Origin of the sequence: Exiguobacterium sp. SH0S7 (assembly GCF_004337195.1) — a bacterium.
Classification (GTDB): Bacteria; Bacillota; Bacilli; order Exiguobacteriales; family Exiguobacteriaceae; genus Exiguobacterium; species Exiguobacterium aurantiacum_A.
In genome coordinates, this window is the sequence record NZ_SJVA01000005.1 from 115,344 (window position 1) to 163,640 (window position 48,297).

At 52.9% G+C, this 48,297-nt stretch carries 51 protein-coding genes and 1 pseudogene (1 of these 52 cut by a window edge); 12 read left to right on the forward strand and 40 right to left on the reverse strand.

Translation table 11 applies throughout. From position 1 onward, the window contains the following. Positions 1 to 917: the 3' portion of an HTH domain-containing protein gene (locus tag EVJ22_RS10040; protein ID WP_131443858.1), read on the forward strand. The gene continues 280 nt to the left of window position 1, outside the view; 917 of the gene's 1,197 nt are visible here — the last part of the coding sequence; its start codon lies off the left edge, out of view; its stop codon occupies positions 915 to 917. Between the two features lie 15 nt (positions 918 to 932). Here EVJ22_RS10040 and nhaC read toward each other — a convergent pair whose 3' ends face one another. The 14 genes from nhaC to EVJ22_RS10110 all read right to left on the reverse strand — a co-directional run bounded on the left by nhaC (position 933) and on the right by EVJ22_RS10110 (position 17,409). Continuing rightward, on the reverse strand, positions 933 to 2,333 hold the full coding sequence (gene nhaC, locus EVJ22_RS10045) for a Na+/H+ antiporter NhaC (protein ID WP_370246370.1): 1,401 nt from the start codon (positions 2,331 to 2,333) through the stop codon (positions 933 to 935). 162 nt (positions 2,334 to 2,495) lie between these two features. Then, complete coding sequence (locus EVJ22_RS10050) at positions 2,496 to 3,593, reverse strand: amidohydrolase (RefSeq protein WP_131443859.1); 1,098 nt, start codon at positions 3,591 to 3,593, stop codon at positions 2,496 to 2,498. 22 nt (positions 3,594 to 3,615) lie between these two features. Then, the gene (locus tag EVJ22_RS10055; RefSeq protein ID WP_173647363.1) at positions 3,616 to 3,960 is read right to left on the reverse strand and encodes a DoxX family protein; all 345 of its coding nucleotides are present in this window, start codon (positions 3,958 to 3,960) and stop codon (positions 3,616 to 3,618) included. Between the two features lie 54 nt (positions 3,961 to 4,014). Continuing rightward, complete coding sequence (locus EVJ22_RS10060; RefSeq protein WP_131443860.1) at positions 4,015 to 5,268, reverse strand: S1C family serine protease; 1,254 nt, start codon at positions 5,266 to 5,268, stop codon at positions 4,015 to 4,017. A gap of 121 nt (positions 5,269 to 5,389) precedes the next feature. Further along, on the reverse strand, positions 5,390 to 6,208 hold the full coding sequence (locus tag EVJ22_RS10065; RefSeq protein ID WP_131443861.1) for a fumarylacetoacetate hydrolase family protein: 819 nt from the start codon (positions 6,206 to 6,208) through the stop codon (positions 5,390 to 5,392). 55 nt (positions 6,209 to 6,263) lie between these two features. Continuing rightward, the gene (gene nrdG, locus EVJ22_RS10070; RefSeq protein ID WP_131443862.1) at positions 6,264 to 6,719 is read right to left on the reverse strand and encodes an anaerobic ribonucleoside-triphosphate reductase activating protein; all 456 of its coding nucleotides are present in this window, start codon (positions 6,717 to 6,719) and stop codon (positions 6,264 to 6,266) included. Further along, the gene (locus EVJ22_RS10075; protein WP_131443863.1) at positions 6,697 to 8,541 is read right to left on the reverse strand and encodes an anaerobic ribonucleoside triphosphate reductase; all 1,845 of its coding nucleotides are present in this window, start codon (positions 8,539 to 8,541) and stop codon (positions 6,697 to 6,699) included. The genes nrdG and EVJ22_RS10075 overlap by 23 nt, the downstream gene beginning before the upstream one ends. A gap of 191 nt (positions 8,542 to 8,732) precedes the next feature. Beyond that, positions 8,733 to 9,572, reverse strand: a complete 840-nt coding sequence (locus EVJ22_RS10080) for a formate/nitrite transporter family protein (protein ID WP_070327936.1) — start codon at positions 9,570 to 9,572, stop codon at positions 8,733 to 8,735. Positions 9,573 to 9,780: 208 nt separating this feature from the next. Then, entirely contained in the window at positions 9,781 to 10,416 is a 636-nt protein-coding gene (locus tag EVJ22_RS10085) for a 50S ribosomal protein L25/general stress protein Ctc (RefSeq protein ID WP_131443864.1), read from the reverse strand. A 164-nt stretch (positions 10,417 to 10,580) separates the two neighbouring features. After that, the gene (gene mutL, locus EVJ22_RS10090) at positions 10,581 to 12,377 is read right to left on the reverse strand and encodes a DNA mismatch repair endonuclease MutL (protein WP_131443865.1); all 1,797 of its coding nucleotides are present in this window, start codon (positions 12,375 to 12,377) and stop codon (positions 10,581 to 10,583) included. Between the two features lie 4 nt (positions 12,378 to 12,381). Then, positions 12,382 to 14,913 carry a DNA mismatch repair protein MutS gene (gene mutS, locus EVJ22_RS10095; RefSeq protein WP_070327372.1) on the reverse strand — a complete coding sequence of 844 codons (2,532 nt, stop codon included), beginning with the start codon at positions 14,911 to 14,913 and terminating at the stop codon, positions 12,382 to 12,384. A 53-nt stretch (positions 14,914 to 14,966) separates the two neighbouring features. Then, complete coding sequence (locus EVJ22_RS10100) at positions 14,967 to 15,398, reverse strand: YlbF/YmcA family competence regulator (RefSeq protein ID WP_070327373.1); 432 nt, start codon at positions 15,396 to 15,398, stop codon at positions 14,967 to 14,969. Positions 15,399 to 15,500: 102 nt separating this feature from the next. Further along, entirely contained in the window at positions 15,501 to 15,929 is a 429-nt protein-coding gene (locus EVJ22_RS10105; protein WP_131443866.1) for a GNAT family N-acetyltransferase, read from the reverse strand. A gap of 16 nt (positions 15,930 to 15,945) precedes the next feature. After that, positions 15,946 to 17,409 carry a phytoene desaturase family protein gene (locus tag EVJ22_RS10110; protein WP_131443867.1) on the reverse strand — a complete coding sequence of 488 codons (1,464 nt, stop codon included), beginning with the start codon at positions 17,407 to 17,409 and terminating at the stop codon, positions 15,946 to 15,948. A 142-nt stretch (positions 17,410 to 17,551) separates the two neighbouring features. Here EVJ22_RS10110 and EVJ22_RS10115 point away from each other — a divergent pair, with 142 nt between their 5' ends. The 7 genes from EVJ22_RS10115 to EVJ22_RS10145 all read left to right on the forward strand — a co-directional run bounded on the left by EVJ22_RS10115 (position 17,552) and on the right by EVJ22_RS10145 (position 23,318). Next, positions 17,552 to 18,046, forward strand: a complete 495-nt coding sequence (locus tag EVJ22_RS10115; RefSeq protein WP_071397376.1) for a hypothetical protein — start codon at positions 17,552 to 17,554, stop codon at positions 18,044 to 18,046. A 54-nt stretch (positions 18,047 to 18,100) separates the two neighbouring features. Further along, positions 18,101 to 18,634, forward strand: coding sequence for a DNA topology modulation protein (locus tag EVJ22_RS10120; RefSeq protein ID WP_131443868.1), 534 nt, complete (start codon positions 18,101 to 18,103; stop codon positions 18,632 to 18,634). Next, positions 18,618 to 19,340, forward strand: coding sequence for a nucleotidyltransferase domain-containing protein (locus tag EVJ22_RS10125; protein ID WP_071397374.1), 723 nt, complete (start codon positions 18,618 to 18,620; stop codon positions 19,338 to 19,340). The genes EVJ22_RS10120 and EVJ22_RS10125 overlap by 17 nt, the downstream gene beginning before the upstream one ends. Positions 19,341 to 19,364: 24 nt before the next feature. Further along, complete coding sequence (locus tag EVJ22_RS10130; protein ID WP_233589676.1) at positions 19,365 to 19,880, forward strand: P-loop nucleotide/nucleoside kinase family protein; 516 nt, start codon at positions 19,365 to 19,367, stop codon at positions 19,878 to 19,880. A 122-nt stretch (positions 19,881 to 20,002) separates the two neighbouring features. Further along, positions 20,003 to 20,761, forward strand: coding sequence for a transporter substrate-binding domain-containing protein (locus tag EVJ22_RS10135; protein WP_131443870.1), 759 nt, complete (start codon positions 20,003 to 20,005; stop codon positions 20,759 to 20,761). After that, complete coding sequence (locus tag EVJ22_RS10140) at positions 20,758 to 21,768, forward strand: pyridoxal phosphate-dependent aminotransferase (protein ID WP_131443871.1); 1,011 nt, start codon at positions 20,758 to 20,760, stop codon at positions 21,766 to 21,768. The genes EVJ22_RS10135 and EVJ22_RS10140 overlap by 4 nt, the downstream gene beginning before the upstream one ends. 191 nt (positions 21,769 to 21,959) lie before the next feature. Beyond that, positions 21,960 to 23,318: a glycosyltransferase family 2 protein gene (locus EVJ22_RS10145; RefSeq protein WP_131443872.1), complete on the forward strand. Its 1,359-nt coding sequence runs from the start codon at positions 21,960 to 21,962 to the stop codon at positions 23,316 to 23,318. Between the two features lie 43 nt (positions 23,319 to 23,361). Here the strand turns inward: EVJ22_RS10145 and EVJ22_RS10150 are convergent, their stop codons facing one another. Continuing rightward, positions 23,362 to 23,916 carry a maltose acetyltransferase domain-containing protein gene (locus EVJ22_RS10150; protein WP_016509483.1) on the reverse strand — a complete coding sequence of 185 codons (555 nt, stop codon included), beginning with the start codon at positions 23,914 to 23,916 and terminating at the stop codon, positions 23,362 to 23,364. An 88-nt stretch (positions 23,917 to 24,004) separates the two neighbouring features. Here EVJ22_RS10150 and EVJ22_RS10155 point away from each other — a divergent pair, with 88 nt between their 5' ends. Further along, positions 24,005 to 24,928: a DUF7916 family protein gene (locus EVJ22_RS10155; RefSeq protein ID WP_070327381.1), complete on the forward strand. Its 924-nt coding sequence runs from the start codon at positions 24,005 to 24,007 to the stop codon at positions 24,926 to 24,928. 41 nt (positions 24,929 to 24,969) lie between these two features. On the opposite strand, the gene hisE is transcribed toward EVJ22_RS10155, so the two are convergent. From hisE to EVJ22_RS10205, 10 genes are read right to left on the reverse strand one after another with little or no spacing between them, the layout of a single operon-like run. Further along, positions 24,970 to 25,278 carry a phosphoribosyl-ATP diphosphatase gene (hisE, locus tag EVJ22_RS10160; RefSeq protein ID WP_070327382.1) on the reverse strand — a complete coding sequence of 103 codons (309 nt, stop codon included), beginning with the start codon at positions 25,276 to 25,278 and terminating at the stop codon, positions 24,970 to 24,972. Then, positions 25,275 to 25,607, reverse strand: a complete 333-nt coding sequence (hisI, locus tag EVJ22_RS10165; protein ID WP_035386293.1) for a phosphoribosyl-AMP cyclohydrolase — start codon at positions 25,605 to 25,607, stop codon at positions 25,275 to 25,277. Before hisI ends, hisE begins: the two co-directional genes overlap by 4 nt. After that, positions 25,556 to 26,323: an imidazole glycerol phosphate synthase subunit HisF gene (gene hisF / locus EVJ22_RS10170; RefSeq protein ID WP_070327383.1), complete on the reverse strand. Its 768-nt coding sequence runs from the start codon at positions 26,321 to 26,323 to the stop codon at positions 25,556 to 25,558. Before hisF ends, hisI begins: the two co-directional genes overlap by 52 nt. Beyond that, the gene (locus tag EVJ22_RS10175; protein ID WP_071397366.1) at positions 26,310 to 27,029 is read right to left on the reverse strand and encodes a 1-(5-phosphoribosyl)-5-[(5-phosphoribosylamino)methylideneamino]imidazole-4-carboxamide isomerase; all 720 of its coding nucleotides are present in this window, start codon (positions 27,027 to 27,029) and stop codon (positions 26,310 to 26,312) included. Before EVJ22_RS10175 ends, hisF begins: the two co-directional genes overlap by 14 nt. Further along, entirely contained in the window at positions 27,007 to 27,594 is a 588-nt protein-coding gene (gene hisH / locus EVJ22_RS10180) for an imidazole glycerol phosphate synthase subunit HisH (protein WP_071397365.1), read from the reverse strand. The genes EVJ22_RS10175 and hisH overlap by 23 nt, the downstream gene beginning before the upstream one ends. Next, the gene (gene hisB / locus EVJ22_RS10185) at positions 27,591 to 28,178 is read right to left on the reverse strand and encodes an imidazoleglycerol-phosphate dehydratase HisB (protein ID WP_070327386.1); all 588 of its coding nucleotides are present in this window, start codon (positions 28,176 to 28,178) and stop codon (positions 27,591 to 27,593) included. The genes hisH and hisB overlap by 4 nt, the downstream gene beginning before the upstream one ends. Beyond that, a complete protein-coding gene (locus EVJ22_RS10190) occupies positions 28,165 to 29,181 on the reverse strand; it encodes a pyridoxal phosphate-dependent aminotransferase (RefSeq protein ID WP_131443873.1) in 1,017 nt (338 codons plus the stop codon). Before EVJ22_RS10190 ends, hisB begins: the two co-directional genes overlap by 14 nt. Next, a complete protein-coding gene (hisD, locus tag EVJ22_RS10195; protein WP_071397363.1) occupies positions 29,178 to 30,395 on the reverse strand; it encodes a histidinol dehydrogenase in 1,218 nt (405 codons plus the stop codon). Before hisD ends, EVJ22_RS10190 begins: the two co-directional genes overlap by 4 nt. Further along, a complete protein-coding gene (gene hisG, locus EVJ22_RS10200) occupies positions 30,392 to 31,000 on the reverse strand; it encodes an ATP phosphoribosyltransferase (protein ID WP_070327389.1) in 609 nt (202 codons plus the stop codon). Before hisG ends, hisD begins: the two co-directional genes overlap by 4 nt. Beyond that, on the reverse strand, positions 30,997 to 31,920 hold the full coding sequence (locus tag EVJ22_RS10205; protein WP_070327390.1) for an ATP phosphoribosyltransferase regulatory subunit: 924 nt from the start codon (positions 31,918 to 31,920) through the stop codon (positions 30,997 to 30,999). Before EVJ22_RS10205 ends, hisG begins: the two co-directional genes overlap by 4 nt. 109 nt (positions 31,921 to 32,029) lie before the next feature. Between EVJ22_RS10205 and hisJ the strand changes: the two genes are divergently transcribed. Next, positions 32,030 to 32,845, forward strand: coding sequence for a histidinol-phosphatase HisJ (hisJ, locus tag EVJ22_RS10210; RefSeq protein WP_131440131.1), 816 nt, complete (start codon positions 32,030 to 32,032; stop codon positions 32,843 to 32,845). A 246-nt stretch (positions 32,846 to 33,091) separates the two neighbouring features. Here the strand turns inward: hisJ and EVJ22_RS10215 are convergent, their stop codons facing one another. The 14 genes and pseudogenes from EVJ22_RS10215 to EVJ22_RS10280 all read right to left on the reverse strand — a co-directional run bounded on the left by EVJ22_RS10215 (position 33,092) and on the right by EVJ22_RS10280 (position 45,839). Next, a complete protein-coding gene (locus EVJ22_RS10215) occupies positions 33,092 to 34,183 on the reverse strand; it encodes an RNA-guided endonuclease TnpB family protein (protein ID WP_131443874.1) in 1,092 nt (363 codons plus the stop codon). A gap of 247 nt (positions 34,184 to 34,430) precedes the next feature. Then, complete coding sequence (locus tag EVJ22_RS10220; RefSeq protein ID WP_016509485.1) at positions 34,431 to 34,787, reverse strand: hypothetical protein; 357 nt, start codon at positions 34,785 to 34,787, stop codon at positions 34,431 to 34,433. A 201-nt stretch (positions 34,788 to 34,988) separates the two neighbouring features. Then, positions 34,989 to 35,564 carry a deoxycytidylate deaminase gene (locus EVJ22_RS10225; protein WP_071397360.1) on the reverse strand — a complete coding sequence of 192 codons (576 nt, stop codon included), beginning with the start codon at positions 35,562 to 35,564 and terminating at the stop codon, positions 34,989 to 34,991. Positions 35,565 to 35,613: 49 nt separating this feature from the next. After that, the gene (locus EVJ22_RS10230; protein ID WP_071397359.1) at positions 35,614 to 36,843 is read right to left on the reverse strand and encodes a toxic anion resistance protein; all 1,230 of its coding nucleotides are present in this window, start codon (positions 36,841 to 36,843) and stop codon (positions 35,614 to 35,616) included. Continuing rightward, the gene (locus EVJ22_RS10235) at positions 36,827 to 37,543 is read right to left on the reverse strand and encodes a 5-bromo-4-chloroindolyl phosphate hydrolysis family protein (RefSeq protein WP_016509957.1); all 717 of its coding nucleotides are present in this window, start codon (positions 37,541 to 37,543) and stop codon (positions 36,827 to 36,829) included. The genes EVJ22_RS10230 and EVJ22_RS10235 overlap by 17 nt, the downstream gene beginning before the upstream one ends. 146 nt (positions 37,544 to 37,689) lie before the next feature. Next, positions 37,690 to 39,042, reverse strand: a complete 1,353-nt coding sequence (locus EVJ22_RS10240) for a sodium-dependent transporter (RefSeq protein WP_131443875.1) — start codon at positions 39,040 to 39,042, stop codon at positions 37,690 to 37,692. Between the two features lie 126 nt (positions 39,043 to 39,168). Further along, complete coding sequence (locus EVJ22_RS10245; RefSeq protein ID WP_071397357.1) at positions 39,169 to 40,041, reverse strand: diacylglycerol/lipid kinase family protein; 873 nt, start codon at positions 40,039 to 40,041, stop codon at positions 39,169 to 39,171. Then, positions 40,038 to 41,543, reverse strand: a complete 1,506-nt coding sequence (locus EVJ22_RS10250) for an ABC transporter permease/substrate-binding protein (RefSeq protein WP_131440140.1) — start codon at positions 41,541 to 41,543, stop codon at positions 40,038 to 40,040. Before EVJ22_RS10250 ends, EVJ22_RS10245 begins: the two co-directional genes overlap by 4 nt. Before the next feature lie 58 nt (positions 41,544 to 41,601). Continuing rightward, positions 41,602 to 42,270 (reverse strand): annotated as a pseudogene (locus EVJ22_RS10255) (ABC transporter ATP-binding protein); the annotation flags it as partial. A gap of 107 nt (positions 42,271 to 42,377) precedes the next feature. Further along, positions 42,378 to 43,082: a 3D domain-containing protein gene (locus tag EVJ22_RS10260; RefSeq protein WP_071397354.1), complete on the reverse strand. Its 705-nt coding sequence runs from the start codon at positions 43,080 to 43,082 to the stop codon at positions 42,378 to 42,380. Positions 43,083 to 43,307: 225 nt separating this feature from the next. Continuing rightward, positions 43,308 to 43,772 (reverse strand): GDYXXLXY domain-containing protein, encoded by a 465-nt coding sequence (locus EVJ22_RS10265; RefSeq protein WP_131443876.1) that lies wholly within the window; start codon positions 43,770 to 43,772, stop codon positions 43,308 to 43,310. Further along, positions 43,769 to 44,953, reverse strand: coding sequence for a DUF2157 domain-containing protein (locus EVJ22_RS10270; protein ID WP_131443877.1), 1,185 nt, complete (start codon positions 44,951 to 44,953; stop codon positions 43,769 to 43,771). The genes EVJ22_RS10265 and EVJ22_RS10270 overlap by 4 nt, the downstream gene beginning before the upstream one ends. A gap of 17 nt (positions 44,954 to 44,970) precedes the next feature. Beyond that, positions 44,971 to 45,147, reverse strand: a complete 177-nt coding sequence (locus tag EVJ22_RS10275; protein WP_016509936.1) for a DUF2187 family protein — start codon at positions 45,145 to 45,147, stop codon at positions 44,971 to 44,973. Between the two features lie 65 nt (positions 45,148 to 45,212). Then, positions 45,213 to 45,839 carry an NUDIX hydrolase gene (locus EVJ22_RS10280; protein WP_083274014.1) on the reverse strand — a complete coding sequence of 209 codons (627 nt, stop codon included), beginning with the start codon at positions 45,837 to 45,839 and terminating at the stop codon, positions 45,213 to 45,215. Positions 45,840 to 45,934: 95 nt separating this feature from the next. On the opposite strand from EVJ22_RS10280, the gene EVJ22_RS10285 reads away from it, so the two are divergent. Beyond that, a complete protein-coding gene (locus EVJ22_RS10285) occupies positions 45,935 to 47,473 on the forward strand; it encodes an FAD-dependent monooxygenase (RefSeq protein ID WP_084812875.1) in 1,539 nt (512 codons plus the stop codon). A gap of 34 nt (positions 47,474 to 47,507) precedes the next feature. Here the strand turns inward: EVJ22_RS10285 and EVJ22_RS10290 are convergent, their stop codons facing one another. Next, entirely contained in the window at positions 47,508 to 47,810 is a 303-nt protein-coding gene (locus EVJ22_RS10290; RefSeq protein WP_233589677.1) for a hypothetical protein, read from the reverse strand. A gap of 55 nt (positions 47,811 to 47,865) precedes the next feature. Between EVJ22_RS10290 and EVJ22_RS10295 the strand changes: the two genes are divergently transcribed. Beyond that, positions 47,866 to 48,141 carry a hypothetical protein gene (locus EVJ22_RS10295; protein ID WP_131443879.1) on the forward strand — a complete coding sequence of 92 codons (276 nt, stop codon included), beginning with the start codon at positions 47,866 to 47,868 and terminating at the stop codon, positions 48,139 to 48,141. Positions 48,142 to 48,297 lie beyond the last annotated feature (156 nt).

The window sequence follows — 48,297 nt, forward strand, 5'->3', positions numbered from 1 at the left end:
GTGCCGTCTCCCTCGAACACGTGTCGATCGATGTGATCGAGCCGAAACGGTTGGCGGCGATTTTATCGTCCCTCCCCGCAGTGACGACCCCACCTCATTTGATGAAGATTCATCCTGACGTCGACTTTCAAGACGTATTCGCGTTTCACGCGGACTTACAACCCGCTCAAACGAACTTGGCCTTGACGAGCATCGAGCGTGTCCACAGCCAATTGCAAGAGCAAGGCTATGAGAGTCAGCTCATGATCGAGCCGCCGAGTACGATCCGGTCCCATCTCGAGCAACTGATTCAACGTGTTCGGCAACTGTTGGCGGACAACGCTCAATTTTCAATCATTTTATATGATACCGATTCTGAGGCGCTCCGCGACCATTTGGCAACGGTTCACTATATCGGCGGACATCTCGAAACGACGGACGGTCCCTCGACCGCTCTGTTGACGACGAAAGGCGAGACGATCAGCGCCCTCGAAGAAAACACGCTCGCCCCCGCGTCTTTTGACTCTTCAATCGGGATCGGCTACGGCACCCAATACCAACAAGCTTACGAACATGCACAAATCGCCTTGTCTGCAGCCACCGACGAACGAGTCCGCATCGTTGACGACTCGAAGCGATTGTCTTTCCCGAAACGCGACGACGTGACTTCTTACCGTGTGACCGAAGAAGTTGCGTTCGATATCGTCAAACAAGTCGGCATCAGCCCGGCCAACGCCGGCAAGATCATCCGATTCTCGAAACGCAAACTCGAGTTCACCGCCAAAGAGCTGACCGACTACTTGAACGTCTCGCGACGGACGACCGAGCGGCTCATCAAAAAACTACACGACGCATACCTTGTCAGCGTCATTGGTGAAGAAATGAGCTACGCCCAAGGCCGCCCCCGCGCCGTCTATAAATTCAATTTCCCGGCCTAGAGGGCCGGGAAATTTTTATAATGCTGCTTGATCTTCGACTTGTGTTTCTGCTTGCAACACCGTGATCCGTTCGATCGTGAACCCTGTGAACGCATAGATGATCGAGATGACCGGGACGACGAAGTTGAGCACGGCGTACGGCGCGTACTCGAACGCCCCGACACCGAGCGTCCCGAGAATGAACACCCCGCACGTGTTCCACGGGATGAACACTGACGTCAGCGTGCCGCCGTCCTCGAGCGCCCGGGACAAGTTCTTCGAGTGGAGCCCCATCTTCTCATAGGCCCCGGCAAACATGCGTGCCGGCACGACGATCGATATGTATTGCTCGGAACACGTCGCGTTCGTCGCAATCCCGGCGAGAATCGTCGACGCGATCATCGAGCCGGCCGTCTTCGCCAGTTTGACGATCTGGTTCATGATTGATTGCAGCATCCCCGAATACTCCAAAATCCCCCCGAACGTCATCGCGACGATCGTCATCGAGACGGTATACATCATTGCGTCGAGCCCACCTCGACTGAATAAATTATCGACGAGCTCATTGCCGGTGTCGATGACATAGCCGCTTTGAAGCGCACCGACGCTATCCGAGAGCGATCCGCCTTGAATGACGACTTGGGCCAGGAAGCCGAGCGCGATCCCGACGACGAGTGCCGGGATGGCCGGTACTTTTTTCGTGACGAGCACGATGACCGCGAGCGGAATCAGTAGCAACCAAGGCGAAATGACGAAACTGTCCTCCAAAATGCCGAGCGTCTGCACGATATCTGAAGGATTCGTCGCCGTATCATTGAAACGCGTCCCGAGCCACCAATAGACGCCAAGCGCGATGATGAGTCCCGGAATCGTCGTATAAAGCATATGACGGATGTGGACGAACAAGTTCGTATGCGTCAAACCGGCCGCAAGGTTCGTCGTATCCGACAGCGGCGACATCTTATCGCCGAAGTAGGCGCCCGAGATGACGGCACCTGCGACCATCGGCGCCGGAATCCCCATGCTGAGCCCAATGCCCATCCCGGCGACACCAATCGTCCCCATCGTCGACCACGAACTGCCGATCGACAAAGCAACGACCGCACAGATGAGACAGATCGTCACGAGGAAGTAGGCCGGCGAGATGATCTTCAACCCAAAATATATCATCGTGGCGACAACGCCTCCCCCGATCCAGGCGCCGATCGTCAAACCGACCAAGATGATGATGACGACCGCCGGCAAGGCGAGCCGTATCCCCTTGTACATCATCTCCTCGATGTCTTTCCATTTGTAGCCGTGACGCCACGCGACAAGCGAAGCGGTCGCCGTCCCGACGATGAGCGGGATGTGTGGTCCTTGCTCGAGTTTGACGATGGCGACGAGCATGACCCCGATCATGACAAGTAGCGGTAAGAGCGCCCAACCGAGCTTCATGTCTTGCCTGTTCCCCTGCAGTTCCATGTAAATTCCTCCCCGTTAGCGAAAATTCAGAATTGTCGTTATATTGTCGCTAATGAGAATATGATAACGCTTACATAAGAAGTTGGCAACAAAAAAATGGACGGCAAGCTCACGCCCCGTCCATTTCGTTTCACTTTATCGTATTGCAACCGCTCGGCGTAGCGTCTCGGCGAGCAAAGCCGCCCCTTCAGGCAAGACGTCGCGGTCGAACGTCATCTGCGGGTGATGCAGTCCCGGCGTCAAATTTGCCCCGATCCCGATCATCGTGGCATCGAGTCCCGGTTTCTCGACCGTGTAAAAATGAAAATCGTCACTTCCTGACGTCACGATGCGATTGACGAGCGCGTCCTCGCCATGGAGTGCGGTGATCGCTTCTGCTGTAATCCGGCTCGAGTGTTTCCCGATCTCGGCACCCGGCGTGAAGTCTTGCCATTCCAACTCGATTTCGACGCCATGCAGCACGCTAATTTGATGCAATATCGTCTCGAGACGGTCACGAAGCTCGAGCAGTTCTTTGTTTTGTTGGGCCCGCACGTCAATCGAGAACGTGGCGTTGCCCGGAATGATGTTCATGTTGTCACTTCCTGCCTGGACACCGGTCAGCTTGATCGAATGCGGCTCAAACGGCGACAGATAGATGCTTTTCAACATCTGTTGAATCGTGAAGACGACGTCGAGCGCATTCTGACCTTGGTGTGGCCTCGCACCGTGGGCATCGTCCCCGATGATCCGTCCTTTCAAGAACAAAGCGGCGCCGTGTTGAATCGCAGCGGCGTATTGGCCGCGCTTCAGCTCTTCGAGCGGGCGCAAATGAATGCCGTACAAGTGGCTGACATCGTCAAGTGCCCCTTTATTGATCATCGCGAGCGAGCCGTTACCTTGTTCTTCCGCCGGTTGGAAGATAAAGCGGATCCGTTTCGAGAGCGCCTCGTCCTTTAACAGCTCGAGCGCGCCGAGCACCATGCTTATGTTGGCGTCGTGGCCGCACGAATGATTAGCCCTGAACTCTCCGTCGACTTGTTGCCATAAGGCATCGATATCGGCTCGGACGGCGATAACGTCGGCACCGGTGCCGATTTCAGCGATGACACCCGTCACGTCGTCAAACGTCTCGTGACGCACGTTCCATGACGCCAAGATGTCCGCAATCGTCTTCGTCGTCTTTTCTTCTTTCCAACTCACTTCCGGATGAGCATGAAAATGCTCGAACCAGTTCAGTACGTTCGTAGTCATGATTGATTCCCCCGTTATGTAGTCACAGTTTCTTGACGCCTTTGATCAACACCCATTGCAGCGGCAGTCGACCCCATGTCACCCATTTTGGTAACGTCTTGCCCCCGATCCGGGATGGTTTGAGTGCCATATTGATGTTTGCCGGGAACACGGCAATCAAAAAAGCTGGCAACGTCTTCTTGACGAAACCGGTCCCTTTGTTCAAGAGCAACAACACGCCATAGACGACTTCAATCACACCGCTAGCCTGTACCATGAAGCGCTTGAACGGCCATGATTTCGGAATAATCGACATGAAGGCGCGCTCTTGAACGAAATGCATGATGCCGGCCCCTAAAAATAACACACCGTATAACTTACGAATCACGTTATCCCCTCCTTTTTCTAAGCATAACAAAAAAGATGGGCATCGTGCCCATCTTTACAACGCGTCTCCGTTCGCATTTTGAATCTCGACATCGACCGTTTCGGTCTTGCCGTCCCGGACGTACTCGATCGTGACGACGCCGTCCGTGTCACGAATCAATTCGCTCCGCAAATCGATGAACGAGGACACGGGTTGATCGTTGATTTTGACGATGACGTCACGAGCCTCAAGGCCCGCTGCCGCCGCCGAACTGTCCGCCTGCACGTCGACGATAATCGTCCCGGCCGTCACCGACTCCGGTAGCTTGATCTGTTCAGTCAAATAACCAGGCGGGAACTCATTAACGTCACGCAATGAGACACCGAGCGACGGATGGTTTACTTCTCCGGTCTGCTCAATTTGATTGATGAGCGGCAACGCGATGTCGACCGGAATCGAGAAGCCGACCCCTTCGACAGAATCGGTCGCGATTTTCATCGAGTTGATCCCGATCAACTGACCGGATTCATTGATCAACGCCCCACCAGAGTTACCGGGGTTGATGGCCGCATCCGTTTGGATGACTTCGGCATTAAAGTCCGCTTGTCCGTTCTCGTCCGTATCGACCGGTACGAGACGCGACGTCGAAGAGACGATCCCGCGTGTGACCGAGTTCTCAAACTGTCCGAGCGGGTTACCGATGGCGATGACCGTCTGCCCCGGTTTCAATTCGCTCGATTTCCCGATCTTAATCACAGACGATACGTTGTCCGCGTCGACTTCGAGCACGGCCAAATCGTACGTCGCATCGCTTCCCATGAGCTTCGCATCAGCAGTTGAACCGTCGTTGAACGTGACGGTCAGACGGTCGGCGCCATTGACGACGTGATGGTTCGTGACGATGTAAGCCGAGCCATTTTCTTTTTTATAGATGACCCCTGATCCGACACCCGCTTCGACCGCTTCGTTCGAGAATCCGCTCGCCGCGAAGTTGTTCACGGTCACGACTGCCGGTTGTGCCACCGCGACCGCATTGGTGACCGATGTGTCTTTGATGTTCGATGAGGTTTGGACAGGTGTCCCGTCTGACGTCACATTCGTATTCGACGTGACGTCAGGTGCTTGATCGATAAACGGTAACCCAATCGCACCGGTCAACAACGCCCCGGCGACGCCGCCGATGAACCCTGGGAACATCCGGCTCATGAAAGAGGGCCGAGCGACTTGTTCTGCTTGCGGAGGCTCAGGCGCCCGCTTTGACGAACCTAGCTCTGTATCTAACCAATCTTCATGTCGATTTTGTTCATTTGGCCGATCATTTCGTTCCATAACATGTCATCTCCTCAATGATGTTTCCTCTAACTTCTACCCTGAGTATAATAGAAGCCGGCACCGTTTCATGGAATTGACGGAACGATTACAAGATTCTTCACAATTTGCGTCAATTTCGTCAGACGATGTCGTTCCGTAACGTGCCGAGCCCGGAAATCGTCACTTCGACCCGGTCTCCGGACTGGAGGTAGACCGGTGGCTTCATCCCATGTCCGACCCCGGCTGGCGTCCCGGTCGCGATGATGTCACCCGCTTCGAGCGTCATCCCTGCTGAGAGCGTCCGAATCAGTTCATCGATCGGTCGGATCATGTCATCTGTCGATCCGAGCTGACGGTTTTCCCCGTTCACGTCTGTGCGGATTGACAGTGGAAATTCGAGTTCTTCCGGCGTGACGATAAATGGTCCGAACGGACAGAACGTGTCGAACGACTTGCCGCGGAAAAACTGGACGTGCTGCTTTTGCACGTCTCGTGCCGTAATATCGTTAATGATGGTATACCCAAAAATGTGGTCCTCGACGTCTTGAATGTCGCGTCCTGACTTTCCGATGATGACGGCGAGCTCGCCCTCATAGTCAAGTTGGTCGGTAAGCGCTGCATGACGCTCGACGATGGCATCAGGACCGACGACCGAGGTCGGTGCTTTCGTGAAGATGACGAGCTTACCGGCTCCCGCCGTATCCATCTCTTTCACGTGCTCCTCGTAGTTTTTCCCGATACAGATGACATTTTTCAGCGGCCGGTATGGCGCTTGAAGTTTGACGTCTTCGAGCGCTCGTACGCTTGCGACGTCTAGATCGATATCCGGTTTAAATTCGCGCGCGATTACTTCTAACAATGAGTTCGTATGTAGTTGATCACTGACATCATATACTTGGTCCGCTTCGACCACCCCGACTCTTGTCTCCCCTTCGATTTCATAGCTACACCATTTCATAATGATTTCCCCCTTTTTTGTTAGTATACAAAAAATCGGGGCGTTGTCGCCCCGATCACGCTTTGTTCAGAAAAATGATCCGCTGGTTGCTCGACCCCCGGAAACGGAGCGAGCGGTCCATGAGCGGCTGCTCGAAACGCCCGTCGACGAGCACGTCGGCGTGGTCAAGGACGATGTCGATGTCCTCATTTTCTAGCTGTTGTAGCGCTTCTAACGTGTAGCCAGTATAGATCCAGACGTTCTTCCCGAGTGTCTTGCAACCGCGCACGACCTCCGACAGCTCAGCCGGTTGCAGGAACGGTTCACCGCCCGATATGGTCACGCCTTCCCATGCGGCCGTCTCGACACGGTCCAACAACTCTTCGACCGAGATGTCACGACCGCCTCGCGGATTCCACGATTCAGGGTTGTGACAGCCCGGGCAACGATGTGGACAGCCTGCTGTAAAAATCACGGTTCGAATGCCCGGACCATCGACGACCGATTCTTCAAGTACGGATAGGACGCGCATGATGTTTCACCCTCGCTCGTTCTTCTTCTCGTTTCGCCGAATTCCATCGATCCATCGTCCCGACCAAATAACCGGTGATACGACGGATCCGCTCGATCTGATTTCGTTCCCCGCACGTCGGGCACGACTCGTCGATGATTCCTTCTAGACCGCAACTCCCGCAACGATCGACCGGATGATTGATCGAGCCATAGCCGACGTCATGAGCCCGCATGAGCCGCACGATCGATTCAACCGCTTCCGGGTTATGGGCGAGCGAACCGTCGACCTCGACGTACGTAATATGTCCGGCGTCACATAAGGCGTGATATGGTGCCTCGATTCGAACCTTGTCCCGGATTGAGACGTGTTGATAAACTGGGACGTGGAACGAATTCGTATAAAATGCGCGATCTGTCACACCGGCGATCATCCCGAATTCGTGTTGATCGTTTAACACGAACTTCCCGGACAATCCTTCGGCCGGCGTCGCCAGTAGCGAAAAGTTTAAATCATGATCGTCCCCCGCCTGCCTCATCCGGTTCGCGAGATGGGTCACGATATCAAGACCGATACGTTCTGCTTCCCTCGATTCAACGTGCGTCCCGCCAACGAGGACGCGTAGCGCTTCGGCGAGACCGATGAAGCCGAGCGACAACGTCCCTTGTTTTAACACGTCTCGTAATTCCGATTCAGGCAAAAGTGTCTCACTCCCCCGCCAGACGTGCTGCGCATAAAGAAAGCGGAATTCATCCGCATGTCGCTTGCATTGATAGTCGAAGCGCTCGAGCAATTGCTCGATGGCGATGTCAACGAATCCATCCAACGTCTTATAAAACGACTCGATATCGGATGACACGAGTGCCATCTTCACTAAATTCAACGTCGAGAACGATAAATTACCTCTTCCGATCGACGTCTCTGCCCCATGACGGTTTCCCATCACTCGTGTCCGGCAGCCCATGTAGGCAACTTCTGAAGCATGTGTCCCGTCATAGTACTGAAGGTTGAACGGCGCATCGACGAACGAGAAGTTCGGGAACAACCGCTTGCCCGTCACGCGGCATGCGTGGCGGAACAAATCGACGTTCGGGTCCCCGTCATTGAAATTGACGCCTTCCTTTACTTTGAAGATTTGAATCGGGAAAATCGGCGTCTCCCCGTTACCTAATCCTCGCTCTGTCGCTTTTAACAACTCGCGGATAAACACCCGTCCCCACCGACTCGTGTCGGTGCCGTAGTTGATCGACACGAACGGAACTTGACCGCCGCCGCGCGAGTGCATCGAGTTGGCGTTATGGATAAACGCCTCGCACGCCTGGTACGTCGCCGATACGGTTTCTGCTTCAGCAATCTGTTGTTGTTGTTCCGCCGTCAGCTCAATCGGTAGTCCGTTCAGCCGCTCGAGTTGACGTTCATACGTCTTCTCGACGTAAGGAGCGAGATCGACGTCAAACATCGGGAACGCCTGTCCCCCGTGTTGCATGTTCTGATTCGCTTGAAGAATGATCGAGGCGAGCGCCAGCGCCGAACGAATGTCCTGCGGGGGACGAATCGTCCCGTGTCCGGTGTGGAACCCGTTCGCGAGTAACTCTCCGAGCGGGATTTGACAACACGTCGTCGATCCGGTCACATAGTAATCGGCGTCATGCACATATAAGTAATTATCACGGATCGCTAGACGTGACCGTTCCGACAATAGATACGTGGTCGATAATTGTTTTGACACTTCTGAAGATAAGCGCGCTAGTTTGCCGAGTGGCGACTTCCCGTCGACGTTGGCGTTCTCTTGGATCAAATCTTGATCTGGTAGCACACAGACATCATTATAAAGCTGGAGCATGTTCACTCCGCATCACCTCGCTATATATTGATTATTTAACTTCTGATAACCGATAAAAATTCTATATATAGATTATGTCACGTTTTATCGATTTGAGGCACGTCGATATTGTGACAGTTGCAACCGATCCCGAACGTAAAAAAACAGCCGAATCCCTGATATGGGCTCGACTGTGCGTTTCGTGATGTATGTCATACTTCTTTGGCTGGCTTGACGATTTTCAGTTCGACTTCTTCTTGCTCTGACTCTTGTGCTTCACGCAATCCTTTAGCGTTCAACCATGTATAGATTGCTCCCATGAATAACGCGCCTCCGATAATGTTTCCGAACGTAGCCGGAATCAAGTTGTGGATGGCTCCAGCAAAGCTGATTGCTTCTGGATGCGGAACAACGAGTGTGAGTGCGAACAAGACGAAGTTGGCGATGACGTGATCAAACCCTGAAGCGAAGAAGACGGCCACTAGGAAGATCATCGAGAAGATTTGGGCAAATTCATTTTTCATCTGTTTCGGCAAGAAGATGGCGAGACAGACCATCCAGTTACAGAAGATGGCTCTAAAAAAGATTTCGACTGTCGTATGATGCATCTTGCTCTCGACGACGGCAAATAACCAGTTGTTCATGCCGAGCTCTTGAATGACTCCAGTCGGCGCGAGCAACAAGGCGAAAAGAATGCCGCCGAGCGCGTTCCCGACGAAGCAAAGCAACCAGACGAGCATCGTATCACTCAGCGTCGTATAGCCACGCATCGTTGAAGTCGTAAAATACATCGTATTCCCGGTAAATAGTTCAGCGCCTCCGTAGATGATCATGACGAGCGCGATCCCGAACGAGAATCCCCCGATGAGCGTCGTAAATGGTGAATCTACAAGATACATGCCGTTGACGACTTTTAATGTGAAGATTGATGCGAACCCGATAAAAATCCCCGCGAGCATTGCCCGTAAAAAATATTCCATCGGCCGATAGTGAATCATCGCTGAGGAAGCCTGTGCTTTCTTCCGTAATGATTCGAGTGCATGGATTTCCATTGATGCCATGTCACAAACCCTTCTTTCTGTTTAAATGAACCATATAATAAGAACAAACATGTGAAATCATTAACAATATAAGCCCGGAGCGACATTTTTGCAACTGCCCATTCGAACTGTTGACACACTTTTCACATCGTAATCGGTTACATTTGTCGGATTTGTGACTAAAAAAAGCGACCCTTCGTAAAGGGCCGCATGAAACCAATTATGCTTTCTCAGAAGAATCTGTCGTCTCATCAGTCGATTTTTCTGGAGCTGAAGCTTCTTCACCTTCAGTTTCCTCTTCTTCGACTGCTACCGGCTCGTTCACTGATGCGATTTGAAGATCGCCTTCAGATAAAATTTCATAATCCTTATTCTCCGGAATGTCAGCAACTGTGAGTGAGTCACCGATCTCTAGCTCACTAACGTCGAGCTCGATTCGCTCTGGGATGTTAGCAGGTGTTGCCGAAACAGTGACTTTATAGAGTGCTTGCGACAAGAAGCCGCCTTCTTTGACACCTTTCGCGTCGCCGACGAGTGTGACGTCTGCTTCAACTTCAGTTGCCTCATCCATTTTGACTGCCATGAACTCGACGTGCTTGTATGTGCTCGTGAACGGGTCAACTTCCGTCCCGTGAACGAGTGTGTTTACTTTCTTGCCGTCGATGTTAAGTTCGATCAAGGCGTTGTCACCGTGTTCACGGAGAATCTTGCGCAATGCCATTTCTTCAAACGCGACTGGTGTGCTTTCGACTTTGTAGCCGTAAACGACACCAAGTACTTTTCCTTCTTTACGCAAGTTTGTTCGAACCGAACGTGGTCGTAATTCTCGTGTCGTTACTTTAAGCGTGTCTGTCATAATCATTTCCCCCTACTGGTTTATGAATCATGTCTACATCTTGAGGGTGAGGCAGTGTGAACTCCACCTCTCAACCTCGATGCGTTTGACGACATGTGTATATTGTTCCCATACCTAAGCATCCATAAACGTTACAGTCGGTTAAAATAAGATTACAACGTTTGTCACATGACACGTTTGAACAACTTCTCGAGTTCATACGTACTCCACTTCACTAAAATCGGACGTCCATGCGGACACGTATACGGGGACGTCGTCTCGCCAAGGTCGCGGATCAACTGTCGCATCATCTCGAGGTTTAACGGATGGTTCGCTTTGATCGATCGTTTGCACGCCATCAGAATCGACGCCTCTTCGCGATATTTAGCGATATCGATTGATCGGTCCCGAATTGCCATCTCGATCAAATCACGGACTGTCCCTTCGAGATCGTGCTGCGGATACCATGTCGGGATTTCCCGGACGAGAAACGTATTGCCTCCGAACGCCTCTAAATCGAGTCCCGCTTCTTTAAGAAGTGGGGCGACTTCTTCGATTGCGAGCGTCTCTTGTTGGGTGAACTCGAGCGTGAGTGGCAACAGCAACAACTGGTACTCTTTTTCAGGCTGGCCGAGTTGGTCATAAAACAGCTCGTACTTGATGCGTTCTTGGGCGGCGTGTTGGTCGATGATGTACATGCCATCGTCCGCGCCGCAGACGATGTAACTGGCATGGAGCTGACCGATGACGTCGAGCGCCGGTAGCCGGCTTTCCGCCTTTTCAAGCCGTGGTTCTTCTAGCCGCACTGTTTCAACCGGTGTCTCTTGAACGAGTGGTGTCGGCGACCAGCGACTCGGAGATGTGACCGGCTCGCGTGGGATCGGATAGTTCCATGCGTTCGGCTCAACTGTTGTGTCTGAGCGTTCGACAGTGAAATCAAGCTTCGATTGCTCTGTCGGAACGGACGGCTGTCTTGGTTTGACCGACGGGATCAACCGTTGCTCCCGAAGTGTCAGCTGAACCGTCTCCCGGATCAGTTGACAGAGTTCCTTCTCTTTTGACAGCCGCACTTCCCGCTTCGTCGGATGGACGTTGACATCGATCAGCATCGGGTCCATGTTCACTTCGAGCACAGCGATCGGGTAACGACCGATCGGCAGAAGCGTATGATAGCCTTCGAGCACGCTTTGCGTGAGCGCGAAATTTTTGATGCTCCGCCCGTTCAAGATCAAAGTCACATACTGTTTATTTGAACGCGTCACTTCGGGCCGCACGAGGTGAGCACTCAAGCTGTAGTCATTCGTCTTGCTCGACGCCGTCACGATTTGGGCGGCGACTTGCCGACCGTAGATCGCGAGCATGACTTGCTTGATGTCCCCGTTCCCGTTCGTTCGGAGCAGCTCTTTGTCTTCATGGAAAGCCGTCAATCGAACTTCCGGGTGTGACAAGGCGATCCGGTTCAACGTGTCGGTGATGCTCGCGAGCTCGGTCGCAGACGTTTTCAAGTATTTCAAACGGGCTGGCGTATTATAGAACAATTGACTGACCGTGATTTCTGTCCCGACGTTCGCAGCAGTCGGTGTTTGCTCGATCACGACGCCGCCATGTAGCGTCATCTCAAAGCCGGCCTCATCAGCCCGGCGCGACTTCAACGTGACGTGACTGACCGAGGCGATCGAGGCGAGCGCCTCGCCCCGGAATCCGAGCGTCCGGATCCGGAACAAATCATGTTCGTCTCGTATCTTGCTCGTCGCATGTCTTAAAAAAGCACGGGCCGCGTCATCCTCGTAAAAGCCGTGGCCGTTATCCCGCACTTTGATGAGCCGGATCCCGGCCTCTTCTAGCTCGACTTCCACTTTCGTCGCGCCGGCATCAATCGCGTTTTCGACGAGTTCTTTCACGACCGATGCCGGTCGTTCGACAACTTCCCCAGCCGCAATCCGGTTGGCTAACTGTTCTGGCAACTCTTGAATGATCCCCATCGACTCACCCTTTCTTCGCAGACTGTTGGAGCGCATAGAGCGCCTGCATCGCCTCGATCGGGTTCATCGCTAAAAGATCGAGTTCGAGCAATTGTTGTTTTAACTCATCTTTTGTCTCGAACAAAGAGAGCTGAGCGGTTTCATCACTCGACTTCTTCGTTATCGGGTCAGTCGGGGCAGCGACCCGCTCTTTCTCTTGTTCGAGCTCTGTTAAGATCGTCCGGGCTCGTTCGATGAGCGATTGCGGCAAATCGGCCAGTTCCGCGACGTGGATGCCGTAAGACTTGTCGGCCTTGCCTGGATGAACTTCATGCAAGAAGACGACGCGTCCGTCGCGTTCGATGGCGCGGACGTGGACGTTCTCGAGCGTCGGGATCGTCGTTTCGAGGACGGTCAGCTCATGATAATGCGTCGAGAACAGCGTCTTCGCGCCGATTGAGGAGGCGATATATTCGACGATCGCTTGCGCGAGCGCCATCCCATCATACGTCGACGTCCCGCGCCCGATCTCATCAAGCAAAATCAGGCTGTTCGCCGTCGCCTCGGTCACTGCCTGGCGCGTTTCGGTCATTTCGACCATAAACGTGGACTGACCGCTCACGAGGTCGTCCGCTGCCCCGATGCGAGTGAAGATGCGGTCAAACAGCGGCAGTTCGGCCGCCTCGGCCGGGACGAACGATCCGATTTGGTGCATGATCGCGATCAACGCGAACTGGCGCATGTACGTCGATTTACCGGACATGTTCGGTCCGGTGATCAACAGCATCTGACGCGAGTCGTCAAGCGTCAAGTCGTTGGCGACATAGTCACCGCGTGGCAGAACCGTCTCGATGACCGGGTGCCGGCCGCGATCGATTTGAACGTTTGCGGACGCTGTCGGACGCACGTAGTCCCGCTTTTCGGCGACGATCGCCAAAGCGAGCAGGACGTCAAGTTCACTGAGCGACCGTGCGAGCTGTTGCAACCGTTTCGTCTCGAGTTTGACTCGGTCGCGCAGTGTGACGAACAAGTCATACTCGAGCGTGCAGCTCTTCTCTTCCGCACCGAGGATGAGCGCTTCTTTTTCTTTCAGCTCGGGCGTGACGTAGCGTTCGGCGTTCGTCAGCGTCTGTTTCCGCTCGTACCGACCTTCTTCGAGTAAACGGGCGTTCGCTTTCGTCACTTCGAGATAATACCCGAAGACACGGTTGTAGCCGATCTTTAATGACTTGATCCCGGTCGCGATCCGCTCTTGTTGCTCCAGGTTGGCGATCCACGACTTCCCGTTCGCTTTCGCTTCAAGCAACTGATCGAGCTCTTCAGAATAGCCTTTGCGAATCATTCCGCCTTCTTTCGTCGAGATCGGTGGAGATTCGACGAGCGCCGCTTCAAGAAGCGCCGCCAAGTCTTCGAACGTGTCCAAGTCCTCATGGATATGATGCAACCGGCTTGATGCGACCGCTTCGAGCATCACGCTCAAAGCCGGGATGCGTGCTAGTGTGTCGCGCAATTGTACGAGATCGCGCGCGTTCGCCGTCCCGTAGCCGACTTTCGCGACGAGCCGCTCGATATCATAGACGTGTTTCAATTCGTCCCGGAGTTGGTCGCGCAGCATGAAATCGTCAAGTAAGTTCTCGACCGCGTCTTGACGCTCATGGATCGCTTGCTCTGTATAGAGCGGTTGTTCGAGCCAACGCTTTAAAAGACGTCCACCCATGGCGGTCGTCGTCTCGTCGAGCAGTGATAAGAGTGAGCCTTTCCGTTCTCCGGACCGGGCCGAGCGGAACAGTTCTAAATTGCGTGCCGTATTCGGGTCGAGCTGCATGTGGGCCTCGACCTCATAGGCGATCGCCGGCTGCAAGTGGTCGAGCGCCCGCTTTTGCGTCCGTGTCAAATAGGCGTACAGCAAATCAAACGCGCTCACTTGGGCGTCGTCTTTCGCCGATGCGGACAGTTCGCTCGACCGGCGTTCGACTTGAATCGACAGCGGGATCCCGAGCGGTTGCAACATGTCCGCGAGCTGATCGTCATCGACTAATATCTCACTCGGGACCAATCCTTCGACTTCACGGAGGACCGCTTCTTTCGTCGGCAACGTCGTCAGCCAAGATTCACCTGTCGTCACGTCACCACGGGCGACCCCGTAGGTTTCACCAACTTTGGCGACGGCGACCAAATAACGGTTGTCTTTGTCTCCGAGCGCGGCCATGTAAGTACCTGGCGTGATGACTTGGATGACTTCCCGCTTCACAAGGCCTTTTGTCGCTTTCGGATCTTCCATCTGCTCACAGATTGCGACGTTGAATCCTTTTTCGATCAACTGCTCGATGTAGACGGCTGCCGAGTGATGCGGGACTCCACACATCGGGATCGGATGCTCTGCGTTTTTGCCGTTTTTCGCGGTGAGCGTCAATTCGAGTTCTTTCGCCACGATTTGGGCGTCTTCAAAAAAGAGCTCGTAAAAGTCACCGAGCCGGTAAAATACAAAGGCGTCAGGATAATCTGCCTTGATTGAAAAGTATTGCTTCATCATCGGTGTCTGATGTATCGCTTCCATTTCGTCTCACCTCTATAAAGTAGAACAGCTGACCAAAGGCCAGCTGTTGTTTTTTAGTATCCGCAACCGCCGCGTGATTTCTCCGCTGCCATGCCGCTTCCTGTTTTACCTGCGAGTACGTCGCCTTCCGTCGCTTCGATGATTCGGTCCGTCACCGAGTTGGCGAGCGTCACCGTCACGTATTGAAGGAGGTCGTTCACTTCGACTTGTGTCTCTTGGAACGCCTGGACGACCGGAATCGAATCGAGTTCGTCCATTGCCTTGTCGATTTTTAGTTCGACTTTGGCAAGCGCTTCGGTCTTCCCGTAATGCTTGCAGTTGACCGCTTCTTTTTGTAAATATTTGATCCGTTTGATCAACGTTTGGACGCGTTCACTTTCGTTCACTTTCGTTTCCGCTTCTTTGAAGCGGGCCACTTCTGGAGTCTTTGCCAAAAGGTCGGCTAATTCTTTCGCTTTTTCAATCACTTGTTGGTCAGTCACCATCGTAAACCCCTTTGCACGCTATAATGTTATCGCACGTTTTCATGTGCGCATGTATTCCTCAACATTCTACCATGAACTTCTGGCGAACGGTACCGCACTGCTTTAGGAAGATTTTGTTCTTTCCCGCGTCATATCGACATGCGGGATACCGTCTTCTAAGTATTCTTCACTCGTTCGCGAAAAGCCGAAACTCGCATAGAACGGTTCGACGTATGTCTGAGCTTGTAAGTAGAGCTCGACGGACCCGAAGTCAATGACAGCTTCTTCCATTAGCCTGCGCGAGTACCCTTTGCCTCGATGTGACGCTTTCGTGACGACACGACCGATGGCGATCGGCGTTTCTTCGACGAGAACTCGGAGTGCGGAGACCATCACACCGTCTTCTTCGATCCAGTAATGATGCGCCGTGACATCTTTCCCGTCGACTTCCTGATACGGACAATCTTGCTCGACGACGAACACCTCGGTCCGCAGCGCCAACAGATCATACAGTTCTTTCGTCGTCAGCTCATTAAGTGTTTTCTTATGCATGACACCGTCTCCTTCATTATAGCTTTGCACCGAGCGCACGTCCGACGTGCAACCCGCTCGTCATTGCCCCGATCGTCCCCGCTCCCGGGAACACCGTATCCCCGCACACGAAAAAGTTCGGTAGCGTCGTCCGATAGCTCGCGGCATGGAACAGAGCCTGACGCGGTGTTTGTGCATAGCCGCCGACAGCACCGTGCGGTCGTCTCGTATATTTCACCCACGCTCCTGGACCCCCGGGAAGGAGGACCGCTGATTCGCCCGTCCAGTCCGGAAACGCCCGCTTCACGGCCGAAATGAGACGCTCGGTCCATATTGCTTCTAGTTTCTCATAGGTGGCCCTGTCTTTCCAATCGTCCCACTCTGATAAATCGATATGCGTCGAGACCGTCACGGTCCGTTCGGGGAGAGACGTCCGTAACACGTCGTCCTCGGCCGACATCGAGATGAAGGCATGGCCGGACGGCAAGTCGTCCGTATACACTTGTTGGAATAAGGGCCGGTCCAGACAGACGCGCTCGGGCAACGTCACGTATAGACTGAACGTGCCCCATTGCGATTGCTTCAACTGACGTCGATATTGCCCGGCAAATCGACGCTCGTCAGCACCGCTCAGCAAGCGATGTGTCGCCTCGAGTGGGATCGCGGCAACGACGACGTCGACGATCTCAAGCCGGCCCCGGCGATCGGTCAATAACCAGCCGTCGGCGACGCGCTCGATTCTCATGATTTGACGACCAAGCAGCGTCGTGCCTCCGCTATGTCGAATCGAGCGTTCCAAGGCGTGGGCGAGTGTGTACAATCCACCTTCGACGTAAAATGCCCCTTCATGATAAATCGATAGCGCGACGGTCGCGAGCAAGTGACTCGCCTCGCGTGCCCCCGTCTGTAAACTATCGAGTAAAATGCCATCGATGAATTGCTCGAACGGTGTCCCGCCCAACCGATGACGTCGCAACGTTTCATGTAGCGGACGATATAGTTTTACGAGTGCCGCTACTTGATTCGGCCGAAATCCACGAAATGCGGTCAGCGCATCGTCAAGCGTCCGGAGCGGTAAAGCCGGCAACCGCTCGAACAGCGGTCGAATTCTATCAAAATCCGTCCATACTTCTTGAAAGAATGACCGGATATCCGACTGCAGTTCCGGAAACTTCGCGCTCAGTTCATTGAGAAACGCTTGGCGCGCTTGATAGTAGACGACCGTTCGATCACTCAGATGGACATGCATTACTTCGTCGAGCTTCTCGACTGCGACCGCCTCGTCTAAGTAGTCGAGCACGCGTTGATGGAGTCCGCCTCGTTCGAACCCCATCCCGAGCGTCGCCCCCGCCGGGAAACGGTAGTCCCCGCGGTCAAACTTACCGGCACATCCGCCCCATTCGCGCGATGATTCAAACACAATCACGTCATGTCCCGACCGACTAGCGAGAGCCGCCGTTGTCAACCCGGCAATTCCCCCGCCGATAACCCCAATCTTCATCCCAATCCCCTCCTGAATTCATCATACATCCGGTCGTCCTATTTTTGACGATTGAACGTGCTGCTCGTGACATTTTTCAAGTGTCAGGCAGGGTTCTGACAAATTATGGCGAAAAAACTCGATAAAGGACAGGTGAAGCCATATGCAAAGTCGGGTCATCATTTATTTGCTCATCCCTATCTTGATCTTTATCGGGATTCTCATCACACCGCCATCGGAAGAATCGCAAAAACTCGCGACGATGACGGCCGTCAACATTCAAGAGATGATTCCATATGAACGAGAATACACGGCGCAAGAAGTTTTATTCGAAGCGAATCAAAACGATCATGAGGCCGTGATTGAGGAATGGCGGCTCGAACGTGGGGCCCGAACGACGTACAGTTACGTACTACGACTACAAGGTTTCGAGACAGTCATCCAAGTTGACGCCGGTGCGGCTAACACCCGGTCTGACGGCTATTACGCGATGCAGGCCCACAGTCCGATTTATGAGGCGGACGAGCCGCTGTCGATCGGCTATCCAATCATTTTATTCGCTTCCGAGCAACGGCTCGTATTGAATCAGATGGAAGTGCGTGTCATGTATGAAGAAGACGGCGTGATTGAGAAATGGCGTATCCTTCAATCGGAATAATCACCATGACACAGACAAAATTTATTGAATGAATAGTGAACACCGGAGGGACATATGCAAAAAATATTAATTATCGGCTCTGGTGGATCGGGAAAGTCGACGCTTGCACGGAATATTAGCTCGCGACTCGGCATCGAAGCCCACCATTTGGACGCATTATTATGGAAACCGAATTGGGTTCCTGCCACGAGACAAGAACAGATTGTAATCCAAACCGAGCTAATCGAACGAACGTCCTGGATTATCGACGGCAACTACGGCGGCACGCTCGACTTGAGAATGGAAGCGGCCGATACAATCCTCTATCTCGACTTGCCACTGATTGTTTGTACATATCGCGTCCTGAAACGAATGATCAAATATAAAGGCAAGGCAAGACCGGACATGGAAACTGGTTGTGAGGAGCGGTTTGATCCGAAATTCTTGAAGTGGGTATGGAATTACCCAAAATCGCAGCGCCCGGATGTGTTGCATCGCTTGCAATCGAGCCGTGCCAATCAGAACATCATCATCTTGCGTTCACGGGCGGAAGTTCGTGATTTTTTGACGTCGATTAACCAAGGAGAAAACGATGACATCGAGACTTGAGCCAATCAATGCGGCAAAAACATTTATCACTGTGCATTTCCCCCACTGTCAGGCGGCGGTGTTAGCAGGAAGCATCGTCCGGGGCGAAGCAACGGAAACGTCTGACTTAGACATAGTCGTCTTCGATCAGACGCTCGTCTCGTCTTACCGTGAATCGCTGATCGAATACGGATGGCGCATCGAGCTATTCGCCCACAACTTGACGTCCTACCGCGCCTTTTTCGATCAAGATCGCCAACGCGCCATGCCGTCCTTACCGACAATGGTAGCGGAAAGCGTCGTATTGAAAGATACAGGCGTGATCGAAGCCATCAAACGTGAAGCTAAAGACTTACTCGAGCGCGGCCCAGATGTGTGGTCTGATGAGACGATTGAGATGAAACGATATTTTTTGACAGATGCGCTCGATGACTTGATTGGCTGTCAAAATCGGCAAGAAGGTCTGTTCATCAGCAGTACGATCGGGGATTTAATCTGCGAATTCATCTTGCGCACGAACGGAAAATGGACGGGTACATCAAAATGGGCGTACCGCGCCCTCGCCCGCCACGACAACGAGTTGGCTCATCAACTTGTAGCTGCTCTCGAGTCGTATTATCGAAACAACGAAATTGACGACCTCGTCTGCTTCGTTGACGAGGCGATGTTGCCGTTCGGTGGCAGGTTATTCGCCGGTTTCAGCCGTGGTAAATCAAACGAAAAGTAAGGTGAGACCATGTTCTTTTTACAAATGTCCGGATTTCCGGGCTCAGGCAAATCGACGCTGGCCCGTGCCATCGCGCCTCAGCTCAATGCGGTCATCGTCGACCATGACGTGACGAAGACAGCCTTGCTCGAATCAATGGTGGATCATAAGCTTGACCCGGCACTGGCCGGAAAAGTCGCCTATGACATCGATTGGGCGCTTGTTGCGTTCAATTTGTCACTAGGCCGGAACGTCATTCTGGACAGCCCTTGCCTGTATGATGTGATGCTTGAACGCGGATTGGCACTCGCCGAAAACCATGGCGCCACTTATCGCTACGTCGAGTGTGTCGTCGACGACGTCGATGAAATCAATCGCCGCCTTTCCGAGCGCGAACGCAAGATTAGTCAAATCGAATCCGTTTCCCCGGACGATTTTTATCGAACTGTCGCAAACCGTAAAAAACCAGACTTTATGCATACGCTTACAATCGATGCAAATCGCCCAATCGAGACCTATTTGACCGACGTCATCAGCTACGTGCAGCAGATTGACGGATGATCCTTGTCATCCAGTTTAAAGCGGACTGGATGATTTTTTTTAGCTTTTCTGTATTTTTATACTTTACAATTAATAATTATACAATTACACTTAGTCTCATATCTTGAAGGAGGAATTCATACATGAAAAAGTGGATCGTTACAGGGGGACTAGTCGCAAGCGCATTATTAGCGGGGTGCAGCCAAGAGACAACGGGAGAAGAAAAAAAGACACTCGTCATGGGAACGAGTGCCGATTACTTCCCATATGAGTTCGTTGATACGACGAACGGGGATGAGATCGTCGGTTTCGACATCGAGATCGCTGAAACGGTCACAGAGCGTCTCGGCTATGAGTTAAAGATTGAGGACATGGACTTCGGTAGTTTGCTCGGAGCCTTGAACGCCGGACGGATCGACTTTGTCATGGCCGGCATGACTCCGACCGAAGAGCGGAAAGAAAATGCGTCGTTCTCGGACATCTATTTATCGGCAACGAACTTGATCATGACAAAAGATGAATCGCTAAAAGAGATCGAAGCGCTAGCCGGCAAGAAGATCGGCGTCCAGACCGCTTCAATTCAAGAGACTATCGCTCAAGACCAAGCACCGGACGCTGAACTCGTCTCATTGAATAAGATTCCAGAAATCGTTCAAGAGTTGAACACGGGCCGCATCGACGCGATGGTCATCGAAGACACGGTCGCTCAAAAATACTTAGACCAAGACGCAGGTCTTTATACGTTCGCGCTTAAAGAAGACGGCGAAAAAGGATCGGCGGCCGCTTTCAAATTGGAAGACGACTTGCGTGATCAGTTCAACGATGAGCTGAACAAGATGATCGACTCAGGCGAGATCGATAAACTCGCTAAAAAATGGTTCTCGATGGAGCCGACGGAATGAGGCAAGTCGATCTCCCAATCTATCCCGTCACTTATCCGGAAGGACATCGGTTGAATCAAAACGAAAGCCAGTTCCCGGTGCCGAAGCGATTGCATGAACAGCTGGCAACAATCTCGTTCCATGACCTGCATGAGTATCCGGTCCAACCAATCGATGAACTGTTCACCCGCTACGCGGCCTATGCTGGCGTCGAACCGAACCAGTTGCTCGTAGGCTGTGGCAGTGATGAGATGATTCACGTCGTCACTCAGGCGCTCTTGTCACCAGAAGACGTCGTCTTGTCACCGAGTCCTGACTTCGCGCTCTACCCGATCTTCACGACGATCGCACACGGTCGGCATGTTCAGGCGGACGATTTATCGTATGAGGCGCTCGCCCTGGCGATTCAGCAACATGCACCGAAGCTGTTGCTGTTGTCGAACCCGAACAATCCGACCGGTAAGTTGTGGACGGTCGGTGAGTTGACCGAACTGGCAGGCCTCGTCCCTTATTTAATCGTCGACGAGGCGTATATCGATTTCACGCCTGCATCAAGTATCGTCACGCACTTGAATGAACTGACGAATGTGATCGTCTTACGGACGCTATCAAAGGCGTTCGGCTTAGCCAACGTCCGTCTCGGGTTTATGATCACGACGACCGAACTCGCTCAGTATTTCCGGCAGTTCGTCCCCCCGTTCAATATAAGCGGTGTGAGCGCGAAAATTGCCAACGTCATTTTGGCTGATGCGACCTACTTGGACGAGTCAATCGCTTGGCATCACGATATGCGCGTCAAGTGGTCGGAGTTACTCGGGACGATCGGTCAAGTGCAGCCAGCTGAGGCGAATTTTTTATACGTCACACTCGACGAACCCGAAGCGGTTTGGTCTCACTTAGCCGAGCACGGCATCCATACGTCGCGGCAACCGGACGGGATCCGCGTCACGCTCGGGAACGAGCAAGCACTTGCCCTTGCTCGACAAACATTGATGGCTTGGGCGCACGCATCCGAAACAATTTCATAACTAAAACTAAAAACAGGACCCGGGTCCTGTTTTTAATTTGGGTCAATATTTTTTATGCACGACGCATCATTTGTTGACTTTATAATCATTCCCCATCAAAATTCAATTTGCTGTCTGTATATCTAACTTGAACGATATATTTTCAATATTAGACAAGCTCGTTTCCATTGAAACAGAATTGAGGACATCATATGATTTCACGAAATGAACCGGTCGAATCGAGATGGGGACGCAATCGCATCGGAAATCGTTGGTATTGGACGATTTTGACTCGCTTTTGGTTGGCACACGGTTTTTCATGGCTCTGGTTATTGTTTTCTATCTACATCTCTTTACCTTGGTTGACCGATTTGGCTGCACTGACGAATTGGGTGCTCGCCTTGTTCATCATCGGCGGTATCGCTTACGTTCCGGGCTATTTGATGGCGTTCTTGCTCGCTAGTCTCGTCCTCGATCGGCAGCCGCCGTTCACAAACGAACATCCGGACGAAGCCGTGACGGTCATGATTGCCGCCTACAACGAACAATCATCCATCTACGAGACGATTCGTTACGTGGCACTGCAAGACTACACGGGCCCGCTCCAAGTATTCGTCATTGATAACAACTCAAGCGATGCGACATCAGCCGAAGTGATGCGGGCGCAAGAAGATTTCGACTTACAAATCGAGCTATTGCATGAACCGAGAGCCGGCAAGTTCCAAGCGCTCAATTACGGTTTAACGAAAGTGACTACCTCATTCATCATCACGCTCGATGCCGATACGTTGATTCATCCGTCCGCGATTCGCTATTTGGTCGCACGGCTCGTGTCGAGTCCAAAAGACGTCTGTGCCGTCGCCGGCAGCATGCTCGTTCGCAATAGCCGCAGTTCGTTTTGGACACGGCTTCAAGAGTGGGATTATTTTCTCGGCATCGCATCAATCAAGCGGCTTCAAGGGCTTTACCAAGGGACACTCGTCGCTCAAGGTGCGTTCAGTTTGTACGAGACCGATGCCGTCAAGCTAGTCGGCGGTTGGCCCGACGCGATCGGAGAAGACATCGTTCTCACGTGGCGCCTCCTTGAAATGAAACGTCGCGTCTATTTCGAACCGCTCGCCGTCGCATTCACGGACGCACCTGAATCGTTCCGCCACTTCGCGCGTCAACGGTCGCGTTGGGCCCGTGGGATGATCGAGGGATTGCAAGAAGTGAAACCGTGGCGTCAGCCCCAGCTTTATACGAAGTACTTGACCGGGGTCAATTTGATCATGCCGTATCTCGATATCGCCTTCACGTTCTTCTGGATCCCGGGTCTCGTTCTCGCTCTGTTCGGTCATTATTGGATCGTTGGACCGATGACGCTCCTCGTCCTGCCATTGACCGTCCTTAGCTATGGACTGCTCTACTTCTACCAACGCGATTACGTTTTCAAAAACTTGAACTTACGGGTCCGCAAAAACTTCTTCGGATTCATCTTTTTTGTTGTGAGCTATCAATTGTTCATGTCCCCGATTTCCGTTTGGGGTTATGCCCAAGAAACGCTCAACGTAAAACGAGTCTGGAAATGAACAATGACTTTTCCGAACGAGTTCGGAAAGGTCATTTTAAGATTCATGGAATCAGCTTGATCACTCGGGCCGGATTTCCCCCGACGACGGCACGGGCCGGCACGTCTTTCGTCACGACCGCACCTGAGGCGATGACCGCATCGTCCCCAATCGTCACGCCCGGATTGATGATGGCCCCGCCACCGATCCAGACGCGATGTCCGACCGTGACCGGTTTGCCATACTCGAGGCCTGAGATCCGTTCTGTCGGGTCGAGCGGATGGGTTGCTGTATAGATATGGACACCTGGAGCAAGCATACAATCATCTCCGAATCGAATCGGACAGATATCTAAAAACACGCAGTCAAAGTTCGCAAAAAAACGGTCCCCGAGATGAATGTTGTATCCGTAGTCACACTTGAACGTCGGTTCGAGGTAGAACGATGCCCCGGTCGAACCGAACAGTTCGCCGAGTACTTGCTTGCGGACGTCGAGCTCATCGATCCCAGACTGATTGAACCGCTCCGTCAGACGTCGCGCCTGCCGCCGGTCAGCGACGAGTTCCAAATCACCGGCCAGATAAAGTTCACCTTGAATCATCTTTTCTTTTTCTGTCATGTTTTTGCCTCCATTCTATTTTATTATAGAGGAATATTGGCGAGAATAGGGAATAGGAAAATGGACGAATCAGAGGAGGTAATTGACTATGAAACGCATTCTTGATTGCAAAGCGAGTGATTTCTTGACGTTCAACCGTAACGATTTGATTGAGTCGATCCGAAAAGCCGAAGGCCGGACCGTGCTCGCCGAAGTCATTCCGACCGTGCAGCCGCTCTATCCCGAAGTGACGAACGCCGAGCTCGCCCGAGCGTTCGGTGCCGACATGATCTTGCTCAACATGCTTGACGTGTTCCATCCGTACATAAAGGGGCTTGAAAGCCACGCCCTATTCGGCGACATACCGGGTGAGACGATGTCCGACAATCCGATCACGGAATTAAAACGGCTGATCGGACTGCCGGTCGGTGTCAATCTCGAGCCTGTCGACTTCAGCGAGAAGTCCTCGGACATGTTCGACGTGAAACAAGGCCGACTGGCGACGCAGGAAGCGTTCGCCCGCGCTTCCGAACTTGGGATCGACTTCGTCTGTTTGACCGGTAATCCGAACACCGGTGTCACGAATGAGGCCATCGAAAAGGCGATCATCACGGCCCGATCGGAATTTGCCGGCGTCATCATTGCCGGGAAGATGCATCAAGCGGGTGTCGGTAACGTGATCGACCGTGATGCGTACGTCCGCTTTGCCGAAGCTGGTGCCGACATCATCTTGATTCCCGCGCCAGGAACCGTCCCAGGTGTCCGTGAAGACGAGTTCTATCACGTGACGCAAGAAATCCAAGCACTGAACAAGCTCGTCTTGGCCGCCATCGGAACGTCACAAGAAGGCGCCGACGAAGGGACGATCCGCGACATCGCCTTATCATCAAAACGCGGCGGTACCGACATCTTCCATATCGGCGACGCCGGTCTGTCCGGAATCGCCACACCTGAGAATATTCAAGCGTTGTCGATCGCTATCCGTGGACGCCGTCATACGTACATTCGTATGGCCGCTTCCGTCAATCGTTAACCAGAAAGGGAAGGAAGCCGCGGCTTCCTTCCCTTTGTCTGTCACCATTCCGTGACGTCGCGGCGCGGTTTCGCCGGTGTCGTCGTCCCATGCCGTTCGGCGAGCAACGTCTCGACGTCATGTAAGGAGACGCCTTTGGCTGCGAGCAAGACGAGCAAGTGGTACAACAAATCAGCCGTCTCTTCGACCAAGTCTTCATCGTTCAATGCAGCAATGACGACCTCGAACGACTCTTCCCCAAACTTTTTCGCAATTTTGTCTAACCCTTCATCAAACAAGTACGACGTATAAGAACCTTCTTTCGGCTCTGTCTTTCGTTCTTGAATCAGTTTTTCGAGTTCGTGGATCATGTGTTCACCTCCGTAAAAAAGCAACTGCGATTTCCGGTATGACACGTCGGTCCGTTCGCATGGACGCGGACTAACAGCGCGTCTTGATCGCAATCGACATGGATGCTCTCAAGGTCGAGCGTGTTGCCGCTCGATTCACCTTTCATCCAAAGCCGCCCTTTCGAACGTGACCAGAACGTGACGATATTCGTCTCAAGCGTCTTCTGAATCGCCTCATCGTTCATATAACCTAGCATGAGCACGGCGTTATCTTCCGTCGAAACGATAATCGCCGGGATTAGTCCGTTTGCGTCGTAACGAACCGCATCGGCAAGTTGTTCGCGCTGCATACGTGCTTCACCTCTTCTACTGTCGTTTTTCGGTCGTGCAAGATCGAAGCGAGTAAGGCGGCGTCGACTGTTTCAAGTGCCTCGACGACGTGTTCAGCGTTCCCGGCCCCGCCTGAGGCGATGATCGGGATATCGACCGCTGCCCGTAGCAATTCGAGAATTTTTAAATCATAGCCACTCTGTTTCCCGTCTTGGTTCATCGACGTGACGAGCAGCTCCCCGGCCCCGAGTTCAGCGACGCGCTTGGCCCAATCGACTGCCGTCAGCTCGGTCCGGTGTTTCCCGCCGTACGTGTATACGTAATAGTCACCTTCTTCGAAACGGACGTCGATGGCGACGACGATACACTGGGAACCGAAACGTTCGGCTGCCCGCTTGATCAAGTCAGGTGACTCGACGGCGAGCGTGTTGAGCGACACTTTGTCGGCTCCTGCTTTGAGCAGGGACGAGATGTCTTCAAGTGAACGGATGCCGCCCCCGACCGTGAGCGGGATGAACACTTTTCGGGCGACGGCACTGACGACGTCAAGCATCGTCTGTCTTCGTTCCGTGCTTGCCGTAATGTCTAGAAAGACAAGTTCATCCGCACCTGAGGCGTCATAGTACTTGGCAATCTCGACAGGGTCACCGATGTCACGCAGTTCGACAAACTCGATGCCTTTGACGACACGTCCGTCTTTCACGTCTAAACATGGGATGATTCTACGCTTTAGCATGTCGCGCCTCCCATTCGATCAAGTCGTCAAGACTGACTTTGCCAGACAAAAGCGCTTTCCCGACGACCGCCTCATCAATTCCGGCCTCACTCAGTGCCTTGACGTCGGCTTCGGTCGTGACACCGCCCGAGGCGATGAGCGTGACCGAGACAGCTTCCCGGAGCGCCTTCATGCGCTCTAAGTTCGGTCCGTTCAGTTTCCCGTCCGAACCGATGTCCGTGTAAAGAATCGTCTCGACCCCGCGGCTGGCGAGATCGATGGCCACATCGATGTCTTTTAGTTCGGTCGCGTCTTGCCAGCCGTTGATGGCGACGATGCCGTCATAGGCGTCAAGGGCGACGGCGACACGACTCCCGTACTTGGCGAGTGCCCGGTCCAGGAAATCAGGATCGGTGAACGCCTTCGTACCGAGCAGGACACGGTCCACACCAGTAGCCATGACAGCATCAAGCGCTGCTTCGGAGCGAATCCCTCCACCCGTTTGGACGAAAAAGCCGCACGATTTGGCGAAACGGACGACATCGAGATGTTTCGGCTCACCAGCTTTCGCTCCTTCTAAATCGATCAAGTGGAGCATCGGGACGCGCCCGGTCCATTCTTTTAACTTCTCATACGGGTCGCCGTATTGCTCTTCCGTGTTGAAATCTCCTTCAGTCAGGCGGACAATCTTGCCGCCGATTAAGTCAATTGCCGGTAGCAGTTTCACGTTCGACCGCCTCCTTCCATTCTTTTAATAAGCTGAGTCCGAACGCGCCGCTCTTCTCCGGGTGAAATTGCATCCCGGTCACGAGACCTGATCGGACGATGGCCGGTACGCGCTCTCCCATATAGTCAGCTGAGGCGACGATATTGTCGTCAGCGGTCACGACGTGATATGAGTGGACGAAATAGACGTCCTCGTCGCGTAAAATCGAGTTCCAACCGACGTGAGGCAACCGTTTGGCCCGCATCCGTTCGACCCGTCCTTCAATCAAACCAAGTCCTGGCGTCGGCATGCCTTCCGTGCTCGACTCGAATAACAGTTGCATCCCGAGACAAATCCCAAGCAACGGCTTCTCTGTCGCCACTCGCTTGAGCAACGGAATGAGTCCCGTGTCCTCAAGCGACTGCATCGCTTGCGGGAACGCACCGACGCCAGGCAAGAGGATGGCGTCGGCCGCTTCGATTTCAGCCGGATCGTTCGTGATCGTGACGTAACAACCGATCGCTTGTAGCGCCCGTTCGACGTTGAAGACGTTTCCCATGCCGTAGTCAATCACCGCGACGTTCATCCTTCGATCCGTCCTTTCGTCGAAGGGAGGCGGTCGAGCCCGTCTTTCCCGATCGCTTCGGCGAGGGCGCGGCCGAACGCTTTGAACAGCCCTTCGATCATATGGTGCGAGTTCGAGCCGTATAACACGTCAAGATGGAGCGTCAACCGCGCGTTCATCGCGACGGCGCGGAAGAACTCTTCCGCGAGTTCCGTGTCGAAGTCACCGAGCTTCGGATTGTTGATTTCAGCTCGGTAGACGAGGAACGGGCGTCCCGAGACGTCGATGACGGCCCGGGCGAGTGTCTCGTCCATCGGCAAGTAGCTCGTCCCGTAGCGACGGATCCCGACTTTGTCCCCGAGCGCTTCTAAGATCATCTGCCCGAGGGCGATGCCGACGTCTTCGACCGTGTGGTGCGCATCGACCCATGTGTCCCCTTCGACTTGCACCGTTAAGTCGATGCGGCTATGGAAGGCGAACAGTGTCAACATATGGTCGAAAAAGCCGACGCCTGTCTTAATGTCACTTTGACCTGTACCGTCTAAATCGAGGCGAAGCTCGATGTTCGTTTCTTTCGTCTCACGTTTAATTTCAGCTGTTCTCAAAAGAAGTCACCTCTTCTAACATTTGTTTGATGAATCGATACGCCTCGTCCGTCCCCGCACTGACGCGCAGTCCGGTCGGAAACGCACGGACGTGGACACCGTAAGCGAGGAACCGCTCGGCCCACAGCTCACTATTGGGCGTCTCGACGTATAGGAAGTTGGCCCGGCTCGGCAAGACGTTGCCGATTGGTACGAGCAGTCGTTCGAGCTTTTGACGTTGCCCGTTATGGAAGGCGACGGACTGAGCGATATAATCCGGGTCGTCAAGGACGACGGTCGCAACAGCCGCGCTCAATCCACTGACGTTGAACGGCGAGCGGAACCGGTCGATCTTCTCGATCAAATCGGGATGGGCGATCATGAAGCCGATTCGTAAGTTCGCGAGTCCGAACGCTTTCGATAACGTCCGCAAAATGATGACGTTCGGGTAATCCACGAGTCGCGACTTGAAGGAATCACTCATCGTGAAGTCGATATACGCCTCGTCGACGACGAGGTACGGAACTTGTTTCGCAATCATTTCTAATTGGTCGAGCGTCCACATCTTCCCGGTCGGATTGTTCGGGTTCGACACGAGCACAAGTTTCGGTTCGTTCGCTTCAATCAATCGAAGCAATGAATCGATCGTGAGGCCGTCTGCCTCAGGTTGGAAGAACTGGCCCCGGGCGATGTGCGCGTAAATGCCGTACATCGAAAAGTCGGGTGCCGGTGCCAAGACGACGTCTTCTGTGTCGAGAATGGCTTGACAAAGTATGGCGAGCAGCTCATCGCTGCCGCTCCCGACCATCAATTGGTCAGGTTGTACACCCGCATAAGTCGCATAGCTAGTTTTAAGGGCCGTCAGCTCATCGACCGGATAACGGCTGAGTGAGCGGAGCGTCACGAGCTGAATCGCTCGTTGCAAGCGCTCCGGCAGCTCGAATTGACTCTCGTTTTGATTTAGCGCGTATCCGCTCACCGCATGTGGGACATAGCGCGGGATCGCTGTATAGTTACGTCTCATACGTCCTCCAATCGGACCGCCATCGCTCGGGCGTGTCCTTCAAGCTGTTCTTGTCTCGCGATTCGGATCGCGGCGCGTGTGACCGCTTCGTCGATCGCTGTCATCTCGAGAAACGTCTGTCTGCGGTAAAAATCATCGACCGACAGTCCGCTCGAGAAGCGGGCCGTCCCGCTCGTCGGCAAGACGTGGTTCGGTCCGGCAATATAGTCACCGAACGCCTCGGCCGCCTCATGGCCGAGGAAGAACGAGCCGCCGTGGCGAATCTGTGCCATATAATCGGCTGGATCTGTCACCGCAAGTTGCACGTGTTCGGCCGCCATATCGTTCGCGTAGCGAATTGCTTCTGCTTTCGTTTTGACGAGGACGCCTCCGCGCTTGAGCGCTTCGACTGCAATGTCGCGACGTGGCAGATCGAGCAGTTGCTTGTCCAGCTCAGACCGAATCGCTTCGGCCTGTTCACTTGTCGTCACGAGGGCGAGTGCTGTCGCTTCGACGTCATGCTCGGCTTGCGCGAGCAGGTCAGCTGCGATCCATCTAGGATTGGCCGTTTCGTCGGCGATGATCAACACCTCGGACGGACCGGCGACGGAATCAATCCCGACGAAATGCGAGACGAGTGACTTCGCGGTCGCCACATAAGCGTTGCCCGGCCCGACGATCTTATCGACGGCCGAAATCGTCTCGGTGCCGAACGCGAGTGCGGCGACGGCTTGGGCGCCACCGACGAGATAACATTCGTCGGCACCGGCAATCTTCGCGGCAATCAACAGCGATAAGTCGATCCCGCCTTGTTTCGGTGGCGTCACCATGACGACCCGCTTCACTCCGGCCACTTTCGCTGGGATGATGTTCATCAACACACTCGACGGGTAGACCGCCGTCCCGCCAGGCACATAGACACCGACCGAATCGAGCGGCATGAACCGACGACCGAGCCGGAACATCTCATCTTCGAAGACGTCGTCTTGACGCTGTTGCCGCGCATGAAACGTACGGATCCGTTCGGCCGCGAGCGTTAGCGCCTCGGTCAATTCCCGATACGCCTCCGGCGGTTCAAACGTCTCAAGGTCGACCGTTTCAATCACATCGACCCCGTCAAATTGCGTCGTCCATTCGAGGAGCGCCGCGTCACCTCTCGCCTCAACCGATTCTAAAATCGGTTTGACGGCTTCTGCCCACTGTTCTCGGCGCGTGCGATTCGTTTGTCCGTTCATCTGTCTGCCTCCTTGCTTAACCGGCGAATCCACGCTTTCAATTCGTCCGGGTCGTTCGCGAGCGCTGTCTCGCTCGTGATGAATTTCGCGTTAACCGTGAAAATCGTCTCATATTCTTCTAAATCGTTCGCGCGAAGCGTCGCCCCCGTCTCGACGATATCGACGATGCAGTCGGCGAGACCGGTCAACGGCGCGAGTTCGACCGAACCGTTCAAAGCGATCACTTCGACGTTTTGACGTTTCGAGGCAAAGTGCGAGATGGCGATATTCGGATACTTGCTGGCAACTTTCAGCTTCTTCGTACCGTTTCTCCGTTCTCTCGGACCACATACCGCCATGCGGCAACGGCCGAATGGCAAATCGACGACTTCGAGGACGCCTGGTGTCTTCTCGCGTAAAATGTCGCCGCCGACGACTCCGACGTCCGCTGCGCCATGCATGACGTATTTATAGACGTCATCGCCTTTGACGAAGATGAATTCATGACCGTCTACTTCGACGGTCAACTCACGGCCCCGCTTTTCCGGCCAAACGGTGAGACCGACTTGTTCAAAATACTCACGGGCCGCTGTTTCGATGCGCCCTTTCGCGATTGCGACTTTCATTTGATCACCTCACCTAACTGTTCTAAGTCGAGCGATAGTCCGAAGGCACGTCGCGACTGTCCGAAATGCCCGTATAACGAGTCGTAACGGCCACCTGAGAGGACGCGTCTGCCGTCGATACTGCCGGTCACGGTCAAACCTGAATAATAATCAAAGTCGCCGGTCTGTCCGAAGTCGTACGAGACGTTCAATCCGATCGCACGTAGATGTTCGACCGCATGCTCCACTTCGTCGATCGCCGGTTTTAAGCCCGGTTCCGCGAGGTCGCGTAACTCTGCTAACGCCGAGTCACCGATCAAGAACGGCAGCTTGGCGATCAACGGGTATTGATACGATTCCGCGAGGTCGCGAAGTGACTCCAAATTACGGAGTGCTAAGTATTGACGCAACGTCCGTTCCGGGATACCGGCCTCGTTCGCCACTAACGCGATCAATGCAGCAGATCCGACTTGGATGCGTAAGCTTCCTTTCGGCAGGACCCGTTCCGTCATACTAAGGAACGATTCGATCAACTCCATATCTTTTGAATCCCCATCGATCCATTCAAGACCGAGTTGCTGACGTTCATGCGGTTGTCCCGAATGCTTCGGCGTGCGTCGATAGACGGCACCGGCATAAGCGACGCGCATCGGTTCATGTCCGTCGGCGAGCTTCCTTGCGATCTGGAGCGTGTAGTCCGGTCTCATGACGAGCAACTCCCCATCGTTGCCGAACAAGCGGTAATACGCCGACTCATCGAAGAGTGCGAGATCTTGATAATGGGAATAGTATTCAACGAGCGGCGGCTCGATCACACTATAGCCGTCCCCCTCGGCCCGCTCTAAAAATGATTTTATCCATTGCTTCGGACGCAGCACGTCCTCACCTTGCAACTCGTGCCATCCTTCCGGGATGGATCCTTTTTTATTGAACCAAATCATCAGTATCACCCTTTACCTTATTATCACTTTACCAAACTAAAGTAGTGTGTTAAATTTATCAAATCAAGCCAATGCTGTCAACCGGCGAACTCGAAAGGAACGATGTTTGATGATTGATTATACCCATGATGGCCACGTCCATACCCCATTTTGTCCGCACGGATCGACCGATTCACTCAACGCGTACGTCGAACAAGCATTTGCTCAAGGAGTTCGGACGCTGACGTTCACCGAGCACGCCCCGCTGCCGGAACGTTTCATTGATCCGACACCAGACCAAGACTCGGCGATGGCGCTCGACTTATTGCCCCGTTATATAGAAGAGATCGGACAGTTGAAACGAGATTACGCCGAAAGACTCGAGATTCGGGTCGGTCTCGAGATCGACTATTTGCCGGGATATGTCGACGAGACGCTCGCCTTGCTCGAGCCCTATCGCTCATACCTCGACGAGACGATCTTGTCTCAACACTTTCTACAAGTCGAAGGCGAGCTCCTGCCCGTCGACTTCTCACCGGAGACGTTTGATACGCTTGTCAGCCGGATCGGGTCGTTCGAAGAAGTGCTACGCCGGTATTACGAAGCGCTCGAGACCGGGTTAGAGTTCCCATGGGAGCGACTGAACGTCACGCGCATCGGGCATATCGATTTACCGATTAAATATCAGACGAACTACTCATGGGACCGTGCGAACGTCAAAGACGCCGAGTCGCGACTGTTGCGTACAATCGCCTCACGCGGGTTCGGACTAGATTTCAACACCGCCGGGCTCCGTAAAGCCGCCTGCGGACAGCCATACGCCATGGCCGTCGCCGCTGAAGCGACCCGGCTCGGCATCCCACTCGTGCTCGGTTCGGACGCCCATATCGCGGCAGATGTCGGTGCCGACTTTAAAAATATGCAAAAAAAAGCCACGTTCCTATGAACGTGGCTCCTTAACAGCGATCTAGCTATCTAGATCCCCATGTTTGGTTTGTCGACAACGATATGGCGTTCCATTTCTTCATCTACTATTTATATTACCACACTCGTCACGAGTTACAAGACAAAAGTGAACTACTCACCACTTATTTGCTTCGCAACTTGAAGTGGGAGCTTCTTGGGAAGACCGTGCTTTGACCAGCCACGGTTGTGGACCAAGCTCGTCGGGCAGTCCCTGCCCTGGAGTGTTTCAGTCGGCGAGACCCAACAGGTTGAGGCTCGCGTTGACGTCGCGGTCATGGTGCGTGCCGCATGCGGCGCATGTCCACTCGCGGACGTGCAGGTCCTTCTTGCCGCCGTTCCCGCCACAGGCCGAACAGACCTGGGTCGAGGCGAACCACGGGGCGGCCTGGATCAGTGTGCGGCCGTGGAACCTGCATTTGTAGGCGAGCTGGCGGACGAACTCGCCCCATCCGGCGTCCCCGATCGACTTTGCCAGGCGGCGGTCCTGCATCATCTCCCTCGGTTTCAGCGTCTCGACGACGACGACTTGGTTCTCGTCGACGATGCGTCGTGACAGCTTGTGGAGGAAGTCATGTCGGCGGTTCCGTACCTTTTCATGCTTTTTGGCCAACAGGAGCCGCGCCTTCTCGCGGTTCCGGCTGCCGGGCTTCTTGCGGGAGAGCGCGCGCTGCGCCCGTCTCAGCCGTTCCTCGGCCTCGCGCAGGTTGCGCGGGTTCGGGATCTTCTCCGTCACCATCGCGTCGTTCGTCATGACGGCGAAGTGCCCGAGGCCGAGGTCGATCCCGATCTTGTGCTCGGCCGGGACCCACGGCTCGTCGGGCTGCTCGACGAGGAGCGACACGAAGAACTTGCCCGTCTTCGTCATCGACACGGTCGCCGACCGGATCTCGCCGTCGAAGATTCGGTGCTGTGTGAAGCGGATGAACCCGACCTTCGGGAGCCGGACCCGGCCCCCTTCGATGCGGATCGTGCCGTGCTGGTTGTTCGTCGTGTAGGAGGCGCGCGCTTTCCGTCTCGACTTGAACACCGGGAAGCCGGCCGCCCCGGCGAAGAACTTCGCGAACGCAGTGTCGAGGTGCAGCTTTGCGTTGGCGAGCGCGAGGCTGTCCGCCTCGGCGAGGAACGGGAACAGGGGCTTGTACGAGGCCGGTGTCGGCAGTTTTCGCTTCGGCCCGCCGCTCGCCTTCGCCTCCTCGTGGATGGCGATGCGGTCCTCGAGCAGCTTGTTGTAGACGAACCGGGCGCAGCCGATCGTCCTGACCAGGAAATCGGCCTGTTCCGCCGTCGGGTGGAGCCTGTATTTGTAGCCCTTCAGCATGTCTCCGCCTCCTCCCGGCCGATGATCGTGATGAACGCCTTCCTCATCCGATACCCGCGGCGGGGGCGGAGAAATCTGACGAAATCACGAACTTCTGTTCGTCATATCTGTCACAGGGGTGGTCAAGAGGTTTATGTATGGGCGATTCATCTCCCACCTACGCTGGTCCATGCCCAGAGACGCTTAGAGGTGGGAGAATTCTCGCCTAAATCAGTTAAAAAGGATGACCCGAAAGTCATCCTAACTTTTAAACTGCCATTTCGGCATACATGTCTTTTAACTGTTTCGTCGCGGCTTCATCCATCTGAAGGGCGACGAGCTCGACGAAGCGAAGGGCTGGATCGGTATCACCTGACAAGGCGACGATTTCAGCAGCCGCGCCGTCAAGAGCGAGTAGAATTCCTGAAACACCTAGCGTCGGGTAGTAACGGAGCAACGCCCGGACATGCTTCATCTCGGAGACGTCATTTCCATTAATTTTGAGTGATTTAACGGCAAGCTCTTTGTGCGTGCCAATTGCAAATTTATCTTCCCATACCTCTTCAAGTGTGATCAACGCTTCCACATCATAGGCACCATCTGTGAAACGAACTAGTTTTTCCATGTGACATATCCCCTCTCGTTTATCTACTCTTATTATAAAAAAGATTCAGCGGAATAGTTTGTGAAATATTGAACATTATGTGTAAACTTTGTCTCACCTGATGATTAGACATAAAAAAAGGCCCCTCCGAGGAGGGGCAAGTAATGGAAGAGTAAAACACCATTGGCAGTACATTAATAATATAACATCGAATGTAAACGTTTACAATGTGTTTTTGAAACTTTTTTCAAGCGGCATATGTAAGACGTCAATCCCGCTTTCTCGCATCAAATCAAGGCCATCCCCGTGCTCATAGCCGACAGCGTACACGACTCGGGCCACCCGTGCCGCGATGAGCGCGAGCGAGCAAGAATGGCATGGTGAATGGGTCACATAGGCTGTAGCACCGAACGCGTTCGTCGAATCGGCGGCTAATTTCCCGATTGCATTGATCTCGGCATGGATCTCGTGTTGTTTTGACCAATTGTGATGTTCGAACGGGTCGCTACATTTAACAAATGTCACACCTTGCTCGATGATGCGCACAGAAGGCTCGGTCAAGTCGATCGTATCATCCGTCACGTATTCGGCTCGTTGGTAAAATCCGTCTTCACGTTTTAGAAAGATTTCATTACAGTTCGTATGTCCCGGCGGTGTCCCGTTCAATCCGATCGAGATCGGTTTCTCATCTTTGACGATGACACAGGCGACACTTTTCGAGGCACATTTCGAGTGCCGCTCCGCCATCATATCGGCGAACTGCAACCACGTCTCGTCCCACAATCGTTGTTTCTCCATCCTGATCCTCCTCATGGAAAAAGAAAGTCTGAATGCTCAGACTTTCTTTTTAGTATCCAGTCTCTTTTGGCAACTCTTTATTCTTTGAGGCAATTTCGATGACTTTTTCTTTCAGTTCGTGCTCCATCCGATCGAGCTCACGTTCGGCCTCACGACGCTTCTGCTTGCCTTCCTGTTGGATACGCAGCGTTTCGTCGAGCGTTGACAATAGATTCTCGTGCGCGACTTTGAGCGATTCGACCGAAACGATCCCTTTTTCGTTCTCGGTTGCGATCTCGATCGACGAGTCTTTCAACATTTTCGAGTTTTGTTCGAGCAGTTGGTTCGTCGTCTTCGTGACGTCTTGCTGCATCCGGAGTGCCGTTTTCTGGCGCGTCAAGCTGAGAGCGAGGACGACTTGGTTTTTCCAAAGAGGAATCGTATTGACGACAGCCGACTCGATTTTCTCCGCTAAGATTTGGTTATTTTGTTGGATGACACGGATTTGTGGTGCCATCTGCAGACTGATCGTCCGACTCAACTTCAAATCATGCAACTTCTTCTCGAACCGGTCTGTCAGTTGGATCATATCGTTTAGCTGTTGCAACTTCACTTGATCTCTCGTCGTTTCGACTTCTTGACGGAGCGGCGCGATCTCGTGATCGCGAACGTGGTCGAGCTTCGTCTCACCGGCTGCGATATAGACGTTCAATTCTTCGAAGTAGCGCTTGTTCTTGTCATACATTTGATCGAGCATCGTAATGTCCTTCATCAGACCGAACTTGGCTCGGTCGAGATTGTGAATGACTTCTTCCAAATAGACGTTCATTTTTTCAAATTGAAGCTTATAATTTTCAGCTTTCTTTTTCGCTCGTCCGATGAGCGGCAAGTTGTCCATAAAACTCTTCTTCTCCGGTTGAAGCATATCCGGATCCATCTTCCGAACGTTTTGCATCAAATCGGACAGTAACTTACCTGCGTCTCCGCCGTCTTTCATGCGGACCTCGGTCAAGATCTGATCAGAGAATTGAGATAGTTCACGTTGGACGTTCGATCCGAATAACATGACGGAGTCTGTTTTTTTAATATCGATCGACTCGGCGATCCGGGTGATTCGTTCCCGGTGTTGTTGCGGAACGTCGGCTTTCGGTTGGATGGCCGGCACCTCATGTTTTTCTGTCACCGAGGACCAATCCACAGACGGGTCAGAGATTTCCTCTGTCCCGGTCTTTGTTCTTGTCTGTGAAGTGAGGTCTTCTTCTGGCCATGACTGCCAGTTCGTTTCATTCGATGAAGTCATGTTTTTTTCTCCCTTCCGGTTGATCTGCCAATACCCGTTCCATCATAATCAATTCGCGTTCAAAGTCGACAGCGTCGTCTTCGAGCAGACGGCTCCGTTGTTCTTTGAACTTATCGACGATGAGCCGCATATTGGTGATCAGTTGCTCTCGTGTCTCTTCTTGAATGACGACACGTTTTCCTTCTAGTTCTTTAAATTTCAAGACGACGGACACGAGCGAGTCTAAATAAAACGTGAACAGATCTCTTACGTGCTTCGCGTCTTGGGGGTTCTCGAACAATTCGGCAAACAGTTCGTGTGCCTCTCTCGAGACCGCCTTCATTTCACGACGAACCTCGACATCTTTTATTTCAGGCAGGATACGATCGATCTGCTGGAGTTTCTCGTACCCTTGCTCGATCGTCCGTTGTAAAAATTGCAGTTCCAAGTCGTCTGTCGCTTCGAACTGACGGACCGGTGCCACATCTTCCATCGGTTTAAGGATGCGGGAACCGACGAACGGTTCTTCTTCATCGAGCAGCAGTTTTTTCTTCGCCCGTTTCGCTACCGGTGCGGGTGCCCGCTTACGCCGTTTGTTACTCGACCACACCTCGTTCAATACGAGCGCCCCGACGATGATAAACAGCCAGGAGAAATCAAACACACTTATGGCAAAATACAGGATCGCCCCGGTCAGGGCCCATTTCATCCATGTCTTCATCCTTGTCACCTCGTCTCATGATACTTCTATTGTACCTTACGTGAACCGTCAACAAAAGTTTCGTCATCTTTATAAGCTTAGCATAATGACGCCGTCCCCTCTCTCGGTCGCAAGTACGAAAAAAAGCAAGGGAAAGTTCCCCTTGCTTAGCTATTCAACCATGTCGAGACCATAACGATTGCGACCGTCACCGGGATGACATAACGAATGAGGAAACGCCATACCGGATACAGTTTAGCGCCCGTCCCGGACGTTTGAATCTCGTCTTGCAAAATGCGCTCATCGACGACATATCCGACAAAAATCGATGTCAAAAGCGCACCGACCGGCATCAAGACGTAACTGACGACGTAATCCATCGAGTCGAAAAATGTTCGGCCGTCCAAGAACTCCATCTCACTCATCACCCCGAACGATAGGGCCGAGGGGATCCCGACGGCGAACACGATGGCCGCCGAGAGGAGTGTGACGTTACGCTTCGACATCGTTTGTTTCTTCTCGTTCAATTTATCCGTCACACCGGCGACGACGACTTCGAGCATCGCGATCGAAGACGTGATCGAGGCGAACGTGAACAATAAGAAGAACAATACCATGAAGAAGCCGCCGAGTGGGACTTGGTTAAATACGGCCGGCAACACGACGAACAAGAGCGCCGGACCTTCTGCCGGATCGAGCCCCGAGGCGAAGACGGCCGGGAAGATGGCGAGCCCCGCCAAAATTGAAACAGTGACGTTCAACAAGACGATCATGTTTGCCGAACGGTTGAGCGTCCCTTTCGTTTGAATGTACGAGGCGTATGTGAGCATCGCCGCCACCCCGAGCGACAGCGAGAAGAACGCTTGCCCGAGCGCGAACAAGACCGACTCGCCGGTCAGTGCCGAGAAGTCAGGCTGCAAGAAGAAGCGGACCCCTTCCATGGCACCGTCAAGTGTCAACGAGCGGATGACGAGCACGATGAAACTGACGAACAGGAGTGGCATTAGAATCTTGCTCATCCGCTCGATTCCGCCTTCTACCCCTTTCAAGACGATGAGTAGCGTAATCAATAAAAATAAAAATTGTCCGAAGACGGCAATCCCAGGAGATGAGACGACGTCCGCGAACACGGTCCCGAACTCGTCAGGTGACCGGCCGCTGAGCGTCCCGCTCAAGCCGAGCCCGACATAGATCAACACCCATCCACCGATGACACTGTAGAATGATAGCAGTAAGAAGCAAGCGATTACGCCGAGGTAACCGACCAATGTCCAACGGCGATGGCCGAGTTTTTTAAAGGCAAGGAGCGCCGTCTTTTGCGTCGAACGCCCGACGATGAACTCACCAATGAGAAGTGGCAGACCGAGTAAGAATGTGAACGCTAAAAACATGAGTAAAAAGGCGCCGCCCCCACTTGTTCCCGTGACATATGGAAATTTCCAGATGGCACCAAGACCGATTGCGGACCCTGCGGCCGCTAAAATGAATCCAATTTTTGAGGCGAACGAATTTTGCGCCATGACTATCCCTACTTCCTGTTTTCATTTCATTTTCATAATAATAGTGAAATACTAACACGGTTCAGAAACGAGAACAACAAAAAACAGAGAAAAGTCTGAATTCTTTCCTCTGCCTTCATAAAACGATTATGGAACTAGAAATGTCAGCTCATTCGGCAACACTTCAATCTGTAAATGATCCGTCTCAAAGTGCTCACCGTCCACATCGATGACTTGTGGCTCACGCAAAAACACATCAAGTTGCTCCATTTGGAGATGCACCCACTCTGGAGACGACTGTTCGAGTCCGAGCTGTTGCGTCAATAGCTGACGAATCATCGGGAAGCCGATGGCCGAGCTATGGACGACTTCGACGAGACCGTCCGTGAACGATTGCGTCGCGAGCTTCGTCGGGACCGTGCCGAGATAGGCACCGTTGCCGACGTATAGAAAACTGACGGCCCCATCGTGGATGACCTCGCCCGCCCGCTCGATACGGACCTTGAACGGATCGAGTTCGCGGAACTGACGGATCGTCGCTAAAAAGTATCCGATCGAGCCGAGCGTTTCTTTTTGGAGCGGATCGATCTGTCGGGAAGCGTCCGCGATCAATCCGACCCCGACAAAGTTGAGACCGAACCGGTCGTTGACACGCATCACATCGACCGATTGCTGCTCGCTCATTTTAAACAGGCGAGCCGCCTCAATCGGTTCGACAGGCAAATCAATCGCCCTCGCGAAGTCGTTGCACGTCCCCGCCGGTACGAGACCGACGCTCGGACGTTCGTCACGAGGCAACGCCATCAATCCGTTGACGACTTCATGAAGCGTCCCATCCCCACCGATGACAATCAAATGATCGAACCCACTGCTCGTTCGAGCAAGGCGGGCTGCATCCCCTTCAGCTAGCGTCTTTCGGATGAGAATCTCTTGATACATCGACTCGATTGTCCCGACCACTTCGCCGAGCATCGTCTCGCTCGCACCCGACTTCGGGTTCGAAATGATCATCGCCTTCATAATAGACCCGCTTGTTCCAAGAAGTCTTGGGCCACGTCGTAGGCCCGTTCTTTCCCGTAAGCGACCCGACGGTTCAATTCAGACATCTCTTCGTCAGTGATGAGTCCGCCCAACTGGTTGAGCGCGTCCTCGATTTCCGGATGTTCTTCAAGCGTTTCTGCTTTCAAGAGTGGAGCACCTTGATAAGGCGGGAAGAACTGTTGATCGTCTTCTAACACGAGCAGGTCGTTTTCGGCGATATCCGGGTCGGTCGCATACGCATCAACAAGATTGACGTCGCCCCGTGCGATGGCGCGGTAACGAAGTTTCTGCTCCATCGAAACGACAGAAGGGAAATCAAGTCCGTACGCTTGCTGAAGTCCCGGATATCCATCTTCACGGTCCGTGAACTCGAGCGTGAACCCGGCCTGGATGTCATTTTGCACGCTGCGTAAATCAGAAATCGTCGTGACGCCTTCAGTTTCCGCATAGGCACGTGGGATCGCGATGGCATACGTGTTATTGAACTGCATCGGTTCCAGTAAAGCGAAGCCGTCGTCTGCTAGCGCATCCCGTGCTTGTTCGTACACTTCACGGGCATCGTTTGAATTCGGTGTTTCTTTCACCAGACTCGCGAGTACCGTCCCCGTGAATTCAGGATAAATATCGACATCCCCCGATTGCAACGCTCCCCAGACGAACGTCGTCTCTCCGAAGTTCGGACGGACCGATACGGTCAGATCCGTCTCTTCTTCGATCAACAGTTTGTACATGTTCATCAAGATCTCCGGCTCGGGACCGAGCTTCCCGGCGACGACGAGGTCGGTCTGTTGGGTGCGGCCCAACGCGAGCGGTGCTACGATAATTAACGCCAAGACGGTCGATACGGCGATCAGCTTCGTCTTGTTGCGGGTGGCTGTCGCGCCTTCCATTTGACGGAGCAAGAAGTCGAACAATAATGCGAGAATGGCTGCCGGAATCGCACCGAGCAAAATCAAATAGTTGTCGTTCCGGTTAATTCCAAGCAGGATCAGCGTCCCGAGTCCGCCTGCTCCGACGAGTGCCGCCAGCGTGGCTGTACCGACAATTAACACCATCGCTGTTCGAATCCCGGCCATGATGACCGGTAGCGCGAGCGGTAGTTCGACTCTCATCAAACTTTGATTCGGTTTCATGCCGCAACCTTGCGCGGCTTCGATCAGTGACTTATCGACTTCGTTCAACCCTGTGAACGTATTGCGAAGGATTGGCAACAACGCGTACAGAACGAGCGCAATCGTGGCAGGAAGTGCACCGATCCCAACGAGTGGAATCATAAGACCTAGCAGAGCTAAAGAAGGAATTGTTTGGATGATGGCGGTGAAGCCGATTGCCGTTTCAGCCACTTTTTTACGCCGTGTCAGCCAGATGCCTAGCGGGACCGCAATCAACACCGCAATCAAAAGGGAGACGACAGAAAGTTGTAAATGCTCGATTAGCGCTTCGACCAATTCCCCGCGTCGATTTTGGAACGTTTCAAGCATCTACCTCACCTCTTCCGTGTTGTGTAAAGTCGAGCACGAACGGATCATCACTCGCTCGAATCTCGTCAGGCGTGCCGACGATGACCAGTTTCCCGTCACGCATGAGAGCGATCCGGTCCCCAAGTTTCATCGCCTCCTCAATATCATGAGTGACGAACAGAATCGTCTTCCCTAACTCATCGTTCAACCGTTTGATGTCATCTTGGAGCTGGGCCCGACTGATCGGATCGAGTGCCGAGAACGGTTCATCCATTAAAATGACTTCCGGGTCGGCCGCGAGCGCTCGCAGGACGCCGACTCGTTGTTGTTGACCACCCGACAGTTCAGGCGGTTTTTTTGAACGGAGGACGGGGTCGAGACCAGCGATTTTCATCAGTTCGGTCACACGGTCTTTCGTCTTCGTCTTCGGCCATTTCAATAGGTCCGGAACGACGGCGATGTTCTCTTCGACCGTCAAATGGGGGAACAATGCGATTTGTTGGAGCACATAGCCGATGTTGCGTCGCAGTTCATAAATATCGAACTGATAGATTTCGCGCTCATCAATCAGGATTTTCCCGTCAGTGTGGTCAATCAGACGATTCACCATCTTCATCGTCGTCGTCTTGCCACAACCTGATGGCCCAATCAATACGAAAATTTCTCCTTTTCGTACCGTCAAACTCAAGTTTTCGACGGCCAATGTCCCATCATCATAACGCTTGGAAACATTTTGAAATTCAATCAACACAATCCCTCCTCGGCTTTTCACGTTATATGAAAGTCAAATATTAGTTTGCCCGTTTCCAACGATTGTTAAACAACAAAAGGTTCTCCCGCGGGAGAACCTTTTCGTTATGGAAGTGTGATGGTAACGTGGCGACGACCCCAATTGATTGCCTCGCTCTTCGTATCGACGAGTAGATCGACGATGTTGCCTTTAATGCGTCCCCCTGTATCGAGAGCGATCGCTTGACCGATCCCTTCGATCTGTACGACCTTACCGAGCGGGATGACGGCCGGATCGACGGCGATGATGCGCATGCCGTTATAAAAAATCGAATCCGTCACGTCATGTCCCGTCGCCGTCAACACCCGGCCCCCGTATGAGCCGTTGTCTGCCGCATCATTCGTGTAAGCTGTCGATTCGGCTTGAATGACGCGCCCGCTGCTTGTCGAGACAGGTGTCGCCACAGCGTTTGTCGTGGCTTGCTCTGCTTTCGCTTGCTCTGCTTTCGCCTCTTCTGCAAGCCGCGCTTCCTCAGCCGCGATTCGCTTGGCTTCCGCTAACCGTTTCGCTTCCTGTTCTGCCTGCTGCTTGGCTTGTTCTTCTGCCACTCGTTTCTCTTCAGCGCGGCGCTTCTCTTCAGCGATTTGCTTCTCGCGCTCAATTTTTTGTTGGCGTTCAAGTTCGATTGCCTTGCGTTCCAACTCAAGTGGGTTTTGTACGATTTTCTGTTCAGTTCCGATTCCGATTTGAGCAGCGTTGGCAGTCGTAGATACCACGAACGTACCGGCTAGGACAAACAGAAGCGTCATCATATATTTTAAGAATGTCATTGTAATTAGGTCATCCCTTTCTCGTCTTCTAACGAACAGGAGTAAATTTACCATGCCGTCTCGAACCCGAGAAGTGGTTTTGACGAAGTGAAATATTGCTGACATATGGGCGACCGTTTAGTTACAGATTGTAATAATTGCCGAAAGCGTTGCTATACAAGCGACCAAATAAAAAAATTACAGATCGGTTACAAACGTTCTCGTAACAAATCTGTAATCTGTTTGTCATTCTGTTTCAGCTGTAATCGGGCGTAAATCATGGGCCCGGACCATTCCCCAAGGCGCCACATCGACTTCAACTTCGAACGTTTTCGCACCTTCAATCACAGCTTTCTCATCCTCGGCGACACGGTATGAACTCATGTCGGTGATGAAGACTTGGCGATCGAAGTATTCAGCCCGCGTCCCACCAAAGAACGGTCGGGAGCTGACCCGGTCGATTGTGGCAAAACCAGCTTCATCCGTTTTGAATGAGACGTAGACGGTCCCAGAATCGACATCTTGTCGCCCTTGCAACGAATCGAACTCGAGATAGACGTAATCCCCAAAAAATGGGTCATAGGGCTCGTACGACGTCGCTTTGAACGTATACGACTGGCCGAACCAAGATACCGCATAAACGAGCAAGATAAAACCGATGGCAATCAATACTTGTACGATCGGTACAAGCCAAGGAGTGATTCGTTTCATGTCCGAGCATCCCCTCTCGTACGGCTACGCCACCACAACGCGAGCGACAACGCGAATACGATCAACGCCCCGATCAAGAAGAAGAGCGAGATGTCGAGCCGATCCCAAACGTAAATGAAGTAGATCGTCATTTGGACAAGTAAGAAGTAGATGAACGCCAAAACAATCGGTTTCCGCTCATGGTCTTGCATGATCAAGTAAGCGAGCGCCACCACTTCAAGCAAGATCGCGAGTAAGATACCTGAATCTTCGAATAGCGAGAACGGGATGACCGCGAGTAGGCTCACCCACAGCAAATCGGGGCGACGATGTGTCAAGTACACAGCCACGAGGACGACGGAAAGCAGCGTGGCCTCAATGACGGACGGCTGACGTTGAGACAACCAGCCCTCGGTCGCATTGACCAAATAACCGATGGACAAGATGGCAGCAACGAACAAGTAGAGATACTGCCACTGAGCACGCTCCCGGTAGACGAGGAACAGGATATGCAGTGCTGCGAGTGCCCAAAGCGGCCAAAACCGTCCCTCGTAATCGATATACTGACCGATCGTGAGCAACAGTCCGTAAAAGCTGAACCAGGCGAAAATCCGGTCGAGCTCGTTATCACCGTAATGGAACCAAACCCACGTCACGAGCAGGCCGAACAGGATGAGTGTGATCCCGATTCCTTGAAAACTATTCGTGACCGCTAAAAAAGCGGCTAGCGCTGCGATGAACGTGAAGATCGGGTGCTTATAGATCAGTTTGTGCAGGACGGCGACAGCAAAGAATAGCCAGAACAGAAGCGGTAGTTGTGAGGAAAGATTGTACGTTGTGAAGATGACGATCATCGTGGCGACGAAGAAAACGACGCCGAGGACGCGGAACAACGTCACATAGCGAGGGGCTTTCACTTGAAGCCGCTCCGCTGCTACGTACATCCCGAGCATGAAGACAAGGAAAATGGATACTTTGACGAGGTCTGGGATTGCTTGCCAGTTGGCGGCGACAAAACTGAATAGACTAAGGGCGAGCAGAATTGATCCGATAATTACAAGAATTGGCGGTTTGTGCTCACGTTTGTCACTAACCGCCAATTTCTTATGTTCAAAATCAATCAACCGTTGACCGGTCGCTTCATCTAGCAAACCCGCCTCTTTCCATTCACGAACTTTTTTGTCAATGGACACCTGAATCATCCCTTTCGGTTAAAAGGTCAGCTGGCGCGTTCGATCAATTCCAATTCTTTTTTCAACAAAACTTGTTTCTCAAACTCGAGACCGAGCTGTTGATATTCCTCCATGATGGAAACGTCCCCGATGACCGTATTCGTTAATACGGCAGTCACTTCTGCGACCCATCCTTCACGAGTTGACTTAACGATATCACCCACAGCGAATTCTAAAGACACACCCATTCACTTCCAATCTTAAATTTGTTTTTATCATTATAACTAAATTATATAGGTTTGAATACGTTTTCTTTTGTACATTTGATGAACTGCGACAAAATTTTTCCAGTCAATCCCCAAATAATGTAGTCTTCATGTTCGTAAAAAGGTTCTCTCATTTTAATTACCCGTTTTTCATACGCTTTAGCGTTCGCCATTCGGTCAAACGGAATATTTTGATCCGGATTCATCGTCCATTCCATCTCGCCGTGAAACGGATCAATTAACAGTAACGTTTCGACGGGAACGGTGAACAAATGATCGACTTCATCCGTTTGACGTACGTCCGGAACTGTCGGAATCATCCCGACGAACGGATAGATGAGTTGACGGTGCGGCGTGGCGAGCGGCTGTAAGCGACCGATGACCTCGATCGTCTCGAGCGGTACCTCGAGTTCTTCACTCGTCTCTCGGACCGCGGCCTCGACAGGTGTCTCCCCTCGCTCGAGCCGACCTCCCGGGAACGAGATCTCTCCAGGTTGGCGCCGCATCGTATGGGCCCGGACTTCAAAGACGACGTGCCAGACGTCATCGATTCGCGTCAACGGGATCAAGACGGCGGCGGTCTGTTCATAATTCTCTTCCATCGAGAAACTTTCTCGTAATTTCGCTTCAGTAACCCATGATTGTTTCATGATTTTCAACCTCGCTCTCTCTGTTTTACAGTTCCACCAGCGTCTCCTCGTTTAAACGTGGCAAATGTCGGAAATATCATTATTAATGATAGGAGATGGTGGAATTGGTTCAACAAGTTGATATATTGATCGTCGGGGCGGGGCCGACAGGACTCACACTCGCTTTGACATTAGCCAGATATGGAATCTCTTTTGAAATCATCGATCGAAAAACGACGCCTTCGAACAACTCACGGGCCATCGGGATTCAGCCGCGAACAATCGAAGTGTTTTCACGCCTTGATGTCGCCAAAGAAGTACTCAGTCGCGCCAGAACAATCGAAAAAGGAAACTTATACTTTTCTGGGCAGTGGACGGCCAAACTCGAGTTCTCACGTCTCGTCACACCTTACCCGTTCGTCACGCTATTGCGACAAAACGAGACCGAGGCCATCTTAGAACAGGCGTTGAACGACCACGGGCACTACGTCAAGCGCGGCGAGTCACTCGTCTCGTTGACCCACTATCCGACACGTGTGCTCGCCCATCTCGAATCCGACTCGAACCGCACGATCGAAGCCAAGTATATCGTTGCGGCCGATGGCGCCAACAGTTCGATTCGCCGTATGCTCGCGCTCCCGTTCAGCGGGAAGTCGTTCAAAGAGTCTTGGGTGTTGGCCGATATGAAGGCGAAATGGAACATCTCCCGTGAAGAAGTACACATCTTTTTCTCGGACCGTGGCGTGTTAGAAGTATTCCCGCTGACGGATGACACAATCCGGATTACCGGTAATCTCGCGAGCGACGAATCATTCAGCGAGGCCAAATTGCACGAATTGGTCGAACAACGGAGCCACATGCCGGTAGAAATCGACGAGGTCGAATGGTTCTCGCTGTTTAGGGTGCACAATCGCATGGTCGACTCGTTCATCCATAACCGTGTCATCTTAATGGGCGACGCGGCGCATATCAATTCGCCCGTCGGCGGCCAAGGGATGAATACGGGCATCGCCGACTCGTTCAACCTCGGCTGGAAGCTTTGGCTTCATCTGAAAGCAGGGGCGCCGTTCAGTGTCGTCGACACGTACCGGGACGAGCGTGAACACGTCGCCAGAAACGTCTTGCAGACGACGAACGTCGCGACCGAAGTGCTCCAAACGACGCTCCCGATCTTATTGCCGTTTCAAGCAGTCGGAGCGGACGTGTTCACCCGCGTCAATTTGATTAATGAAAAGATCACCGAACGAATCGCTCAGCTTCACTTGTCTTACCCTGGGCACTCACGTGTACCGTTCATCCGGGTCGCCGAAGGAAAGATCTTTCCCGAGATCGAGATGATCCGATCCGATGATGGCCTTCGTCAAAAGATCTCAGAAGTCGCCGATGGCCGCTTTCAAGTACTTGTCCTCGATGACGGCAAACGTGACCCAAGTGAGTTATATGAATACTTGAACGCTCATCAATCATTCTTCCAAATCATCACGTTGTCTAAAACAAGCCGTCCTTTCTTTGACCAAGGCAACGAACTTGCGAAATCCTTGTTCATGCGCCGGGGTGTCCTCGTCATTCGACCGGACGGATACTTGCTGCATAAACAGCGTCATATGCGACCTGAACCGCTACGTGACAAACTGTCGGTCTGGTTACCGTCTTAAGTCAAAAGCTCCACTCGTGAGAGTGGAGCTTTTGTCAGGATGGTGCATTGTAATAAAGTGTCCCCGGTTTCGAGAGGGTCAAGTCATAAAACGCCTCGAACGCTTCCACGTCCTCTAATTTCCGAAAATCGACTTTGTCCGTCTGTTCGTTCGGAATCGCGACGATGATGCCATCGACCGTCGATTTGATCATGCCCGTCTGTCCGTTATGAATTCGAATGTAGAGCACGTGCTCACTTTGCAGTAATTTTACGGCTTCACGCCGTGATTGTATCGTCGTTTTCACAGTCATCCCTCTCTTCTTTTCGAGTATACGGTCCGCCGCTGTTGCTTTCAACCGTTTCCCCCTTTAAAATTGTGTAAAGAAGGGGTTGAATGTGTTGGAAACTATATTGATTATCGCGCTTGGCGCGCTGTTCGTCATCCTCGTGACAATCCGAACGATTCGTAACTTGCAATGGGTCCGCTTTGGTGAAGCGTTCGGGAAACAAGGTGAGGAGTTACTCGAAGATTATACCTATTTGATGGAAAAAGGCGTCACGTGCCGAATCGAACAAGGCTTGCCGACCGGACGCTTGTTTAAACCGCTCGCCAAAAACCTGGATGACCGGGTCGCCTTGTTCGTGCACCGAAATGATGAAAAAAAAGCAAAAGAGCTACTAAAGTAAAAAAGGTGCCGCGGCACCTTTTTTACTTACAGCTTGTTGACTAACATCAATAGAATCGCTCGTCCTTCCGGCGCCCACGCTTTCCGCAGGCAATCCCGGAGCCGCATCGCGACTTATGTCGCTGCTGGGTCTCCGTTGGATTGCTTTCCTGCAGGA

What these genes read in the sequence shown, in the direction of transcription:
- EVJ22_RS10085 (WP_131443864.1), bottom strand. Translation starts at nt 10,416, where the DNA reads ATGACAGACACGCTTAAAGTAACGACACGAGAATTACGACCACGTTCG.
- hisJ (WP_131440131.1), top strand. Translation starts at nt 32,030, where the DNA reads ATGATTGATTATACCCATGATGGCCACGTCCATACCCCATTTTGTCCG.
- EVJ22_RS10250 (WP_131440140.1), bottom strand. Translation starts at nt 41,543, where the DNA reads ATGCTTGAAACGTTCCAAAATCGACGCGGGGAATTGGTCGAAGCGCTA.
- hisG (WP_070327389.1), bottom strand. Translation starts at nt 31,000, where the DNA reads ATGAAAGTCGCAATCGCGAAAGGGCGCATCGAAACAGCGGCCCGTGAG.
- EVJ22_RS10155 (WP_070327381.1), top strand. Translation starts at nt 24,005, where the DNA reads ATGAAACGCATTCTTGATTGCAAAGCGAGTGATTTCTTGACGTTCAAC.
- EVJ22_RS10215 (WP_131443874.1), bottom strand. Translation starts at nt 34,183, where the DNA reads ATGCTGAAGGGCTACAAATACAGGCTCCACCCGACGGCGGAACAGGCC.
- hisE (WP_070327382.1), bottom strand. Translation starts at nt 25,278, where the DNA reads ATGATCCACGAACTCGAAAAACTGATTCAAGAACGAAAGACAGAGCCG.
- EVJ22_RS10150 (WP_016509483.1), bottom strand. Translation starts at nt 23,916, where the DNA reads ATGACAGAAAAAGAAAAGATGATTCAAGGTGAACTTTATCTGGCCGGT.
- EVJ22_RS10205 (WP_070327390.1), bottom strand. Translation starts at nt 31,920, where the DNA reads ATGATTTGGTTCAATAAAAAAGGATCCATCCCGGAAGGATGGCACGAG.
- EVJ22_RS10235 (WP_016509957.1), bottom strand. Translation starts at nt 37,543, where the DNA reads ATGAAGACATGGATGAAATGGGCCCTGACCGGGGCGATCCTGTATTTT.
- EVJ22_RS10125 (WP_071397374.1), top strand. Translation starts at nt 18,618, where the DNA reads ATGACATCGAGACTTGAGCCAATCAATGCGGCAAAAACATTTATCACT.
- EVJ22_RS10120 (WP_131443868.1), top strand. Translation starts at nt 18,101, where the DNA reads ATGCAAAAAATATTAATTATCGGCTCTGGTGGATCGGGAAAGTCGACG.
- EVJ22_RS10135 (WP_131443870.1), top strand. Translation starts at nt 20,003, where the DNA reads ATGAAAAAGTGGATCGTTACAGGGGGACTAGTCGCAAGCGCATTATTA.
- hisH (WP_071397365.1), bottom strand. Translation starts at nt 27,594, where the DNA reads ATGAACGTCGCGGTGATTGACTACGGCATGGGAAACGTCTTCAACGTC.
- EVJ22_RS10050 (WP_131443859.1), bottom strand. Translation starts at nt 3,593, where the DNA reads ATGACTACGAACGTACTGAACTGGTTCGAGCATTTTCATGCTCATCCG.
- EVJ22_RS10260 (WP_071397354.1), bottom strand. Translation starts at nt 43,082, where the DNA reads ATGACATTCTTAAAATATATGATGACGCTTCTGTTTGTCCTAGCCGGT.
- EVJ22_RS10065 (WP_131443861.1), bottom strand. Translation starts at nt 6,208, where the DNA reads ATGAAATGGTGTAGCTATGAAATCGAAGGGGAGACAAGAGTCGGGGTG.
- EVJ22_RS10270 (WP_131443877.1), bottom strand. Translation starts at nt 44,953, where the DNA reads ATGATTCAGGTGTCCATTGACAAAAAAGTTCGTGAATGGAAAGAGGCG.
- EVJ22_RS10110 (WP_131443867.1), bottom strand. Translation starts at nt 17,409, where the DNA reads ATGAAGATTGGGGTTATCGGCGGGGGAATTGCCGGGTTGACAACGGCG.
- EVJ22_RS10280 (WP_083274014.1), bottom strand. Translation starts at nt 45,839, where the DNA reads ATGAAACAATCATGGGTTACTGAAGCGAAATTACGAGAAAGTTTCTCG.
- EVJ22_RS10075 (WP_131443863.1), bottom strand. Translation starts at nt 8,541, where the DNA reads ATGCTCCAGCTTTATAATGATGTCTGTGTGCTACCAGATCAAGATTTG.
- EVJ22_RS10230 (WP_071397359.1), bottom strand. Translation starts at nt 36,843, where the DNA reads ATGACTTCATCGAATGAAACGAACTGGCAGTCATGGCCAGAAGAAGAC.
- EVJ22_RS10080 (WP_070327936.1), bottom strand. Translation starts at nt 9,572, where the DNA reads ATGGAAATCCATGCACTCGAATCATTACGGAAGAAAGCACAGGCTTCC.
- EVJ22_RS10285 (WP_084812875.1), top strand. Translation starts at nt 45,935, where the DNA reads ATGGTGGAATTGGTTCAACAAGTTGATATATTGATCGTCGGGGCGGGG.
- EVJ22_RS10140 (WP_131443871.1), top strand. Translation starts at nt 20,758, where the DNA reads ATGAGGCAAGTCGATCTCCCAATCTATCCCGTCACTTATCCGGAAGGA.
- EVJ22_RS10240 (WP_131443875.1), bottom strand. Translation starts at nt 39,042, where the DNA reads ATGGCGCAAAATTCGTTCGCCTCAAAAATTGGATTCATTTTAGCGGCC.
- mutL (WP_131443865.1), bottom strand. Translation starts at nt 12,377, where the DNA reads ATGGGGATCATTCAAGAGTTGCCAGAACAGTTAGCCAACCGGATTGCG.
- hisF (WP_070327383.1), bottom strand. Translation starts at nt 26,323, where the DNA reads ATGCTAAAGCGTAGAATCATCCCATGTTTAGACGTGAAAGACGGACGT.
- EVJ22_RS10225 (WP_071397360.1), bottom strand. Translation starts at nt 35,564, where the DNA reads ATGGAGAAACAACGATTGTGGGACGAGACGTGGTTGCAGTTCGCCGAT.
- EVJ22_RS10060 (WP_131443860.1), bottom strand. Translation starts at nt 5,268, where the DNA reads ATGGAACGAAATGATCGGCCAAATGAACAAAATCGACATGAAGATTGG.
- hisD (WP_071397363.1), bottom strand. Translation starts at nt 30,395, where the DNA reads ATGAACGGACAAACGAATCGCACGCGCCGAGAACAGTGGGCAGAAGCC.
- EVJ22_RS10105 (WP_131443866.1), bottom strand. Translation starts at nt 15,929, where the DNA reads ATGCATAAGAAAACACTTAATGAGCTGACGACGAAAGAACTGTATGAT.
- nhaC (WP_370246370.1), bottom strand. Translation starts at nt 2,333, where the DNA reads ATGAAGCTCGGTTGGGCGCTCTTACCGCTACTTGTCATGATCGGGGTC.
- EVJ22_RS10220 (WP_016509485.1), bottom strand. Translation starts at nt 34,787, where the DNA reads ATGGAAAAACTAGTTCGTTTCACAGATGGTGCCTATGATGTGGAAGCG.
- EVJ22_RS10145 (WP_131443872.1), top strand. Translation starts at nt 21,960, where the DNA reads ATGATTTCACGAAATGAACCGGTCGAATCGAGATGGGGACGCAATCGC.
- EVJ22_RS10130 (WP_233589676.1), top strand. Translation starts at nt 19,365, where the DNA reads ATGTCCGGATTTCCGGGCTCAGGCAAATCGACGCTGGCCCGTGCCATC.
- nrdG (WP_131443862.1), bottom strand. Translation starts at nt 6,719, where the DNA reads ATGCGCGTCCTATCCGTACTTGAAGAATCGGTCGTCGATGGTCCGGGC.
- EVJ22_RS10265 (WP_131443876.1), bottom strand. Translation starts at nt 43,772, where the DNA reads ATGAAACGAATCACTCCTTGGCTTGTACCGATCGTACAAGTATTGATT.
- EVJ22_RS10100 (WP_070327373.1), bottom strand. Translation starts at nt 15,398, where the DNA reads ATGGTGACTGACCAACAAGTGATTGAAAAAGCGAAAGAATTAGCCGAC.
- EVJ22_RS10190 (WP_131443873.1), bottom strand. Translation starts at nt 29,181, where the DNA reads ATGAGACGTAACTATACAGCGATCCCGCGCTATGTCCCACATGCGGTG.
- mutS (WP_070327372.1), bottom strand. Translation starts at nt 14,913, where the DNA reads ATGGAAGCGATACATCAGACACCGATGATGAAGCAATACTTTTCAATC.
- EVJ22_RS10115 (WP_071397376.1), top strand. Translation starts at nt 17,552, where the DNA reads ATGCAAAGTCGGGTCATCATTTATTTGCTCATCCCTATCTTGATCTTT.
- EVJ22_RS10245 (WP_071397357.1), bottom strand. Translation starts at nt 40,041, where the DNA reads ATGAAGGCGATGATCATTTCGAACCCGAAGTCGGGTGCGAGCGAGACG.
- hisI (WP_035386293.1), bottom strand. Translation starts at nt 25,607, where the DNA reads ATGCAGCGCGAACAACTTGCCGATGCGGTTCGTTACGACGCAAACGGA.